We start from the raw sequence: 55,523 nt of genomic DNA, 5'->3' as shown, positions 1-55,523 counted from the left end.
TGACGTTTATTTTCCTTGGTGACAAATCACCTAAAGTCACGGTGCCAGGTTCTTTGGCCGGACCTTAATCAAAGGAATATCTAATGAAAATGCGTGCAGCAGCAGCCTTGGCCGCAACTGTTCTTATGGCGACTTCGGCATTTGCCGAGGATCTTGAATTTCTGGTTGTGAATGAATCCAGCGCGGATCTGGTCGAGTTCAATGTCTCACCTGCGTCTTCCGACAGCTGGGAGGGGAACCTGCTGCGCGGTGGCTATGTCGCGCCCGATTACGAAATCGATGTTGTTATCGCGGATGGTCTGACCACATGTGTCTACGATATTCGGGGGGCGTTCGACGATGGTTCGTCGGCTGAAGACTTCGGGCTGAACCTGTGTGATTTGGGTGAATATGTATTCACCGACTAGGTCTTAGAGACTAAGTCCTGGAGAAGAAAAATGGCGAACCTTGCGGTTCGCCATTTGCATTACTCGGCTGCCTTTAGGGGTGACGTTGGCGGGTGATCGGGACGCTCATCCTTGTCTGCATCCGGTGCGGGCGCGGTCGGCGTCTCATCCCCCCAGACAACCTCGGTCGCCTGTACCTGGCGGGCAGCGTGACCAACCGCCATATCCTTAGCGATTTGGCTGGAACGACCTGCAGTGGCCCGTGCCAGCGCCTTGGCCAGCCATACCGCATAGGTGGTGACCCACACCCGTAGCGCCAGGAACGATGGCGTCACAATCAGGGTCAGCACCGTTGCAATACCCAGGCCAAACACAACCGCCGTCGCCAGCTGTTTCCACCACAGCGCAGTTGGGCTGTCGATAGAATAGCCGCCATTGATGAAGTCTAGCGACAATCCGAACATCATCGGCGTCAGACCGGCCATCGTGGTCAGGGTGGTCAGCAGAACCGGGCGGATACGCGCCTCAGCCGTGCGGATGATAGCCTCGATCCGGGGCATATATCGGCTATATTCCTGATACGTATCGATCAGAACAATGTTGTTGTTCACCACAATCCCTGCCAAGGCCACAATCCCTGTACCGGTCATGATGATCGAGAACGGTTGCTGCATGACCATCATCCCGATCAGAACACCGGTGGTCGAAAGCACAACGGCCAGCAGAACAAGCACCGAGTTGTAGAACGAGTTGAACTGCGCCAGCAGGATCACAAACATCAGGCCTAAAGCAGCCAAGAAAGCGCTGGATAGGAAAGCCTGGCTTTCTGCCTGATCTTCCTGATCGCCGGTCCATTCCCAACTGACGGTGCTGCCGAAGGGATTGGTTTCAAGCCACTCGGTCAGCACTGCAATGCGTTCGTTGGCATTGATCAGGCTAATCCGGGCGTTTCCAGATTCCAGATCGGCGCGCACTGCATCTACATCTCCCGCACCCGTCAACATGACAAGCTCGAAATTGTTGCCGGTCGGTCCAGTGATGATCGCGCCTTTGGGTTCTGTACCTTCCACGACGCCGCGCACAACTGCCAGCCGCTGTTCCGTGCCGTCCGCATTATCTATCACAACTTTGCTCAGGCCCGGCTCAACGTCGGCCTTCACGTCATAGTAACGCTGCTGGTTGATCCGGTTGATCTCGGCCAGTTTGGCCACTGGCTTGCGGGTGACAAAGTTCGACAAAGGCACCAGCCCATCCGGCGTACGCACCTTGAGCGTATCCAGTGTCGACAAAACCCGGTCTTCATCGGGCAGGCGAACGCGGATTTCGATTTCCTCGTCCACGCTGTCGGGGCGCATTTCGCCCAGCAGCAGCCCGCGCGTGACCAGCTGCACCATCGCGCCAACGGTTGCGACGTCCGCGCCGAAACGACCCGCTTTGGCAACATCCACGTCGATCTGCCAGTCGATGCCGGGCAAGGGCAGGGTATCTTCGATCTTGATCAGGCCGGGTGTTTCATCGAACATTTTACGGGCCGCAACAGTGGCTGAGGTCAGTTCTTCCCAGCCATCCGCCTTGATGCGCAAATGAACGGGCTTGGCCGAGGCCGGGCCTTGTTCCAGCGGTAGGATTTCCACGATGAAGCCCGGAATTTTCGCAAGTTCGGCGTTCAACTGATCGAGCACGAAGTCACCGTCATATTCCGGGGCAACCGTTTCACGGTCGATCAACCCGCCGAAGATCGGTTCGGACACGTTGGGCCGGTCTTCCCACGGGATGATTTCGAACTGGACGCGACCGACAGTGTCTGCTGGTGCTTGCGCACCTCCATTGTTCTGGTTCAGCCCGCCTTCTCCGGCAAAGGAAAACACGTTCACGACTGCGGGATGCGCGCTGATAATTTCTTCGGCCGCCAGTACCATCTGGTCCTTTTCGACCAGTGATATGTTGCCACGCGCACGAACATAGGCCGTGGCTTGCTCGGGTTCGCTTTCGACGAAGAACTCTACACCCCGATTGTTGTTCCCAAATGCGGTCATGACTGACATCACGGCGAAGCCAATGACGACAATCGAAACAATCGGCATGATCGGGTTGCCGACCAGGAACTTAACGACATAGCCAAAGGGTGTGTGTTCGCGCGCTGTATGTACATGCTGATCTGGTGCGCGTTCTATTTTGGCGGCACTCAACGTAACAGAACCGGCAAATGCCCCAAAAATGAACAGGAAGGCACCAAGCAGAACTGCTCCGAATGCGCCTTCGGGCAACAGATAGGTCGGATTCAGCAGTTGCATCGCACCAAGGAAGATCAGGTACAGCGATGGCGGCACCATAACCGCACGAACCCACCAAGCAGTGCGCGCGCGCAGCCAGTCAGAGGTGCGGTCAAAAACCCGGCTCAGGCGGCCCGAAACACCGCCCATGACAGGCAGATAGATCAGTGCAACGATCAACGAAGCGGACAGAACGAAGATCAGCGTGACAGGCAGCATGCCCATGAATTCACCCGGGACACCCGGCCAAAACAGCATGGGCAGGAAGGCACATAGGGTTGTGGCCGTGGATGACACGATAGGCCAGAACATACGCTGCGCAGCCTCGACATAGGCGTGCATCGGGCCAACGCCCTCTTTAATGCGCCGGTCAGCGTATTCCACGACAACAATGGCCCCGTCGACGAGCATACCTACTGCAAGGATCAGGCCGAACATCACGATGTTCGAGATGCTGATGCCCATGACTGCCAGGAAGGCGAAACACAGCAGGAATGAGGTCGGGATCGCAAAACCCACCAGCAATGCCGCGCGTGTGCCCAAAGAGGCCAGAACAACGATCATCACCAGTGCGATGGCCGTCAGAACCGAGCCTTCCAACTGGCTGACCATCGAGCCGACGATGCGGCTTTGGTCGTTCGAGGTGCCCAGCTTGATTGCGGCCTGCATCTCGGGTGGCCATTTGGCCTGCGCAGCGGCGATGGTTTGTTTCACACCCTCGACTGTGTCGATCAGGTTGTAGCCCTTGCGCTTAACCACCTGCAGCGCGACGGTTTGTTCGCCGTTGAAACGGGCGGTGCCTTCGCGGTCCTCAAAGGTATAGTTGATCTGCGCCAATTCCCCCAGAGTGACGACCCGGTCGCCGTTCACTTTGACCGGCAGGCCATAAACATCCTGAGCAGTTTTGAAGGAAGAGGGGATCTTGACCGAGAATGTGCCCTGTGCGGTTTCGACCTCACCGGCAGCGATCAGCTGATTGTTGTTGCGTACAACATCGATAAGCTCGGCGGCGGTGACGTTGTATGCCTCAAGCCGAAGAGGGTCGATGATGACCTCAAGCAATTCGTCGCGGTTGCCCGCGATACCGGCTTCGAGCACCGAATCCATCGCCTCAAGGTCGTCCTGTAAAGCCTTGGCGACCCGCGCCATAGTGCGCTCGGGGACTGCACCCGTCAGGTTGACGATAACGATGGGGAATTCTGAGAAATTGATCTCGGTCAGCGAGTATTGCTCAGCTCCGTCGGGGAATTCGGCTTGCGCACTGTTCATCGCGTCGCGCACATCAGCCATGATCGCGGTCTTGTCCCAGCCGAAATCGAACTCCAGCGCGACGCCCGCATACCCTTCGGCGGCGGTCGAGGTCATCTCTTTCAGCCCATCAAGGTCCGCAAGTTCGGTCTCCATTGGTTTGACCAACAGGTTTTCCGAATCCTCGGCTGAGATGCCCGGAAACTGAACCGAGACAAACAGGGCAGGGATTTCAATGTCGGGCTCGCCTTCTTTCGGCAGGCTGACATAGGCAAAGCCGCCAATCACCAATGAGATGGCGATAAAGGCCAGAACCATTCTGGCCCGGCCAGCGGCCCAACTGACGATTCCGGTCATTTCGAAGCTTCCCGATATGTAGGTTCAACTGTGACGCCGCGGGTCACGAACTCTTGCCCGATGACGATGATGTCCACAGTTTCCGGCAGGCCACCGACCCAAACGCCTTCGGCAGTATCACGCAGAAGAACGACGGGCTGGAAATCGACCACGTTGCTCTGGCCAATGGTGCGGACACCGAGTTGACCGTTATTGCTCAGGGTCAGTGCCGATTGCGGCAGAAAATGCGCCTTGGCCCCGGCGGCCGAAATGCGGATGTCGGCGGTTTGGCCGTCCCGAATGGCCAGTTCCGGGTTCGGAACAGTGATTTCGACCTCAAACGTGCGGGTTGTTTCATCGGCCGAGCGGCTCAGGAATGTCACACGACCAGAAACCTGGAGGCCAGTGACCAACTGCGCCGTGGCTTCGGTTCCGACAATGATGCGGTTCACCTCGGTTTCCGGCACAAAACCCACCAGCTTGATCGGATCTAGTTGGATAACGGTCGCGCATAGCGAGCCGGGCTGCATCAAGCTGCCCAATTCGGCGGTATCGCTTTCCAACAACCCTTTGAAGGGCGCTTTGATCGTCTGTCGATCGATTTCGCGTTCCGCGGCTTTGACCTCGGCGGTTGCGGCTTCGATTCCGGCGCGGGTGGCCTCAAGGCCGGCTTCGGCGGTCTTGATGCCGGCCTCGGCGGTTCTCATTGCCGCCTCGCTTGAGATTCTGCGTGTCTCTGATCCAAACCCAGAGTCAGACAGTTTATTCGCAGCCGTCAGGTTGATCTCGGCCTCGGCAACACGGGCATGTGCTTCTTCCAGGCGGGCTTCGGCTTCTGGAATGCGGCTTTGGGCTTCTAACTTGGCAGCCTTTGCTTCGGCCAGACTGGCGGGGCGCGTGCCTGGGTCAAGCTCGCACAGAAGATCGCCGGCTTCGACGAACGTGCCTTTGCGCTTAGGCTCTGAGATGACGGTCGATGTGGTTTCAGCCAGAACTTCGACCTGACGATTGGCCTTGGTCTGGCCCCGCAACAACACGGCGCTGTCAATTTCACGTGCAGTTGACCTTACGGCAACGACGCCAATCGTCGCCTGATCCACGTCCGCGACTTCGCCAGATTCGCTGGCAACCTCAGGGCTGGCCTCGGCTTCCGCGCGCCCGGCGAAAGAGAACAGGCTGTCCCGTTCGAAAACCAAAAAAAACAAAACAACAATAACCAAAGCGGCGTTTACTAATGAAATCAATCGCATGCAGGACAACTCCCAGAATTCTGCGCCACATATTTTTTGCGGTCATGCTAGAAAGTGGGGACGATTATGTATCGTTTCCACACTAAACTGAATAGTTCGGTTTATTTTTTTCTACAAGAGGGCAGGCCACCGGCGAGATTGTAAAAAATCGGGCTCTTGGCTTGGCGATTGCGCCGGGGTATGACATGGCGCCATACACCAAGGATGCAGCCCCGGAGGGCAGGGATGAGCGACGTCGACAGTTTTATTGATGAGGTGACCGAAGAGGTACGCCGGGACCGCCTGTTCTTGCTATTGCGTAGATGGGGCTGGGTCGGTGTGCTTGTGGTTGTCCTGATCGTGGGCGGTGCTGCGTTCAATGAAGTCCGCAAGTCGCGCGCAACCAGCCAGGCGCAGGATTTGGGTGATTCAATCCTGGCAGCGCTGGCACAGAATCAGTCGGAAGACCGTGCCGCCAGTCTTGCCGCCGTCGAAACACAATCGCCGGGTGGAGATGCGGTTCTTAACATGCTGTTGTCGGCCTCTCAGTTTGAGGCCGGATCGGAACAGGATGCGGTCGCCAGCCTGAACGCCATTGCGTCCCAAGGGGATCTGCCGGAAATCTACCGCGCGATCGCGGCTTTCAAGGCGCTGCTTTTGCAAAGCGACACTCTGCCTGTAGCCGATCGCCGTCTTCAGTTCGAAGCGCTGGCTGCGCCGGGTGCTCCGCTGCGGTTGCTGGCCGAAGAACAGTTGGCCCTGATTGATGTGTCCGAGGGCAATGTTGACGCGGCCATCACGCGGCTTCAGGCCTTGCGCCAGGACGCAGAAGTTGGCGTGGATCTGCAACAGCGTGCGGCTCAGTTGATTGTAGCGCTGGGTGGCGAACCAGAGCCGCTGATCGCCCAGCAGGGCTGATCCGGTGGCGGCAGGAAAACTTACAGGCGAGTTCGGAACATCATGGTAGCAAGTCTATTCTCCCGTATTGGATTGCCGATGGCAGCCCTTTCACTGACCCTGGTCGCCGCCTGCCGGGAACCCGAGGTTATCTTGCCGGGGCCGCGAGAAGATATCCGGCCCACTGCCGATACCGAAACGGTGGAAACTCGGGGCTCAAAATCGATCAGCCTTCCGGCACAAAGAGCCAACGCGAGTTGGCCGCAAAGCCCGGGTACGGCTGCGTTCCGGACGACCAATGCACAGTTGCGGGCAACGCCGCAGCGCATCTGGTCCGCATCAATCGGTCAGGGTGACTCGCGCAAGCAGCGGATCACGGCTGATCCCGTTGTTGCGGGCGGGTTGATCTATACGCTTGATGCCGGCGCAACGGTGTCTGCAGTGTCGCCGCAAGGGCAGGTCGTTTGGAACACCGATCTTATTCCGCCAAGTGATGGCGACTCGGATGCCACGGGTGGTGGCATGGCCTATGACAACGGTGTGCTTTATGTGTCCTCCGGTTATGGCCGCCTTACAGCATTAAATGCCAAGACCGGTGCAGTTCGTTGGCAAAAAAGGTTGAACGCGACCGGTAGCGGCGCGCCTTTGGTCAGTAACGGTCTGCTGTATCTGGTGGCGGGTGACGAAACCGGTTGGGCGGTCAACACCAAGGACGGCCGCATTGCCTGGCAAATTCAGGGCACCCCAAGCGTTGGAAACGTTCTGGGTGCACCGGCGCCAGTCATTGCATCCGATTTTTCCGTGTTCGCCTTTGGCTCGGGTGATGTCGCAGCGACGTTCCGTCGGGGGGGAATTCGCCGCTGGAACGCGTCAGTAGCCGGGGGACGTCGCGGACGTGCGGCGGCGCAGATCGTCGATGTAACCGGTGGACCAATGGTTGCGGGTGATAAGATCTATATAGGCAACCATTCTGGGCGCACAGTTGCGTTTGACGCCAATTCCGGCGAACGGATATGGACCGCAGACGAAGGGGCCGTCGATACGGTCTGGGCCGCTGGCAACAGTATTTTCCTGATCAGTGACCGCAGCCAACTGGTGCGGCTGGACGCTGCGACCGGAGCGATTGTTTGGGCGCAGGACCTGCCGGGTTTTGTCAAGGACAAGCCGGGACGCCGGGGGGCGGTCTACGCGCATTATGGTCCGATCATCGCGGGTGGGCGCATCGTCATCGCCTCGAACGATGGCTATGTTCGGTTCTTCAGCCCTGTTGACGGAGCACTGGTGAACCGTGTCGAAGTGCCGGGTGGCGCGACCACGGCACCGGTTGTGGCGGGTCAAACACTGTACGTCGTGTCGACCAAAGGTGATTTGCACGCTTTCCGTTGACCACAAGATGCGCTAAAGGGCGCGTCTGAGTCTTGAAAGTTGAGTATCATGTCGCTGACCCTCGCCATCGTGGGGCGCCCGAATGTGGGCAAATCCACCCTGTTCAATCGCCTTGTGGGCAAACGTCTGGCTTTGGTCGACGACCAGCCCGGCGTGACGCGCGACCTGCGCGAAGGCCCGGGGCGTCTGGGGGATCTGCGCTTTACCGTGATCGACACTGCGGGGCTTGAGGACGCAACCGACGACAGCCTTGAGGGCCGCATGCGCCGCCTGACCGAGCGTGCGGTAGACATGGCAGATGTCTGTCTGTTCATGATTGACGCGCGCGTCGGGGTCACGCCGACCGACGAATTGTTTGCCGAAATTCTGCGCAAACGTTCCAAACACGTGATCCTTGCGGCCAACAAGGCCGAAGGAAACGCAGCGGATGCCGGTGTGCTTGAAGCCTATAACCTTGGTCTGGGTGAGCCGGTGCGCCTGTCGGGCGAACATGGCGAAGGAATGACTGATCTTTATTCCCAGCTTATGCCCTTGGCCGATGCCGCCGAAGAACAGGCGGTCGAGGATGCACCGGAAACCGATATTGAACTGGATGAGGACGGCGAGGGCGAGACGCCCCTGATCACCGCTGAAAAGCCGTTGCAGGTGGCAGTTGTTGGCCGCCCGAATGCCGGTAAATCCACATTGATCAACAAGATCATTGGCGAAGACCGCCTGCTGACCGGGCCAGAGGCTGGTATTACGCGCGATGCCATCAGTCTGCGGATCGATTGGGCCGACCCGGACGGAGACAGCACACCGATGCGTATCTTTGATACCGCCGGTATGCGCAAAAAAGCCAAGGTGCAGGAAAAACTTGAAAAGCTTTCAGTCTCGGATGGCCTGCGCGCCGTGAAATTTGCTGAAGTGGTGGTGGTTCTGCTGGACGCCGCCATCCCCTTCGAACAGCAGGACCTGCGTATTGCCGATCTGGCCGAGCGTGAGGGTCGCGCCGTTGTTGTCGCCATCAACAAATGGGACATCGAAGAAGACAAACAGGAAAAGCTGCGGGATCTGAAAGAGTCGTTCGAGCGTTTGCTGCCGCAATTGCGTGGCGCACCGCTGGTGACGGTGTCGGCAAAGACGGGCCGGGGGCTAGAGCGCCTGCGCGCCGCGATTCTGCGGGCCCATGACATCTGGAACCGCCGTGTGCCGACGGCCGCGCTGAACCGCTGGCTGACGGCTATGTTGGAACAGCACCCGCCGCCAGCCCCGCAAGGTCGCCGGATCAAACTGCGTTACATGACTCAGGCCAAAACCCGCCCGCCGGGCTTTGTTGTCATGTGCTCGCACCCTGACAAAATGCCAGCCAGTTACACCCGGTATCTGGTCAATGGTCTGCGCGAATCTTTTGACATGCCCGGTACTCCGATCCGCCTGACTTTGCGCGGACAGGGGGACAAGAACCCGTACAAGGGACGCCGTAAGAAAAACGCGGGCGCCTTGGCCAAACATCTCAAGGGTCGCGCGTAACTGCGCCAATTTTCAGCATTTTCGGCTGAGGGGCGTGACAGCCCCATTTCCCCACGCTAGCATTCACTGGCGTGCATCTGTTTTTGTGTGCGTAATTTCACGCGGAGCTTCCGCACCAGTTTTTGACAACCATTGGACCTGACCAACGTGAGGAGCGGCTGGATGGATCTGAGGGAATACACTCGGCAATACGCGGTTCAGGACAACAGATTGGCCGCGCTGAGCTATTTTGGAACCTTCGCGATGTATTTCACATCGCTGGCGCTGGCGATTGCCTATGTGGATCGCTGGTATGTCATGATCCCGGCCGGGGTCGTCTTTGCCTTTTCGGCGGTGCGCCTTTACGTGCTACAGCACGATTGCGGGCATCACTCGCTGTTTGAGACACGTCGCCAAAACGAGTGGGCGGGGCACGGTCTTTCGCCGTTCACCTTTGCGCCCTTCGAGGTGATGAAACAGAATCACAACCTGCACCACGCCGGTATCGGCAATCTTGAGCACCGTGAGACGGGCGAAATCCATACGATGACCGTGCGGGAATGGAACAAGGCGGATTGGAAAGCGCGCCTTTTTTACAGGCTCTACCGAAATCCCTTCATCCTGGTTCCGGCCGGGGCGCTGTTCACGTATTTCATTCGCTATCGGTGGCCCAAGAACACGGTTAGGTTTGGCGTGAGGGGTGTATTGCTGCACAACTTGTCGATCATCGTCTTTCTTGGCCTTCTTTACCTGATAGCTGGCACCACGGGTATTCTGGTCTGGTTGGTGTTTTCGCTTTTGGGCGGGATGCTGGGTGTGTTTTTGGTCTATCTGCAGCACAATTTCGAAGACACATACTGGGACCGTCGTCCGGATCTGGACCCGCAACTAGCGGCGCTTCAGGGATCATCGGCGCTGGATTTCGGGTGGTGGTTCGACAATGCGGTTGCGTGCATCACGCTGCACGACATCCATCATTTCAATGCGCGCATTCCGTCTTATCGGCTGCGTGCATGCCACTATAACCTACCGCCCGAATTCACGCCCCGCCGGATCAAATTCCCCGAGGCTGTTGCCGCTTTAAACCTGAAACTGTGGGACGAAGACGCCAAGCGGCTTGTTCCGTTTCCCGGAAAGGATCAATCCGGTAACCTCGCACACAGTAGCTGACACAAATGACCTGCATCCCTGGGCACTGGCTTGTGAGAGTGTGTATCTGGTATACATAAGATAACGCAGGGAAAATCGGAAAGGACAAAGAATGACCGCAGTGACCGCAATAAAAGGCGTTGGAGAGGGGCTAGGAAAGTCACTTACAGCCAACGGCTTCAAAACCGCTGAAGCCGTTGCCAAGGCAAGCCCCGCTGCACTGGTCAAAGTTCCTCGTATCGGCAAAGCCCGCGCAGCCGTCTTGATTGCCGCCGCGAAAGAGGCGATTGCAACGAAACCGGCAGCCGCAAAACCCGCCGGGACTAAGCCAGCCGCCAAACGCCCTGCAGCGAAAACAAGTACGCGCCGCGCGCCTGCCAAAAAGCCTGCAGCGCGCCGAACAGCGCCCCGCAAAACGATCGCTGCCGCCGCTGCCGAGAAGCGGGCGGAAGAGGCTGCGCGCAAAGCGGCTGAGGAAAAGGCCGCAGCCGAACTGGCAGAAGCCAAGGCAAAAAAGAAGGCCAAGGCCAAAGCCAAGGCTGAAAAGGCCGCTAAAAAGCTTCAGGAGATGGAAGCCGTCTTCTCGAAAGCCAAGGACAAGGTGAAGGCCAAGACGAAGAAGGATAAGAAGAAAGATAAAAAGAAAAAAACCGACAAGACGGACAAGAAGAAAGATAAGAAAAAAGACAAGAAGAAGGATAAGAAAAAGGCGAAGAAGTAAGCCTTCTCCGCCTTGCAGCTTCTTGAACCGGCGCCCTGTTGGTCGCCGGTTTTCTTATGCCAGCGTGCCGTCCAGCTGCAGCGTCAGCTTGCCACCCAAATAGGGGGCCAGAACCTCGGGCAGGGTGATGGTGCCGTCTGCATTCTGGCCGTTTTCCAGCACGGCGATCAGGCAGCGCCCAACAGCCAGGCCGGATCCGTTCAGCGTGTGAACGTATTCCGGTTTGCCCCCAGCCTCGGGGCGGAAGCGCGCGTTCATCCGGCGGGCCTGAAAATCACCACAAGTCGAGACTGAGCTAATCTCACGGTACGTATCCTGACCCGGCAGCCACGCTTCGATGTCAAAGGTTCGGCGCGCGCCAAAGCCCATGTCGCCTGTGCACAGGATCACTGTGCGATAGGGGATGCCCAGCTTTTCCAGAATACCCTCGGCACAACGCAGCATGCGTTTTTGCTCATCATCCGACTTGTCGGGATGGGTGACCGAGACCATCTCGACCTTTTCGAACTGGTGCTGGCGCAACATGCCGCGCGTGTCCCGGCCAGCCGATCCGGCCTCAGACCGGAAGCACAAGGAATGAGCGGTATAGCGGCGGGGCAGATAGTTTTCTTCAATCATTGTGTCGTTGACGATATTGGTCAGGGACACCTCGGACGTCGGGATCAGCCACCAGCCTTCGCGGGTCTGATAGCTGTCTTCGCCAAACTTCGGCAATTGGCCGGTACCCTGCATCATCTCGGACAGAACCAGAACCGGAGCATTCACTTCGGTCAGTTCGTTTTCGTTGATGTGCGTGTCCAGCATGAACTGCGCCAGTGCGCGGTGAACGCGGGCGACGCCGCCGGACAACAGGACAAAGCGCGAGCCGGACAGCTTTGCCGCCGTTTCAAAATCCATGCCGTTCTGTACGGCCTCGATTTCAAAATGCTCTTTCGGTGAAAAATCCAACTCACGCGGAGTGCCCCAGCGGTTGACCTCGACATTGTCGTTCTCGTCCGCACCTTCTGGCGCGTCCTCGGCGGGCAGGTTCGGGATGCGGATCAGCTGATCAGTCAGCAGCGCATCCAGATCCTTGGCCTCGGTCTGCATCCGGGCGATTTCGGCCTTTTTCTCGGCGACCAGTGCGCGCAGGCGTTGGAATTCATCCTCGTCGCCGCGTGCCTTGGCGGCACCGACCTCTTTGCTGGCCTTGTTCTGTTCGGCTTGTGCCGTTTCTGCGGACTGAATCTTGGCCCGGCGGCTTTCGTCCAGTCTCAGCAAATCTGACGACACCGGCGCGTCCCCACGGCGCGCAAGTGCGGCGTCGAAGGCGGTGGGGTTTTCGCGAATGGCGCGGATGTCGTGCATGGTTCAGATCCTTAAATGCGTGAATCACTGAAACCGCTTATGCACCATCTGAATGGCGGGGTGTAGCGCCGGTTACGACTTATCGGCATCCTCGTGTTTTTCATGCGCCAGATGGCCATCCCAATGTTCGGTTGGGATCTTGGGATCAGGCGGATCAGCCATGTAAGAGGGCGTCATGATCTGCACACTGTTTTCATTGAACACGGCCACGATGTTGCGATGCAGGTCCGATTTAATCTTTGGAATAATACTGCCGCGTGTCGAATACCCGTTGATTTGATAATTGATCGCGTAATCGGCTAATGCTGTCCACAAAACAAACGGTTCCGGCTTGGACTTGATCCCCTTGGTGCGGTTGGCGGCCTCGATCAGCATCGCCTCGACCTTCTCGGGCGGCTCTTCATAGCCGATGCCAACCGTGGTATGCAGAAGCAGTCCGCTGCCGTCTGTTTTCTTCGAGAAGTTCACCACATCCGAATTCATCAGTTGCGCATTAGGGATCGAGATCAGTTCGTTCTTAATGGATTTCAGATGCGTCTCCATCAGTTTGATCTGAACTACATCGCCGATGTGGTCGCCGATCTGAATTCGGTCCCCGATCGAGGTCGAGCGACGATAGATCACAAACAGTCCTGCCAGCATGTTTGAGACGACAGAATTTGCACCAAGCGACAGCATGGCACCCACCAGGATCGTCAACCCCTGGAACGCCGCCGAATCCGATCCGGGGATGTAGGGAACGGCAAAGACCAAGGCGATCATGATCACCACAACACGGGCAATGTTGAAGGTTGGGCTGACCCAGTGCTTTTCGAAATCGCCCATGTCGAAGGAACCCGCCTCGACCGCGTCGAAGAACACCCGCATCCCCTTGATGATGTACAGCGCCACCCAAGAAATCAGGCCCAGCATGATCAAATTGGGGATGTAACTGATAATGCCTTTGAAGATCAGCAGTACCGGCTCGGTCAGATAGGTCAGCAACAGCTGCGCAAAATAGCGGGTTTCGGCGAAAGCCAGCAGAACAAACGAAAGGTAGTAATAAAAGCCGAGAAAGAAGATGATGAGCAGAACGAAGTTCAACCCATATCGTACCAGCGCAGCGATCGCTTCGGCCTGAACGCTTTTGGCTGTGGCAGTTTCCACGTCCTTGAGGTGAAGTGAGACAAATTTTAATGTCTTCCGTCGAATCCGACGGTGCACCCACAGGATTGCCACCACAAACGCCACAAAACCAATGGTCCATGCCACTGCCTCAATCGCACCGGACACGCGCGCCCGATCGGTGCGGTTGGCGCGATAGTCTTCGATGGATTTTTTGATCGCGTTCCCGTGCAAAACGCTTAGAACGCTAAGCTCCATCTGATCCAACTCGGCATCGGCTTCGGTGACGATCGAGACTCTCTCGCCATCGGCCAGAGTCCAAATGCCGAACTCGGTCTCTTCGTATGTCACCTCAACCGTCAGTGCATCCGAGGCTTCGGCGATTTCGATGATCTTGTCCTGAACGTCTTCCGCCCGCTCTGGCGCGGGCAGGGCACTGGATCCCCTGACCTGGAACAATACGTCCCCGTCCACGATGACCGGAGCCACGAAACTGTCCGAGTCCGCCCCGTCAGAAGCAGGGGGCTCTGTCGGTGTTTCCTGTGCCAGTACGACGTCCGAAAACCACAGGCTGGACGCCAGGGCCGTCAGAAAATAAACCAGCAAAAGGAAGGGCTTGAATTGCCTTGCCATATGTCCCCCTTAACCCGAACTATACCCGGTTTCAGCGAGGTGCCTAGGACATATCTGCAACGCCTGGCTTGTTCTTTGTGCACTGTGGCCGGGTCAGGGCGGTGTACAGCGTTGCCTTCGCTTGCAAAGGCGCAATTCAGAGCATAGGTTCCCGCCAAATTTGCGGAGCATTTCCGCAGCACCAAAACAAAGGAATATCCCATGGAAGGTGGCGCAATCGCCCAGTTTCTCCCGCTGATCCTGATCTTCGCGATCATGTATTTTCTGCTGATCCGTCCGCAGCAAAAAAAGATGAAGCAACATCAGGCCATGGTCGAAGCCGTGCGTCGCGGCGATCAGGTTGTCACCCAGGGTGGAATGATCGGCAAGGTGTCCAAGGTCAAGGAAGGCGACAACGAGATCGAAGTTGAAATCGCCGAGGGTGTGAAGGTTCGTGTGGTCAAGTCGACCATTGCGCAGGTTCTGAACAAGACTGAGCCCGCGAAGTAACTTCGCGCCACAATTCCTTGAAAAGGCAGGGTAATGCTGCAAATTGATACCTGGAAGCGGGTTCTGATCTGGCTGGTCTGCGTGATCGGTCTGATCCTTGCCCTGCCGAATGCGTTTTATACGCGCGTCGAGCAATCCAACGATGCCAAGGCCGCAATTGAGCTTGGCATCGACACCCCCGAAATGCAGGCCGAGGCGGCGCAATGGCCGAACTGGCTGCCGTCGTCGCTGGTCAATCTGGGCCTCGATCTGCGCGGTGGTGCGCATCTGTTGGCCGAAGTTCAGGTCGGCGATGTGTACGAATCCCGGATGGAGGCCATGTGGCCCGAAATTCGCGATGCGCTGCGGGATGAGCGCGCCACTGTAGGCACCATCCGCAAGCAAGAGTCGGCCCCGGACGAGATTCGGGTGCGCATCAGCCAGCCCGAGGGCACGGCCCGCGCGCTTGAAGTTGTGCGCGGCCTGGCCCGTCAGGTGCAAACCCTGACCGGTGTAGGTGCAACCGATATCGAGGCACGGGCTGAGGGCGACACAATCGTCGTTCAACTGTCCGAGGCGGAAAAACTTGCCACAGACGACCGCACTGTGCGCCAGTCGCTTGAGATTGTGCGCCGCCGTATTGACGAGGTCGGAACGCGTGAACCCACGATCCAACGTCAGGGTGCGGATCGTATCCTTATTCAGGTGCCGGGTATCGGCAGTGCTGGTGAACTGAAAGAGATCATCGGCACCACCGCTCAGCTGACATTCAATCCCGTTGTGGCGCGGGGTACCAACCCGGACGCAGTGCCGGGGACTGGCGAACAGGTCCTCCCCTCCATCGACGAAACCGGTTTGTTTTACACAGTCGAGGCGGCCCCAGTCGTCACCGGTGAAGAGCTGGTGGACGCGCAGCCAGCCTTCGACCAGAACGGTCGCCCAGCGGTCAGCTTCCGGTTCAACACATCGGGGGCACGCAAGTTCGGCGACTATACGCTGGAAAATATCGGCCAGCCGTTCGCAATCATTCTTGATGATGAGGTCATCTCAGCCCCGGTCATCCAAAGCCACATTCCCGGCGGCTCGGGCATCATCACCGGCAACTTCACCGTCGAAGAAAGCACCAATCTGGCTGTTCTGTTGCGCGCAGGCGCGTTGCCAGCCGGGCTGGAATTCCTCGAAGAGCGTACCATCGGCCCTGAACTGGGGCAGGACAGCATCGACGCGGGTAAGGTCGCAACCATCGTGGCCTTCGTCGCGGTGCTTGCCTTTATGGCGCTCAGCTATGGTTTGTTTGGTCTCTTTGCCAACATCGCCCTGATCATCAACGTCGGCCTGCTGTTTGGTCTGTTGTCCCTGATCGGAGCCACCCTGACGCTGCCCGGTATCGCCGGTATCGTGCTGACGGTTGGTATGGCGGTGGATGCCAACGTGCTGATCTTTGAGCGTATCCGCGAAGAACTGAAATCAGCCAGAGGCCCGGCGCGCGCGATCGAACTGGGTTATGAAAAGGCGTTGTCGGCCATTCTGGACGCAAACGTGACCACGTTCATCACCGCTGTTATCCTGTTTGCCATGGGCAGCGGTCCGGTCCGCGGTTTTGCCATCACGCTGGGTCTGGGCATTCTGACCTCGGTCTTCACCGCGATCTTCGTGACGCGCCTGATGATCGTGATCTGGTTTGAACGCCGCCGCCCGAAAACGATCGAGGTTTGACATGAGACTGAAACTCGTACCCCAGAATACCTCGTTCGATTTCTTCAGCCGATGGAAAATCTGGCTGGGTATCTCGGCCTTGATGATGATCGTGGCGTTCACGTCCTTCATGCTTCAGGGGCTGAACTTCGGCATCGACTTCCGCGGTGGCACAACGATCCGGACGCAAAGCACCCAAGAGATTGATGTCGGAGTCTATCGTGACGCCCTTGCCCCGTTGGAATTGGGGGATGTGACAATCACAGAGATCTTCGATCCAAACTTTGGACCGGATGAGAATGTTGCGATGATCCGTATCCAGGCTCAAGAAGACGCCGAGGCGGTTACATCGGACGTGATCAATCAGGTCGGCGAGGTGCTTGCTGCTGCTGATCCGGGCCTCAAATTGCCGTTTGAAAGCGTTGAATCCGTCGGTCCTAAAGTCTCGGGTGAGCTGATCCAAACTGCCGTTATCGCGGTGGTGTTGGCGATAGGGGCGGTGCTGGTATATATCTGGCTGCGTTTCGAATGGCAGTTCGCCTTGGGCGCGGTGGCCGCATTGGTCCACGACGTAATCCTCACCATCGGCATCTTCTCGGAACTGCAAATCCGGTTCGATCTGGCCATCATCGCCGCATTGCTGACCATCGTGGGGTATTCGCTGAACGACACCGTGGTCGTCTTTGACCGCGTCCGCGAGAACCTGCGGAAATACAAGAAAAAGGACCTGAAAGAGGTTCTGAACATCTCGATCAACGAAACGCTCAGCCGGACGGTGATGACCTCGGTTACCACCCTGTTAGCGCTGATCTCGCTTTATGTGCTGGGCGGGGACGTGATCCGCGGCTTTGTCTTCGCGATGATCTGGGGCGTGATCGTAGGGACGTATTCCTCGGTCTTTGTGGCCTCGACGATCCTGCTGTGGCTGGGCGTCAAGCGCGACTGGTCGAAGCCCTCCAACAACGCGGGCAACCAGTTCGCAAATGTGGATGCCTGATCTTCTCGGCCAGTCCCCAACGGGGCTGGCCGTTATCTTTTTTGCAGCGACACTAGGCGGCATCGTACGCGGGTTTTCCGGCTTTGGCACCGCGCTGATTTTTCTGCCTCTGGCCACTCCGTTCCTCGGCCCGTTTGGGGCGCTGATCGGACTGACGATCATGGATATCTTTGGGCCCCTGCCTAACCTGCGACGGGCGTGGCGCGCCGTAGACCGCGGAGACCTGGCACGGCTGCTGCTTGGCTGCGCTTTGATCCTGCCTGTTGGCTTGTGGGTCCTCACGCAGGTCGAGCCCGAGGTTTTCCGATACGCGGTCAGCTTCCTGGCCTTGTTCATGCTCGCAATCCTGATCCTTGGATTACGCTACCAAGGCCGCGTGCGACGCGCGATGGTGACAGCCATCGGTGGCGCTGCGGGGTTTCTCGGCGGCGTCGCTGGGTTGCCTGGACCGGCGGTGATCCTGTTCTACATGTCCCGTCCGCTGCCGGTAGAAGTCATTCGGGCTACGATCCTGCTGTTCCTTTTCGGCTTCGACTTTCTTATTTTTGGCTTTCTGTCTGCTATGGGGCGCGTGACTTTCGACAGTGTTGTTCTGGGGCTGGCTTTGTCGGTTCCGAACCTTTTGGGCAATTGGCTGGGCGGCTGGCTGTTCAACCCGGAAAAGGAAAAGCTCTACCGCACCGCCGCCTACGTTGTCATCGCGCTGGCCGCCTTGTCGGGCCTGCCGCTTTGGGGCATAGAAGATATCCATGCGGTTGAATGAGATCACATATAACAACGCAACACCGGTCGATGGCTACGGGCCCGGCTTTTTCCGTATTGGTGGCCAGGTCCACGAAGGGGCGGTTCTGACCGGTCCATCGGGCACCACCGGTTGGGGCGGATACGACGATCAATCCTCTTTGCTTACACTGGCTGGGCATGTGGATGTCCTGTTGATCGGAACGGGCGCTGATCTGGCCCATATCCCCTCAGACCTTCGAGCGGCGCTTGAGCAGGCCAGCATAGGCGTTGAGATCATGAACTCTCCTGCAGCCTGCCGTACCTACAATGTACTGCTCTCCGAAGGCCGCCGCATCGCGCTGGCTTTGCTTCCCACCTGACGGGATCCGTTTCATCTGGCCAAAAATATCCCAGGAGCGCGAAGGGCTGGCCCCTCATTTTCATGCTTATCCGACAGCGGCTCGGGCATTGCCCTGCGGCAAATCCCGCCTTTTGCCCCTATGCGCAATAAGATAAGCGGGAACGTATGACACTGACCGTAACCGATCTTGCCATCACCCGCGGGGGTATCCCCGTGCTCGAGGGGCTCAACTTCTCGCTTCAATCCGGGCAAGCACTGATCCTGCGTGGGCCAAACGGGATCGGCAAAACAACTTTGTTGCGTACACTTGCGGGGTTGCAGCCGGCGTTGAGCGGAACCATTGTCGGGGCCGAGGATCAAATTGCCTACGCCTCGCATTCCGACGGGTTGAAGCCAACGTTGACGGTTGTGGAAAACCTGACCTTCTGGGCCTCGGTCTTTGGGACAGATGACATCCAACCGGCATTGGATGCCTTTGCTTTGAACGAGCTGTCGGACCGCCATGCGGGAAACCTGTCCGCCGGGCAGAAACGTCGGCTTGGACTGGCCCGGATGCTGGTCACCGGGCGGCCGATCTGGATGCTGGACGAACCGACGGTGTCACTGGACAAAAGCGCCGTCCAGATGTTTGCCGATACCGTTCGTGCCCATCTAGGGCAGGGCGGTTCCGCCCTGATCGCCACCCATATCGACCTTGGTCTGGACGGTGCGGTGCTGGATGTGGGTCCCAACAAAGCCAAACCAAAACCCATCGACGACTTTGACGGAGGCTTCCTGTGATCGCCCTGCTGCTGCGCGACCTGAAACTGGCCTTCCGCGCGGGCGGGGGTTTTGGCCTTGGTCTGGCGTTCTTTTTGATTGTGACTGTTCTGGTGCCGTTCTCAGTCGGCCCGCAATCTTCGCTGCTGTCGACCATTGCCCCGGGTGTGCTTTGGCTGGGCGCGCTTTTGGCCTGCCTGTTATCGCTTGATCGTTTGCTTGCGTTGGATTGGGAAGACGGGTCGCTTGACCTGTTGGCCACCGCGCCCTTGCCGCTTGAGGCGGTTGTGTCGATCAAGGCGCTGGCCCACTGGATAACAACGGGTTTGCCACTGGTTCTGGCCGCGCCGTTTCTGGGTGTGCTACTGAACTTGCCGGTGCCAGGCTTTTTCTGGCTGGTGATCTCACTTTTGGTCGGCACCCCGGCCATGAGTGTGATCGGGACCTTCGGCGCAGCTCTGACTGTCGGCCTGAAACGCGGGGGGCTATTGTTGTCATTGCTTGTCCTGCCGCTGTATGTTCCCACGCTGATCTTCGGGGCCGAAGTCGCACGCCGCGGCGCCACGGGGATGGAAACGCAGACACCGTTGTTGATGCTGGCAGGGATCACGGCGGCCACGATTGCTCTGTTGCCTTTTGCCAGTGCAGCCGTGCTGCGGATCAACCTTCGGTGACACGGTCGCAGTTTGACTGATGTCAATTGAGAACAAACACGAGTCGGACTAAATAGAGCCCATGTCTATCGCAGCCAAAGCCAATACCCTCTGGGAATACGCCAACCCGCGTAAATTCCTCGCGACCAGCGAGCGGGTCCTGCCGTTCTTCTGGATGACTTCTTTTGTGTGTCTGGTCGTCGGGCTGATCTGGGGCTTTTTCTTCACGCCGGATGACTACAAGCAGGGCTCGACCGTCAAGATCATTTACCTGCATGTGCCTGCGGCGCTGATGGCGATCAATTGCTGGCTGATGATGCTGGCCACATCTTTGGTCTGGCTGGTGCGCCGCCACCATGTCAGTGCACTCGCTGCGCGAGCGGCAGCTCCCATCGGTATCGTGATGACCCTAATCGCGTTGGCAACCGGCGCGATCTGGGGGCAACCGATGTGGGGCACGTGGTGGGCCTGGGATCCACGCCTGACGGCTTTCCTGATCCTGTTTCTGTTTTACCTTGGCTACGTAGCCCTGTGGGAAGCGATCGAGGATTCCGATACAGCCGCTGATCTGACCTCGGTCCTGTGTCTGGTGGGGTCGGTTTTTGCCTTGCTCAGCCGCTATGCGGTGAACTTCTGGAACCAAGGCCTGCATCAGGGGGCATCCGTGATGCGCGCCGCAGCCGTCACCGGCGCGGATACCGAAGAAAAAGTCAGCAACATTTATTTCTATCCGCTGCTGGTATGTATCATCGGATTTGTGCTGCTGTTCATTGCGTTGGTTCTGTATCGCACAGGAACGGAAATCCGGGCGCGACGGATCAAGGCGCTGCTGGCGCGAGAAAGGCTAAACGGATGATCCCTGATCTTGGAAAATATGCCGACGTGGTCCTGTGGTCCTATGCGGCTTCGCTGGGGTTGCTGATTGCACTGGTCGCTCTCAGCGTAATGCGCGGGCGCAAAGTCCGGGCGGAAATGGAAAAGGTCGAACACAGGATGTCGCGCAATGGCTAAAATCTCACCCTTGATGATTGCGCCGCCGTTGATCTTCGGCGCTTTTGCCGTTCTGGCCGGCATTGGCATGTTCCGGGATGACCCCGATGCCTTGCCATCTGCACGCGAAGGGCAGCCCGCCCCACCTGTCGTTCTGACCGAGTTCCCGGGCAAAACGTTGTTCGACGATGACACCCTGCGTGATGGTGAGGTCAAGCTGGTCAACTATTGGGCCAGTTGGTGTGCGCCCTGCCGGGCTGAGCACCCCAACCTTGAGGCGCTGTCCGAAGAGGGCATCCCGGTCTATGGCATCAACTACAAGGATCAGTTGGCCAATGCCGAAGGTTTTCTGACCGAACTGGGCGACCCATATGAGGCCATCGGACGGGATGAACAAGGGCGCATGGCGCTGGACTGGGGTCTTTACGGTGTTCCGGAAACTTATGTAATCGACGGAGAGGGCACAATCATCCTGCGCTTTGCCGGTCCGATTACGCAGCGCGTCATCGAAAGCAGGATCCGCCCGGCATTGGAAAAAGCTGGCGAGTGATCTGATCCGTTGCCATCCGGAGCGTGCCTGCGGCACGCGCTCTATTTCTTATTTCTGCTAGTTGCATTGGCACCCAAGAAAAAGCCCCGGCGCATTGGCCGGGGCTTTGTTGCTTTAAGCGTCCTTGGCAAGGTTCCGCAGCACATATTGCAGCACGCCGCCGTTTTCGATGTATTCGATCTCGGGCGCGGTATCGATCCGGCATTTCAGCGTGATCGTTTTCTCGGTTCCGTCGCCGAAGATGATGGTGCAGGGCACTTCTTGCAGCGGCTCGACCGAATCCAAGCCATGGATCGAGACGGTTTCGTCGCCTGTCAGGCCCAGTGTCTTGCGGGTGTCGCCGCCGGTGAACTCGAACGGGATTACGCCCATTCCAACCAAGTTGGACCTGTGGATACGCTCAAAGCTTTCGGCGATCACGGCTTTGACGCCCAGCAAGGCCGTGCCCTTGGCAGCCCAGTCCCGGGATGAGCCGGCGCCGTATTGCTCGCCACCAAAGACGACCAGCGGAAGGCCTAGTTCCTGGTAGGCCATTGATGCATCGTAGATCGAAGCCTGTTCGCCGTCAGGACCTTTGGTATAGCCGCCTTCGACGCCGTCCAGCATCTCATTCTTGATGCGGATGTTGGCGAATGTGCCACGCATCATGACCTCGTGGTTGCCGCGGCGGGAACCGTAGGAGTTGAACTCGCGTGGCTGCACCTGACGTTCGATCAGGTACTGACCGGCAGGCGAGGTGCTTGCAAAAGACCCTGCGGGTGAGATGTGGTCGGTCGTGACCATGTCCCCAAGAACCGCCAACACCTTGGCACCTTCGATATTTGAGATCGTGCCCGGCTCGGTACCCATTCCCTGAAAATAGGGAGGGTTCTGGATATAGGTCGAAGTCGGCGGCCAGTCATAGGTTTCCTGTTGCGGAACCTCGACGCTTTGCCATTTCTCATCGCCTTTGAAGACATCCGCATATTTCGACTGGAACGCTTCGCGGGTGACAGTTTCCTGCACCAGCTCGGCAATTTCGCTTTGGGTTGGCCAGATGTCCTTCATGAAGACGTCATTGCCGTCCTTGTCCTGCCCAATCGGCTCGGATGTCAGGTCGATATCCATGGTGCCAGCCAACGCATAGACTACAACCAGCGGTGGCGAGGCGAGGTAGTTGGCCCGCACGTCCGGCGAAATCCGGCCTTCAAAGTTGCGGTTGCCGGACAGAACGGACGTGGCGACCAGATCACCTTCGGCAATCGCTTCGCTGATCTCCCTCTGAATCGGGCCAGAGTTGCCGATGCATGTGGTGCAGCCATAACCAACCAGGTTGAACCCGATGGCATCCAGATGTTGCTGCAGGCCAGCCGCCTCAAGGTATTCAGACACAACCTGCGAGCCGGGGGCCAGCGAAGTTTTGACCCAAGGTTTGCGGTTCAGGCCCAGCTCATGCGCCTTTTTCGCCACCAGACCGGCACCGATCATCACGTAAGGGTTCGAGGTGTTGGTACAGGAGGTAATCGAGGCAATCACAACCTTGCCCGATTCCATGCCGTAGTTTTCGCCCTTGACCACGACCTGCTTGCCCATCGGGCGCTTAAAGGTTTCGGCCATTTCCTTGGTAAATGCCGCCTTGGCGTCGGTCAGCGCAACATAGTCCTGCGGGCGTTTCGGGCCGGAGATAGCGGGAACGATCGTGCCCATGTCCAGCGTCAGAGTGTCGGTGTAGATGGGCGCGTAGTTCTCATCACGCCAAAGGCCGTTTTCCTTGGCATAAGCTTCGACCAGTGCCAGGCGATCCTCATCCCGACCGGTGTTACGCATATAGCGCAGGGTCTCACCATCAATCGGGAAGAAGCCGCAGGTCGCGCCATACTCGGGGGCCATGTTGGCAATCGTCGCGCGGTCAGCCAGCGGCAAACGGTCCAGACCGCTCCCGTAGAACTCGACGAATTTGCCCACCACGCCTTTCGCGCGCAGCATCTCGACGACTTTCAGAACAAGGTCAGTGCCAGTGGTGCCTTCCACCATCGCGCCGGTCAGCTCAAAACCCACGACCTCGGGGATGAGCATCGAGATCGGCTGGCCCAGCATCGCGGCCTCAGCCTCGATCCCGCCGACGCCCCAGCCCAGCACGGCCATGCCATTGACCATGGTGGTGTGGCTGTCGGTGCCAACCAGCGTGTCGGGGTAGGCGACTTCGTCGCCGTTCTGATCGGTGTCGGTCCAGACTGTTTGGGCCAGATATTCTAGGTTTACCTGATGGCAGATGCCGGTTCCGGGGGGAACAACACGGAAGTTGTTAAAGGCCGACTGCCCCCATTTCAGGAACTGGTAACGCTCCATGTTGCGTTCATATTCGCGATCCACGTTCATCTGGAACGCGCGCGGGTTACCGAATTCATCAATCATGACCGAGTGGTCGATGACCAGATCAACCGGGTTCAGCGGGTTGATCTTCTGCGCATCGCCGCCCAGCCCTTTGATGCCATCGCGCATCGCGGCCAGATCAACAACAGCCGGAACGCCGGTAAAGTCCTGCATCAACACGCGGGCAGGGCGATAGGCAATCTCGCGCGGGTTCTTGCCGCCATTACGTGCCCATTCGCCAAAGGCTTTGATATCGTCGACCGCGACGGAAAAGCCATCGTCCTCGAACCGCAGCATGTTTTCCAGAACCACTTTGAGCGCGGCGGGAAGCTTGGAAAAATCACCCAGACCAGCCTCTTGCGCGGCAGGGATCGAGTAATATGAAATGGATTTGCCATTCACGCTAAGGTTGCGGCGTGTTTTGGCGGTATCTTGTCCGACTTTGATGGGCATCTGTGGCCTCCCTCTGAAATGACTTAGATCCCGGGATTCGCTAATAGTTATCTGCATCACCTACGCCTTTGGTTCAAGGACCAAGGTGGTGAGCTCGTTGAGTTATGTATACCATTGCACACATAATTTAAGGGTAACGATGGTCGCATGTCTCAAGAAACGTTGATTGGAGGTTGAACGGGCTTGCGTTTAAACCGGTCGGTACATCCAGCCAAAGGCCCGAGACCCGAAATGTTCAGATCCATCCGCGCAACAGCGCTAGTTTCTTTGTTTCTCTCCACAGCAGCCTTGGCCGAGGGCGATCCGGTTGTGGTTGAGTTGTTCACGTCTCAGGGCTGTTCTTCCTGTCCGCCTGCCGACCGGATCATGCATGATTTGGCCAAACGCGACGATGTGATCGGCTTGGCACTGCATGTGGATTACTGGGACTACATCGGCTGGAAGGACGAATATGCTGACCCGGATCACACTCTGCGCCAGCGTACTTATGCGCGAGAAGGTGGGCGGTCGATGATCTATACGCCTCAGATGGTGGTGAATGGGCAGCAGGATGTTGTCGGAGCGCAATCGCGGGAACTGGATCGTTTGATCAATGCGCACCTCAAGGCCGCCCCGCAAGCATCCGTGACGGCCGTGCGCTCGGGCGAAGACGTATCGGTGGATGTGACGCCGATCGAACTGCCGGCCGGAGAAACCTATGACATCCGGGTCATTCAGTATTCACCGATGCGCCATGCCTCGATCCGACGCGGAGAGCTGGCTGGTCACGATCTGGACTATGCCAATGTTGTCGAGGCCTGGCATATGGCAGGTCAATGGGACGGCGTCGCGCCTCAGGCGTATTCGGTAACCGTCGACACAGAATTTCCGGCAGTTGTGCTGGTGCAAAGGGCAGGGCACGGCCCGATCGTGGCGGCCGCGCGGGTCAAATAATCAGGGCATGTCCTCGGGTTGCACGCCCAAACCGTTCCAGGCTTTCCAGCGCCGGTGGATCCAAAACCACTGACCCATATGCTGTCTGACCATGGCCTCAAGATCGTCATTGGTGAACTGGGTCATGGTCTTCGGATCTGTATGCGGCACCGGGTCGTGTAGCACGATTTCAAAATCCACGCCGTTTGGTTGCCGCACTGCATAGCATGGGATCAGGACGGCGTTGTATTTCATTGCCAGTTCTGCATTCAGGACTGAGGTCACGGCGGGTTTGCCAAAGAATGTCAGCTCTTCACCGCCATGGGCGTGCAGATCGGATACGATCGCGATGATCCCATTTTTTTTGAGCGAACGCACCATCTCGACCATTCCGCGACGGCCTTGCTCGAACATCGGCGAGCCGGTCTTATGGAACGCTTCGACATACATGTCGTTGAAATAAGGGTTCGCCATGCGGCGATAGAGGCACCCAATCGGTTGACCGCTGCGTTCCTGCAGGGCGATGCGTGCTGCAAGATAGTGACCAAAATGCGCGGTGATCATCATGATCGGTCGCCCTTCGGCGACGGCAGTGTCAAATGCGGCAACACCCGAACCGCTTACCTTTGCCGTGCGCTGACGTTCGGTGAACCCTTCGGGCGAAAAATGCTCCATAATCGCGCGACCGGCATTGTCCGGAACGGCACTGCAAATTCTGTTGACCTCGGCCTCTGACAGGTCAGGGCGGGTCAATTTCAAGTTGCTGCGCACGCGTTTGGTAAAGCCGATCAACGGTGAAAGCCCACGCGCGATTGCGCCCATGGTGGCCAGGCGAGCTTCATAGGGCAGCAACCGCAAGGTCCCGATGACGCCCTTCATGAACAATCCAGTGATGTAGTATTTTCTAAGCTCTGTGCGGCTTAGTTCCGACTTTTCGACGGGCATGAATAGGTCTCACCGGCTGTTGCGATTTGCCGGGCAAGACATACAAGGCGGAAACCGCAACCACAAGCGTTGCAAAACAAAGCCATGCTTTGTCTTGCCGGATCGGACTAGCCCGTCACTCTTCGCTATCCTCTTCGATCAACGCTATTGCGCCTTCGTCGACCAGTGTTCGAATTGAGCCGATGACAAGTGTCATAGCTTCTTCTGCTTCTGCCAGTTTCACCTTGCCGCGTTCGGTGAATTCCTCGCGCAGGTTATCCGCCATACGCGTCGACATGTTGGATAGCAGGAAATCGACCGCGGCTTTGTCATTCTCGGCCGTGGCGCCAGCCAAGGCGGTGACGAGATCAGCCTGATCCAATCCACGCAGAATCGCAGGCACGTCCCGGGGCAGGATGCGCGCCGGGATATGGGCGAAGGTGAATATCGATTGGCGCACCAAAGCTGCAAAGTCGGTGTCTTCTTCATCTAGGGCCGTCAAAAGCCCGTCGCGCGTCGCTGCGGCTGATTGGTTCAGAATCGCACCGACCCGCACGCCGGGGCCATCCGAAAAGGCCGTGGCGGGACGTCGATCAATTTGCGCCGCCAGCGACCAGCCAATCCGTTCAACCGCCTCGGGTGTGATGTTGGCCGTTTTAGACACGGCATAGGTGATGCGCCGCGCGACCGGGCCGGGCAGGTGACCCAGAAGTTGCGCGGCATTCGCAGTTTCCAGCTTGGACAACATGACCGCTGCAATTTCAGTGCTTTCGGCCAGAGCGATGGTGGCCAAATCTTCTGTCGGGATTTCGCGCAGCCGTTGCCACGGATCGCCGATCTGGCGCACCCCGGCTTCCTTCCGCAACCTAGCCGCTGTTGCCGGCGTAATCTTGTCGCTGACTGCGTCCAGAGCACCGGCCAACCCATGTGGAAAAGACAGGCCGACACTGTCCAGCGCTTCGGCAAATTCATGTGCGACGGATGCCAGCGTGATGCGATCCACTAGGCCCATCTGACCCAGCTGGTGCGTCAGCTTTTCCTGCAAATCGTCGGGAAGTTCTTCCAGGGGGATATCTGCGCCCTCATTCAACAAAAGACGCACCACGACGGCGGCTTTTTGTCGGTTGCTCAACGCCTTGGGGACGACGCGGGGCGCGTCGTTCTGGGCGTCGGCTGCGGGTGTTGATGTCCCCGGTGCCAGTTGAACCAAAGAGTTTGTGTCCTGCATCTGCCCGTGGTGCCAAGTTTCTGTTCCACAGGCAGATTACGGAGAGTCGGGTAAAGAAAGGCTGAAGTTTAGTAGTTGTAAGTCAGCCCGGTGCGGATCGCCTCGCGCAGGGATGCCTCGGCCCAGGTGCCTTCACCGCCGCGCGCCTTGATCTCGCGCCACTGTGCGATGGCAAGATCGGTTTTGCCTTCGGTGACATAGCCCTGACCCATATAGCTGCGCGCCAGTATGTTGTCGGGATTCGCCTCAATGGCGTTCGAATAGAAGGCATTCGCCAGATCAAGCTCACCCATTTTGCGGTAGGTGAAACCCCAGTAAGTCAACACGCGATCATCATCCTGATCCATGATGCGCAGGATGTCCTGTGCATTTTCTAACTGTCCGTCATAGGCCAGTTCGCGCACGGCGTCATACAGCTCTTCTTCAGTAAAGTTGGTCTTGTCCGGCTTCACGCACCGTCCGGCGTCTTTGTCATAGACGCGACCGAAGAAACACTTCTTGGTCGTGTTGGTCGGTTTTGGCGGGCTGCTGTCACCGCCAGCGGCAAGCGCGACCGGCGCGAATGCAAAGGCCTGAAGGGCGATGGCTGAAGCGAGTACTAGGCGCATTTTCCTACTCCGTTGTCTGGGCTACTTACAGAAAGCATAGTGCGTTTCTCTCAAAAGCTAACAACCGAAGGCTCGCGTTTATTCACGAATAAGGAATTTTTTTATCAGCTATTCACAATTTTGGCGCAGGTTTGGGCTTCTGAATCCCAATACGTGCCCGGCGCGCAGGACTGGGTTTGCTTGGAATGGCCACTACAAGCTAAGGCAACGGAGGCTGAACAACTAAGGGCCACAGCGCAAATCAAAGTGCGGATCATCGTGTTTCTCCTGTCCGGACATACACTGGCATCATAGCCTGTTTTGGCCTGTCTGGCAAAAGAGCAGGGCCCGGATCGCGTCACGCGAACCGGGCCCTGCGAAGCATTTGATCAATCGCGGGTTATTCGCCGAACACGCGGGCGAAAATCGTATCAACGTGTTTGGTGTGATAGCCGAGATCGAATTTCTCTTCGATTTCCTCCGGACTCAGCGCGGCGGTGACGTCCGCGTCTGCCAGCAGTTCTTCTTTGAAATCGGTGCGGTGTTCCCAGACTTTCAGCGCGTTGCGCTGAACCATGGCATAGGCATCTTCACGGCTGACACCTGCTTGGGTCAGTGCCAGCAGAACCCGCTGGCTCATTACCAAGCCAGGGAACTTGTTCATGTTTTCGATCATGTTCTCGGGGAAGATCAACATCTTGTCGATCACGCCTGTCAGTCGCGCCAGTGCAAAATCCAACGTGATCGTGGCATCCGGCCCGATCATGCGTTCAACCGAGGAATGCGAGATATCGCGCTCGTGCCAGAGCGCCACGTTTTCCATCGCCGGGATCACTGCCGCGCGCACCATGCGGGCCAACCCGGTCAGGTTCTCGGTCAGCACCGGGTTTTTCTTGTGTGGCATGGCTGAGGAGCCTTTCTGACCCATCGAGAAGAACTCGGCCCCCTCCAGCACCTCGGTGCGCTGCATGTGGCGGATTTCGATGGCGACGTTCTCGATGCTGCTGGCAATAACCCCCAGCGTGGCAAAGAACGCTGCATGACGGTCGCGCGGGATGACCTGAGTGCTAATCGGCTCGGGCACCAGACCCAGCTGGTCGCAGACATGCTCTTCCACACGCGGGTCAACATTGGCGAAGGTGCCAACCGCGCCGCTGATCGCGCCAGTGGCGATTTCAGCGCGGGCGTCGCGCATGCGGGAAAGGTTGCGGTCCATCTCGGCGTAGAAACGCGCGAAGGTCAGGCCCATGGTGGTTGGCTCTGCGTGGATACCGTGGCTGCGGCCGATGCGGACCGTGTCCTTGTGTTCGATTGCGCGGCGTTTCAGGGCAGCCAGCAGACCTTCGAGATCTGCGATCAGCAGGTCGGCGGCGCGGGTCAGTTGCACGTTGAAACAAGTGTCGAGTACGTCCGAGCTGGTCATGCCCTGATGGACAAAACGCGCCTCTTCGCTGCCGACATGTTCGGACAAATGGGTCAGGAAGGCGATGACGTCGTGCTTGGTAACCGCTTCGATTTCGTCGATGCGAGCCACGTCGAATTCCACGTCTTTGGCTTTCCAGACAGCCTCGGCATTCTCGCGCGGGATCACACCCAGGTCCGCCATGGCGTCGCAGGCATGTGCCTCGATCTCGTACCAGATGCGAAACTTGGATTCGGGCGACCAGATGGCGACCATATCGGGGCGGGAATAGCGTGGAATCATTGGCAGCGGCACCTTATTGTGATTTGGCAGGAGGCGTTGCGGCGGGGTTTAAACCCGCACAGACAAAGGAACAAGGCGCGAGTGCGAATATGAGACGGTTTGCCCTGATTTTGGCCCTTTGGCCCGGTTTTCTGGTGGCAGAGGAGTTCAGAACGCTGACGGGGGATGAAATTCTGTCGGTATTGACCGAACAGAAGCTCGATTACGGGGAAGGTATCTGGCAGACCTTCGATGACACGATGCTGACGCAGTATTTCTCGGGCGGGCCCAGCGCAGGGCGGTGGGCAGTGCGCGAGGACCGTTATTGCTCGGTCTGGCCGCCTTCGGATTTTTGGGCCTGCTATGATGTCCAGCAAAGTGGCAAAGTGATCCGGTTCGTTGATGATAACGGTGCCGCGACCGACGGGATACTCGCCGAATGAGCCTGCCGCGCAGACTGTCGGATTTCGAAGGCCATTGGAGCCTGACCCGGACCATTCTCGATACGCAGGCGGGGCAGGTGGTGCAGGCCGATGGTCACACGGTCCTGAGCCCAACCGAGGACGGCTTGATATACGACGAAGAAGTCACGCTGCGTTTGCCGGGGCAAGCCGAGATGAAAGGCACGCGCAGGTACCTGTGGCACGCGGCGGGTGAGGCGATTGCCATAAATTTTGACGACGGCCGCTATTTTCACCGGCTGGCCTTGGGCCAGGCACATGCGTCCGACCGCCACGATTGCCCGCCCGACAGCTACGATGCTGTCTACGATTTTTCGGCCTGGCCAGTCTGGTCAGTGCGCTGGATCGTCTCGGGACCCAGAAAATCTTATGAAATGAGCACCGAATATCGGTTAAGATAGCGTAATCATGTTGCAGTCAAAGCTCTAAGCGGGCATTTCTGCAGTTGAAAATAGGTGGAGACATAATAATGAATGCGAATGTACTGGCCAATGCGATTGGCCCGCGCGAAGGCATCGCGCTGCGCGTCAAGCAAGTTGTGCTGGTGGCACTAGGTATTCTTGCGCTGGCAATTGCTGCCAAGATCAAGGTTCCGATGTGGCCTGTCCCGATCACAATGGGCACCTTTGCCGTGCTGACCATCGGCACCGCCTACGGCACGCGTCTGGGGTTGGTCACCATGCTGGGTTACCTGCTGATCGGCGCGTTGGGCTTCGATGTGTTCGCAGGTTCCTCGGCCGAGAAATTTGGTCTGACTTACATGATGGGCGGTACCGGCGGCTATCTGGTCGGTTACCTGCTGGCAACCGTTCTGTTGGGCGCACTGGCCGCGCGAGGCTGGGACCGTTCGTTCGGCAAGATGGCGTTGGCTCTGGTTCTGGCAAATGTCGTGATCTACGTGCCCGGTCTGCTGTGGCTGGGTCAGCTGTACGGATGGGATCAGCCGATCCTGCAGTGGGGTCTGACACCGTTCCTGGTGGGCGACGCGATCAAGCTGGTGCTGGCTGCACTGCTGATCCCTGGCCTGTGGAAGCTGGTGGGCGACGCACGCTCGTAACCTCCAGCCAAGTCAAATCTGACACAACCGCGCCCGGAGGTCTCCTGGCGCGGTTTTTTTGTGCCCTCACATTGGAATGCTGGACAAAAGGGCCCACGGCAGGTCAATCTGCATTCAATGAAATCATCAGGTTATTGAGATATGCGTATTCAATTAGCTTCGGCACTCGCTGTTTGCGCTTCGCTTTTGCTGAGCGTCGGGACGGCATCCGCCGACACTCCTGTCACTTATACGGACAACGGGCGGGCGCTGTTCGGCTTTTCTGTACCCGACTTCTGGGCGCTGCGCACCGGTGGCCCGCGCGAAATTGAGGATACCGAGCTGAGCGATTCACGTGCCGTGGCCCGGGTCATGGGGATGCGGCCAGTCACGGACGACAATGTCTGGATGGGCTTTGTTTCGCCTGCAGGCGTGGCCTCGATCGATGGCGGTCTGCGGTATCTTGAAGACATAGACAGGTTTTTGGTCAAGGACCCGACAGTGTCCGAAACCACGACGACGCGTATCGGCGGATTGCCCGCACGGGTTATTCGCGGGACCGGCAGTCGCGAAGGGCGCGGTGTGAACTTTACTGTTTCCGTGATTGACTTGCCGAAGAGGCGCGTGGCCATCGCAGTTGCGATCCTGCGCGATGGTGCTGATCCGGCTTATGTGGACGATCTGAACGCCGTGTTCGCGTCGTTCCGGTCCCTGCAGTGAGGAGGCGCACATGACCGGAAAACTGATCAAACGCGCAGCCCTCGCCCTTGGATTGGGGGCAGCAAGCCTGACGCTTTCGGCCTGTGATGGCGTAACCGTCGGGGTAGGTTACGGGTATGACCCGTTCTACGACTCGATGTTGTGGAACGACTACTATCACGACGTGGATGTAGATATAGACATCGACCGGCCGGATCGACCCCGGCCACCCGATGGTCGCCCACCTGCGCGTCCCGTTCCGCCAATCGCCAAGCCACCGAACAGACCACCGGTGTCGCGACCGCCGAACAGGCCACGGCCACCGGTTGCACGACCCCCGGCGGCACGGCCGCCTATTCACCGCCCCGCAGGCCGGCGCTGAACCGACAGGTCAGTCCAGTAATTCAGTTGTGATCTGGGCTGACCCTTCCAAGGTTCTGTGGACCGGGCATTTGTCCGCGATTTCCAGCAGTCGCGCGCGTTGCTCGGCCGTCAGCGGACCTTCAAGGCGGATCTTGCGGCGGAACTGATCGACTTTTCCTTCGTTGGCCAGCCCCGCGTCCTGCGCATGCACCTTGTTGTGGCACACATCGACTGAAACGGTTTTCAGCGGCCACCGCTTGCGCCGCGCGTACATGCGGATAGTCATCGATGTGCAAGCCCCCAGTCCAGATGACACGAACCCGTAGGGCGACATGCCACGGTCGGTGCCACCGTATGAGACGGGCTCGTCCGCGACGGCATGGTGCCGGGGACCGGATTGAATGTCTTGAAGGAACCCTTCCGGATCAGCTTCGGTCACGCGAACAACACCTTCGGGTGCGCCAGGTGGTGGGGCCGGCGGGCAGAGCTTGACGTAGCGCGTAACCCACGCGGTGATCACGTCCGCCGCGTATTCCGCATCGGATGCGCGGGTAATCAGGTGATCGGCATCGTCGAGTGTCACAAAGCTTTTGGGATGTTTGGCGGCCAGGAAGATTGTACTGGCATTGTCGATGCTTACGGTCTCGTCCCGAGGTGCATGCAAGATCAACAAAGCGGCCTTCAGGTCCGCAATAGCCGGCATCAGAGCTGCCTCGGAAATATCATCCACAAACGCTTTGCCAATGCGGAAGGGACGACCGCCCAACATCACGTCCGCTGATCCAGCCTGCGTGATCTCAGGCAATGCGGCTTCAAAGTGGTGGGCGACGTGGCCCGGATCCGCGGGTGCGCCCAGCGTGACCACGGCTTTGACGCTTGGAATTCCGGCGCGGGCGCGCAGCACAGCCGCACCGCCCAAGGAATGACCGATGAGCAATGCCGGAGCCATGTTGCGGCCAGCCAGGTAATGCGAGGCAGCGATCAGGTCTTCGACATTGGAGGTAAAGGTTGTGTTGGCAAATTCTCCGCCGGAATGCCCCAGCCCGGTGAAGTCAAATCGCAGAACGGCGATGCCCATCGCCGCCAGTCGGGCCGCAATCCTGCGTGCAGCAGGGATGTCTTTGGAACAGGTGAAACAATGCGCAAATAGCGCCGTGGCCAGGACCGGCCCGTCCGGCAAATCCAGGCGCGCGGCCAATTGGTTGCCGTCGTGACCGGCAAAGGTAATGCGTTCGGTGGGCATGACAGTTCCTTGTTCGTCGGGATGACCAATAGTGTGTGCTTCCTACTGGCCGCTCAACCCCATTGTAAGAAGCGTCACGGGAAGGTGAGTGAAGCGAACAGATTGAGCGCAATCCTTTGTCCGCCCTGTGAACCTAAAGCATCAAATTTCGTGAAGTATATTCTAAAAAATATTCGTTTTACTAATTTACGTCACCTCCCCATCTTACGACCATCGCAAACGTGCAGCCCAGGAGGTTCAAATGGCACATACTGCAATGGATCCAAGGGGCGTGGTTCTACGCCCGGATATACTGGCCGTGATTGCCCTGACCGGCGTGATCGGATTTGCGCTTGGTCAAACTCTGCCGCCGGTGGCATCTACTGAGGCGCAGGTTGCTGATCCCGTGTCCGAAGACTGGCACGGAAATGTCAGGCGGTCACATTGGTCGAACTGAAACGTTAGCTCAGGCCCATGAGCTGTGAATCAAAGGGATAGGTGGTCAGGTTCTCATATCCGTCTTCGGTGATCAGAACCTGATCCTCCAGCTTGATCGAGAAATCTCCGCCGACCTCTCCAACGGCAGCCTCGACACACAGGACCATGCCGGGTTCGAGCGCGTAGTCGTAAGAGCCTGCCACTGCCTTGTCCGGATAAGCAACCAGAGGCCACTCATCGCACAAGCCGACGCCGTGCATCAGGCAGCCGTATTTCTGCGCCAGAAATTTGTCGTCCAACTTGTGTGCATTGGCTGTCAGTTCAGGGATCATCACACCGGGCTTCAACATCTCCATGTTGGTCATGATATGCTCATGCGCGTGGTGCATGGCGTACACCATGTCCGGTCGGGGCTTTTCGTCCCCGATCCACCATGTGCGCGAGATGTCGATGCAGATGCCGTAGGATCCGATCAGGTCGGTATCAAAGGCGATGATCTCATTCTGTTGGGTGATCCGGGGACCGCATTCCTGAAACCAAGGATTGGTGCGCTGACCCGAAGCCAGCAGGCGGGTTTCGATCCATTCGCCACCGCGCCGGATGTTTTCGGCATGCAGCACCGCCCAGATATCATCTTCGGATGTCTTGCCGTCACCTACATTGGCGCGCGCGAATTTCTCCATTTCCGCCACAGCGGTTTCGCAGGCGTGATTGGCGCAGCGCATGGCTAGGATTTCGTCCGGGCCTTTTATGGCGCGGGTCTTTTCCGTAGCCTCTTCGCCTTCCATTATTTCGAACCCCTGCGCCTCAAGCGCGCGCAGGCCGTGCAGCATGATCTTGTCCACGCCGAGGCGCTTGTTGCCGCCACCATGTTCGTCGATCAGGACGCGCACCTCGTTTGAAAACACGTCCGCTGCCACATCTACCTTGTCGCCCCGGTCAAAGTAGAACAGGTCGGCGCCGGATCGTTGCTCGCGCACCAGTGGGTTGAACGTGGAAAGGAACGGAGAGTTCTTATAGTCCCAAATCACCATGTAGCCGTCAGCGCACAGCAACACCGCGCGGAACGGATTGTGCGTGTTCCACAGCTGCATGTTGGTGCTGTCGGTGGCATAACGAATGTTCAGCGGGTCGAACATCAGCAGCCCGCCATAACCGCGATCGACAATGGCTTGCGTCAGTCGTTTCCACCGGTGTTCGCGCATCCGGGCCAGATCGGGCAGGGCAAGGCCGGTCTTTTCCCATTCTGAAAACGCAAGCTGCGTAGGGCCAATCTCAATCCGGTCGTTTTCATTCGGGGTACCATCACCAAGGGTCGCACCTTTGGTCGGGTCGATCTTGCGGCTGTCGCGGTAGTGTCGGTTCATGGTGGGTCTCCCTGCCTGTTCTTTGAGCGTGAAGAATCAATCTCTCGGCGTCTTGAAGGTTTGCGACGGTGCGTTCGTCGCTTTTTGACCGACAAGCGGAAATTCTGATGATACGTCAAATTCATGACGACCATTCTTCAGACTTCAACTCCGTATGACCCGCTGGACAAGCGCTCATTGCCAGGCATTCAGCCAGCAAGCATGGACAACTGGTTGCACCACGATGATGCGTTTGCCGCCCAGATGCAAAGACGCGAGGACCTGTTGGTCAGTCATCGGTCGGATGTGCTGGCGATGGATGCAGGTGCTAAACCCGCTGCGCAGGAGTTGTTGGATCTTGTCCTGAACCAAGTTTATCCCGAGTGCACAGATCACGTCGCTCGCCCGGACGGGACAGATGTTACGATCGATCCGGATCAGCCATTGGATACACTGTGCCGATTGGTGCAGGAAGATTTCTGCATCCTGCAAAAGCAGGGGGATGAACATGTTCTGACCGGAGCCATCCTGTGTTTTCCTGCCAGTTGGCGCTTGTCCGAGAAATTCATGCGGCCCCTGATCGACATCCATCTGCCTGTTGACAGCTACAACGCCGACATCGCCCGGCGAGTTCAGCGTTTGTTTGACGGGATACAACCGGGACGCCCTCTGTGGCGATTCAATGCGCTGTGGTATGAGGACGCCGAGCTGCATCAACCCCGCAGTGCATACGACCGGCGGGCTCCACAGGAGCCAGGACACGCCCGGTTCCTGCGGAGTGAGCGGCAGACGTTGCTGCGCCTACCTAAGACACAGGCCGTGGTTTTTTCGATCCATACATATGTTCTGGCGGCAGAGCAGGTGCCAAACATGGAAAACCCCGCCTGATGGCGGGGCCTCCAAGGAGGGTCATTTCATACCAGGCTACATGCCCAGCGCGCTGGCAGCGCCCGCAAGTGCCCCGCTTGTGCTGAGAGCGGAGATCGCGATCGAATACACCAGCACCTGAGTGTTCAGGCGGAAGTCTTCGCCCCTTATCAGGTTCACAGCGGCCAAAGAGGCCGCAATCGGGACGGACACGCTTGCCACGGCACCCGTCAATCCCCAACTGGTCAGTCGGAGGATATCGCTGGGTTGCTCGTGGACGAGGGGGGGCGTGTCGTCCCGATCGGTAGGCTGCTCGATAGGTTCTGTCCGAAAAGCGATGCTGAGCAACTGCTCATCTGACAGCTGGATTGGCCGGGCTACTGGGGTCAGCGCCTTTTTTTCTGGCTCATCCAGGTCTTCTGCGTCAGTAACATTCAGTCCGGCAAACGGGCCTGTCACTGCCTCGAAAATCTGTTTTCTGTCACGCGGCCTGCTTGGGGCCAGCGTGTCAAATGCGCTCATGAATTGTTCGATGGTCAGAACGGTGTTGGGCGACAGCCATTCGACCCGCTGGGTCGCGCAGACGTCAACCATTCTGTAAAGGATCACGACCAGCATCAGCTCGGAAACTTCGCTGTCATCCAATAGGGGGGAAACCGGGGTCACAGTGATCGTCAGCCGGTTATTCGGCAGGGTGACGATGGGTCTCTGGATTGTCTTCAGACCTGCGGCGCGGTTGAGGCGCTCGAACCGGTCTTCGGTTTCGGCAACCTTAGTATCCAGCGTCAGGCGCACCAGATACTGACTGGACACAATGCTGGCTTCGGTGCTGTTCTGCAGAGACTTGCGCTCGACCAGGTGACCATAGTCCGCAAGGGTCTTGGCAACGATGTCGCTGAACCGCTCGATCGCGTCCTCGGTCTTACCGTCGAATTGCAGACCACCGTGATAGCTGTGCTTCGGAGTCACTGCGCTGTCCTTTGTCGCATCCTTTGTTTGGAAACAATCTAGCAAGCGATCTGGGGCAGATTTGGGCAAAAATGGAAAAAAATGAGAAATCGGGCAGATTGATTACGCTATGGAAACCTAGGCATTTTAAGGGCCTTTTGGCGTCTGTGGCGACAATGTGGCCGAAATCGGGTGTAACTGCCGGAATCCCAAGCCAGCTTCAACCGTCGATTCGGGCAGCCATTATTGCAATGGATTGTTGGTAAACCGAGGCGGCATTCCACTGTTGAATGACTGCAAAGTTTGGCTGACCCTGTTGATAGCCCCGACCGGGTTTCCAGCCCTTCTTACGCAGAAAATTGGCAGTTGAGGCCAATGCATCGGTCATATTGTAAAAGTCGACCTGACCGTCGCCGGTGGCATCAACCCCGTATTGCATGGCATTGCCCGGTAGGAACTGGGTGTGCCCAAGTTCGCCATGTTTTGCCCCTTTTGTCGCTGTCGTAATGCTGCCTTGATCGACCAGCTTCAGCGCCCCGATCGCGTGAGGAATGAAAAATTCGGACCTGCGGCAGTCATAGGCCAGTGTTGTGATTGCGGAAACAACCTGACTGTCCCCCATGAAGTTTCCGAACCCGGTTTCCATGCCGTGAATGGCGATCAGCACCCCGGCCGGTACGCCGTATTGACGTTCGAGTGCCGCATAGAATTGTGGGTTGCGCGCTTTGCGTTTGCGCCCTTGCGCCACGATGGTGTCTGCCCCTCGGACGCGCATGAACTTGTCTAACGAGTATTTAAAGCTCTTTTGATTGCGGTCCGCGGCTATGGTTCGCGTGGCGTATTGGGATTGGGCCAGTGCCTGCAATCCTTTCTTTCTGACGCCCGCGCGTTTCGCCTGTTTGGCAAAGTCCTTCTTCCATGTCTCAAAGCCGCTACTGGTGTTGCCGCAAGGTGCCGCGGAAGCATGGGCGGGAAGGGATAGGGCGAACAAGAGAGCGAAGCGAAGCATCAGGGAAACCCGGAAAATTGCATTGTCAGGAAAAGAGTACGCTGCATTTCTCTGTCCGAAAAGACGTTAGTACAGGTCCAGCTCTCCGGTGCCTTTCAGACTTTCAAACCACTCATCGGGTGTTTTGTCGATTTTGGCGTGTTTGACCATCATCGCGTTCATATTGGGCAGGTCCGAGGAGTCCGGCCATTCCTCCGGTTGCCACAAGTTCGCGCGGATCACACATTTGGGGCAGTGTGCGAACACTGTTTCGACGTGAATGACCAAGGCCAGTTTCGGCGAGCGGTTGTTTATTGCCATGCTATCCAGCAAGTCGCGGTCTTTGCATAAACGGGCAGTGCCACGAAGGCGCAGAGTTTCCATCTTGCCCGGCACGAAGAATATCAGGCTGACACGTGGGTCCAGCAAAATATTGTGGAACGTATCCACGCGCTTGTTGCCGGGTCGATCAGGGATTGCGATCAGTGTGTCGGATAACACATTTACGAACCCTTCTGGATCACCTCGGGGCGAGATGTCCAGATGACCACCTGGGTTGGCTGATGCGATCAGGCAGAATGTGGATTTAGCAATAAAGTCGCGGCACATCTGGTCCAGCCCGGACAGCTCTTTGGCGATGACCTGGGGCAGGGGCGCTCCGGTTATGCGCTCCAGTTCATTGCTCGAAGTCACAAAGTCTGTGAATTGAGAAAAGGGGGCGTCTGATGACATGCGATCTCTCCTAACCGGGTGGGTCGAGTGTGAGAGATCGTACCAAACGAAACAAGGGCGCCCGAGTGGACGCCCTTGAATTTTAAACCGCAAATCGGATCAGCAGCTGTAGTACATGCCGTATTCAACCGGGTGCGGGGTGTGCTCGTAGGTTTCGACTTCTTCCATCTTCAGTGCGATGTAGCCGTCGATCTGGTCCTTGGTGAACACGTCGCCCTGCAGCAGGAAGTCGTGATCCGATGCCAGAGCTTCCAGAGCTTCGCGCAAGCTGCCGCAGACGGTCGGGATATCGGCCAGTTCTTCGGCAGGCAGATCGTACAGGTTCTTGTCCATGGCTTCGCCCGGATCGATCTTGTTCTTGATGCCGTCCAGACCGGCCATCAGCAGAGCGGCAAATGCCAGGTAGGGGTTCGCCGCTGGATCGGGGAAACGAGCCTCAACGCGCTTGGCTTTCGGGCTTTCGGTCCACGGAATACGGACGCAACCCGAACGGTTACGGGCCGAATAGGCGCGCAGAACTGGGGCCTCAAAGCCCGGGATCAGACGCTTGTAGCTGTTGGTCGCCGGGTTGGTGAAGGCGTTCAGCGTTTTGGCGTGCTTCAGGATGCCACCAATGAAGTACAGGGCTTCATCCGACAGATCGGCGTATTTGTCGCCTGCGAACAGTGGCTTGCCGTCTTTCCAGATCGACATGTTCACGTGCATGCCGGTTCCGTTGTCACCTGCGATCGGTTTCGGCATGAACGTGGCCGATTTACCGTAGGCGTGCGCGACATTGTGGATGATGTACTTGTACTTCTGCAACTCGTCGGCTTGTTTGGTCAGGCTGTCAAAAATCAGACCCAACTCGTGCTGACACGACGCCACTTCGTGGTGGTGCTTGTCGACCTTCATGCCTAGACGCTTCATGGTCGACAGCATTTCCGAACGCAGGTCCTGCGCTTCGTCGATGGGGTTGACCGGGAAGTAACCGCCCTTGACGCCCGGACGATGGCCCATGTTGCCCATCTCGTATTCGGTGTCAGTATTCCACGACGCGTCGGTCGCATCAACTTCGTAAGATACCTTGTTGATGCTGTTGGAGAAACGGACGTCGTCGAACAAGAAGAATTCCGCTTCAGGGCCCATATAGGCCACATCACCGATACCTGATGCTTTCAGATAGGCTTCGGCCTTCTGAGCGGTGCCGCGCGGGTCACGCTCATAGGCTTCGCCGGTGTCGGGCTCAACAACCGAACAGTGTACGCAGATGGTTTTTTCCGCGTAGAACGGATCGACATATGCGCTGTTGGTGTCGACCATCAGTTTCATGTCGGATGCTTCGATCGACTTCCAGCCCGCGATGGACGAACCGTCGAACATGAAGCCTTCTTCCAGGAAGTCCTCGTCAACCTGGTCTGCCATCAGCGTGACGTGCTGAAGCTTGCCGCGGGGATCAGTGAAGCGAACGTCGACGTACTCGGCGTCCTCGTCTTTGATCAGCTGAAGAACTGCGTCCTTGCTCATAACTTAATATTCCTCTGCTTTGAGTTTGTTCTGTTACAGCGCTTCCGGGCCGGTTTCCCCGGTCCGGATGCGAATGGCTTGTTCAACGGGCGAGACAAAGATCTTGCCGTCGCCGATCTTGTCGGTCTTTGCTGCCGCGACGATAGCGTCGATGGCTGCGTCAACCTGATCATCGTCCAGCACGACTTCGACCTTCACCTTGGGCAGGAAATCGACGACGTATTCCGCGCCGCGATACAGTTCGGTGTGGCCCTTTTGACGGCCAAAGCCCTTAACCTCGATCACGCTGAGACCCTGGACGCCGACATCCTGCAGCGCCTCTTTAACCTCATCGAGTTTGAACGGCTTGATGATCGCTTCGATCTTCTTCATTCCGGGCTCCTGTTAACTCTTGTCAGTTTGGCACTGACCACGTCTAAATTCGGGCGGCAATGTGATTGCGATACCGGCTCGAGCCGAGCGCTGAGAAAATGGGCGTCGGGTCAATTTTTGATCAACTTGCACAAAAAGTAAGCGAAACTGAATCGCCAGAGGATTTGAGATGACGGAATTGCTGACAGCGGCGCAGATGCGAGCAATTGAAACAGCGGCGATTGAGTCCGGTCAGGTGACCGGTCTGGAACTGATGGAGCGCGCCGGTCGCGGGGTTGTCGAGGCGATTTTTGAGGAATGGCCGGAGTTGGCGAAAACTTCGGGGCGTGCTGTGGTTTTGTGTGGCCCCGGCAACAATGGCGGTGATGGGTTCGTCGTTGCGCGCCTGTTGAAAGAGTGGGGCTGGGAAGTCGAGGTTTTTCTGTATGGGGACGCCGACAAGCTGCCAGCAGATGCGCAAGTGAACTATGACCGGTGGCAGGAGTTGGGGGAGGTTGTACCGCTGACTGAAAAGGACATGCGCAAGGGTGGTTTTGCTGATCTTTACGTTGACGCTCTGTTTGGGACGGGACTGAAACGCGGCTTGGACGGTGAACTGTTCAAGGTCGTTCGGCATCTTTCTGGTAGGGATGGGGACGATTACACCGACCGCCTGGTCAGCATAGATGCCCCATCCGGCTTGTGTTTGGACAGCGGGCGGGTGTTGCATCAAGAGCCATTGAACCTATGGCCTCGCGAGTTTCTGGACGGTGTGCCCGCAGAGATGCGAAACAAGGTTGCTACTGCGGGCGGCGCGCGCGCTTTGCATGACCGTTTTGCTTGGTTGACCGTGTGTTTCGATAGCCCAAAGCCCGGGCATTTTCTGGCGCAAGGGCCGGATTTGTGTGGCAAGCTCGTTGTTAAAGACATCGGTATTTCCACGCAGCGTTGCCGCTTTAACGGTGAACCATACGACAGTGCGTTCACATTAGGCCCCAAGCCTTTTCGCAGGGCGAGCCGACCTGCTTTTCTAACCCTTGCCGAGGCACCTGGCCGCGTGAAGGACGAGCGAACATGGGGTGGTTTGCCGCTCTATCGAATGCCCAAATTCAAATGGCAACACAAGTATTCCCATGGCCACGCCTTCATCTTATCAGGCGGTTCGGGCAGGACCGGCGCGGCGCGATTGGCAGCGCGCGGTGCATTGCGGATTGGGGCCGGGTTGGTGACATTGGGGGTTCCGCCGGCGGCGCAGACAGAGGTTGCGGCACAGGTTACGGCCATCATGTTGCAACGGGTTGAGGGTGGCGACGGTTTGTCCGATGCTCTCAGCGATGAGCGGTTGAATGCGCTTTGTCTTGGACCTGGTCTGGGATTGGAGCGTGCGCGGGATCTGGTGTCGGTTGCTCTGGCGGCAAATCGGGCGACGGTTTTGGATGCCGACGCTTTGACCGCGTTTGCAGACGACCCTGCGGCTCTGTTTGACCAATTGCACGATAATTGCGTTCTCACACCGCATGGTGGAGAGTTCGCACGGCTGTTCCCTGACATATCTGAAAAGCTCAAGGCGGTTCCAACCAAAGGCCCGGCCTATTCCAAGGTCGACGCAACGCGTGAGGCGGCCAAGCGGGCAGGGTGCGTCGTTCTGTTCAAGGGGTCGGACACGGTGATTGCCGCGCCGGATGGGCGCTGCGCGATCAATTCGGCCCATTATGAGCGTTCGGCACCGTGGTTGGCGACGGCTGGCTCTGGCGATGTGCTTGCCGGGTTTATCACCGGGTTGCTGGCGCGTGGGTTCGCTCCGATGCAGGCTGCGGAAACGGCGGCCTGGCTGCATGTGGAATGTGCGCGCCATTTCGGCCCCGGCTTGATTGCCGAGGACCTGCCCGAGCAACTTCCTGCAGTCTTTCAACATCTGGCCAAATGACGCATGGGCGGAAATTAGCCACTTTTTTCAGCGTTCGGCAAGAAATAGCCGCACGTATACGCATCAGTGCATGTCATTCCTTTTGAAAGACATCAGACAGAGTGGCAGACTTGTACCCAGATTTTCCTGCCTACGAAGCCTTGGTAGCCAAATCTTTGATATGATTAAAATTTACTTTCTGCCGATTTGAGCCGTAAGGCAGAAATCCTAAACGCGACTAACTCGGTTCCTTGCGGAGTGGTCCGTCACATCGGTTTTTCTTTTGGCGGTTCCCACAAACGAAACGTTCAAGGTGAATAAAATGACAGTGAATTTGAAACTTCCCTCGGTTGCCGCTGTTCTGGCGATGACCACGGCGATCCCTGCCGCTGCTGAACTAAAGTACGAGAATAACAGCGGCGGTTATGTGGTGCTGTACGGTCAACTCGATCCGGTGATCGTATCGGTTGATGACGGCCAGGAGACCGAGACCCGGTTGCTGGACAATGACCTGTCCAACAGCCGCGTAGGTTTGCGCGTCATGCAGCCCTATGGCAGCAATGAGTTCATGTTCCGGTTCGAAACCGGTCTGGGTCTGCCAAGTACCGGGACAGCCAACCAGGATGGTACCAACACCAACGGTTGGAGCCGTGAAGATATCCGCCACGTCGATTTCTCGCTCAAGGGTGGATACGGCAAGTTCTCTGCCGGTCAGGGCAGTATGGCCTCGGACGGGGCCGCCGAGACTGATTTGTCCTACGTCGGGACGGCTTTGTATTCTTTTACGAACGATGAAAACGGCGCGTTTTTCTACCGGGGAGCAGACGGTGTCTTGAGTGGCATCACCGTTGGCGACTCGGCCAGCAACTTTGATGGCGCGCGTCGGGGCAGGGTCCGGTATGACACGCCCGATTTCAACGGCTTCTCAGCGGCGATTGCTTATGGTCAGAACATCTTGTCCAGCAGCGACGACGACGATTATTACGATCTCGCAGTCAAGTACCGGAACACCTTCACCAACGGTGTAGAGTTCGCAGCGAGCATTGCCTACGCAGTAAGGGATTTCGACGGCCAACCCGGCGAACGCAAGGATACCATCGGGTCCGCGTCCGTCCTGTTGCCCAGCGGGTTCAGCTTTACTGCAGCCCTCGGCACGCGGGATGATACCTCTACCGGCGCGAGCGATCCGGATTACTGGTACACCAAGCTTGCTTATGAAGGGGATTGGGTGTCCTGGGGTAAAACCGGCGTTGGTATCGACTATTTCGACGGTTCTGATTTCGAAAATCAGGGGTCCAGCACCAAGTCCTGGGGTATTGCCGTTGTTCAGCGGATCGACGCGATCAACACGGATGCCTACCTGAAATACCGCAACCATGATTTTGACGACACGGTCGACTTTGACAAGAACGAAGCATGGGTACTGGGTGCGCTCTGGAAGTTCTGACGACGTTTCCCCGTAAACTAACGGCGCCCCAGTTTGGCTGGGGCGTTTTTTTGTTCAAATCGGCGGCAAAACAAGGCTGATCTGGCCATTGCCTCTTGCACGTAAGCGGCTGGGCAAATAGAAGGCGTCAAATTTGCCCGGCGCGCCGTTTTGCGCGCCCCGAATCCTATGGGGACTACCATAATGCAGGTTACCGAGACGCTGAACGAAGGTCTGAAACGCGGCTACAATATCATCGTATCCGCAGCCGAGCTGGACGACAAAGTTAACGAGAAACTGGTCGAAGCGCAGCCGGAAGTCGAAATGAAGGGTTTCCGCAAAGGCAAAGTGCCGATGGCATTGCTGAAAAAGCAGTTCGGTCAGCGCCTGTTGGGCGAAGCGATGCAGGAAAGCATCGATGGTGCGATGAACCAGCATTTTGAAGACAGCGGCGAGCGCCCTGCGCTTCAGCCCGAGGTCAAAATGACCAACGAAGACTGGAAAGAAGGCGACGACGTCGAGGTCGCAATGTCCTATGAGGCACTGCCTGCGATCCCCGAAGTTGACCTGAAATCGGTCGAGCTGGAAAAGCTGGTTGTCAAAGCGGACGATGCAGCCATCGAAGAAGCGCTGAACAGCCTGGCCGAAACCGCGCAGGACTTCAAAGCGCGCCGCAAGGGTTCGAAAGCCAAGGACGGCGATCAGGTTGTGATCGACTTTGTTGGCAAAGTTGACGGCGAAGAGTTCGAAGGCGGTTCGGCTGAAGACTATCCGCTGGTTCTGGGTTCCAACAGCTTCATCCCCGGCTTCGAAGAGCAGCTGGTTGGAGTGAAGGCCGAAGAAGTCAAAGACGTCAACGTTTCCTTCCCCGAGGAATACGGCGCAGAGCATCTGGCCGGCAAAGACGCCGTATTCACTTGCACCATCAAAGAGGTGAAGGAACCCGTTGCTGCGGAAGTAAACGATGAGCTGGCAACCAAGTTTGGCGCAGAAGATCTGGCCGCGCTGAAAGGTCAAATCGCCGAGCGTTTGGAAGCGGAATACTCCGGTGCATCGCGCGCGGTCATGAAGCGTGGCCTGCTGGACGCGCTGGACGAGAAGGTATCCTTCGACCTGCCGCCGTCGCTGGTTGAAGCCGAAGCCAAGCAGATCGCACATCAGTTGTGGCACGAGGAAAACCCGGAAGTGGAAGGTCACGACCACGCTGAGATCGAGCCCACAGACGAGCACAACAAGCTGGCCGAACGCCGCGTGCGTCTGGGCCTGCTGTTGGCTGAACTGGGCCAGAAGGCCGAGGTTGAGGTCACCGACTCTGAGATGACCCAGGCGATCATGAACCAGGCACGTCAGTACCCGGGTCAGGAACGTCAGTTCTTTGAGTTCGTGCAGCAGAACGCTCAGATGCAGCAACAGCTGCGCGCGCCGATCTTCGAAGACAAAGTCATCGACTACGTCTTTGAACTGGCTCAGGTCGCGGACAAAGAAGTCAGCAAAGACGATCTTCAGAAAGCCGTTGAGGCACTGGACGAGGAGTAATCCTCGTTCAACCATCCCCATGGGCATAAAAAATACGGAGCCGTCTGAAAAATGACGGCTCCGCTTGGGTGGCTTTAACCTATGAGGTGAGGGGGTCAGGCCTCATGAGCAAAAGCACGGGGGGTTCTTAACAGAGCGGTCTTCTGCTCTGGCGTAAAGCGGTCTGAAAGCGCCTCGATCAGCTTCAGTACAGACTCGACTTCGGTTTTCGATGTTGCCGAACTCATCTGTTCGACAAAGTACTTTTCCAACTGAGTCAGCGGCTGGTGGTCGTAGTTTGCGGCACTTGGCTTGGCCTTTGCGCCCTCAAACAACTCCAGCGCCTGTTCTTCGGTCAGGAAGACATCGTGTTCAATGTCGGCGTAATCCCGAATTCCGGCGATCCGTTCATCCGAACAGTCCATAAGAGCGGCCATGGCCACAACCTTGCCCATTGGCTTGGCAGTTCCAAGATAGTCGTAAGGCGCGTTGCCGGATCGTTGCAGGACGCGGTTCATCACAGGGTCAATCACGGCAATCGAGTCCAATACGCCGGCCATCTTGGCATATTCGAACGAGCCAATCATGATCTCGCTGGTGACATAGGATACCGAGTTTTCCCCACGTCCTCGCCCAAGCTTTTTGGTGTCGACGCAAAACCGGGTTGCTTCCCAGACCTGCGCGCTGCGGATCGGCGGTTCGCCGTCCAGGATTGAATGAAAAACGTCGGACAGCATGTGTGGCCCGGTCGTTTGCAGTAGTCTCATGCACCCGACAACGTCCCCCTCGTCGTCGATGCTAACTACATGTGCTGGATGAAGGTCGTCGAAATGGTCGCGTTCGCGCCCGTCTACGATATTTACATCCCAACCAAGGCGGTCGCCAAAAACGCGCGCGCGCAGTTTGTACATCTCGTCCAAGACATGCTTAAACTTATTCTGGTTGATACCATCAATTACGATGATCATTTCCATCCCCCTACAGTCTGGTTACCGTAAGGATGACGTTAACTAAGATTTGAGCTAAGACTATTGGGGGTTTCCCGTATTTTTTGATCTTTTTTGATTATCCTGGGGCAATTAGGCCCAATCCAATAGCTCTTCCAATGGCTTGCGGTGTTGTCAACGCGCCCATTTTTTCACGCCCGGATCGCATATGAACTTCGACGGTTCGGTGGGAAATCGACAGGATATCACCGATGTCTTGCTGTGATTTTCCGTCCGCAACCCACTGCAGGATCTCTTTCTCTCGCGTCGAAAGGGCTGGTAAATACAGTGCTTTGGCCAGCAGGCCAGACTGCATCACGGTATCATGCGCTGTAACTGCGGCCATCTGCAGGTCCCCCATCACATGTTTCTTCAGCTTTGCCCACTCGGAATCCGAGCAATTTCGGGTCACATTCAGCAGGCCACATTCCCCGTACGGGCCACGTACCGGAACGGTTAAGCCACGGGAAGTAATGCCAAAATCATGCGCATCCCGAAAAACCGAATGGAACTTTTCGTCGTGATTAAATCTGCCCCAGTCCACCGGAGCGATGCTGAGCGCAGATTGATACAAGGTCGGATCGAAATGGTGGAAACCTTGGCTGCCATAGTGAATCTTCCATTCGTCCGGGTAGTTGGCATATCCCTGAACATCACCCTTTACAGGGTTAAAAGTGGCGTAAGATGCGTAATCGAATCCCAATTCATCGCAGACAGCATTAATTATGTCGGCTGCCGACTTTTCCTCGTGGTCGATCGCGGCCAAGTCTATAAGTTTCACCTGTCCAACCTTTGCGGCGGCAAATCTTTCCCCAAAGAAATGCCAAGTCTGTCCATTTCACCGAATACGTTGCGTCAACTGTGGTGCCTGACGCAAGCTAATTATACATATCGCTTAAGCATAATGCGTGGTTATGGCAACAGAATACCTTAGCGATTGCATAAGTCATTATTGCAACCTTTACGCTAATGACAAGTTATATCCTTACCCAACGTCACTCTGACCTTAGGCCAGTTTCAACCAGCATCCCGGCGGCCTTCGCCTCGGGGTAGTAACCTTTGGCATAAAGGAAGATAGCCCGCTTCTGGTCGCCATCTGACAAGAGCCACGCCCCACGCAGGTATTTTCCGGCGAACTCCAGATTGGTGTCTGCATCCAACAAACCCTGTGCGTTGCCTTTGTACCCCATGGATCGCGCTGTCGCGGGTAGGATCTGCAGCAACCCGTAATAGGGGTTGTTGACCGCCCATGGCCGGTGCGTGCTTTCCCTTATGGCGAGCTTGTGCAACAGCTCGCGTGGCAATTCATAATGGTCAGCCCACTTGTTGATTGAGGCGCGCAATTCAGGGGTTTCGTTGGGGTATAGCGGCGGATCAAAAGGGGCATTGCGAGAGCTCTGCTTGCCATCCAGGCCACCGCAGGCAGCCAGGGCAGGTGCGCCGAGTAATGCAACAAGTAGAGCGCGTCGCGTGTAGTGGGGCATGTGTAGTCTCCGGATGGGGTTTGGGGCATGATAGTCCTGCCGAACGCAACCGCAAGCAGACAGCCAGCCCGCGTGCTGATTTATGCCGGGTCTCGCTGCGTCACAATCCGGTGCCAGAGTGTTCCTTATTGGTCAGCTCGGAAAGGCGGGTTGTCACATATCGACCTGGAACCACAAAATGATATCCGCAAACCAGATCTTGTTCACTGTCGCGCGAAACTGAACGGTGTTATTGATCCCCGGGTTCAGAACAGTTCCGGGGAAGGTCTCCCATAATCCACGAATGTCGCCGCCCGACATGGATGGGCCGTAGATAAAGGTATCGTTTATCTCGATCTGAAAGGCCCCTCCGGACGGCGTTGCCCAGGCTTTGAAGGCGAGGATCGGTTTCGCGCGGTTGGTTCCGATGATCAGGTTGGAAGGGATTGGGTCGCTGAAGGTCTGGCTTTCACCGGGGTTTACAGAAAAAGAGCCATCATTCACGACGATGTAGTTGCACAAGGATGCCATAGTGGTTTCTCCTGTCGGATCGCGATCCGCCCAGATGTGCGATCACGCAAATTGCTAATAAAATGAACTTCAAAAAAATGCGGCTGGGGCGGCAGGGGCCGCGTGACCGTAGGATAGCATAATTTCAATCCAAATTCCTGGTCTTGCCTGACGTCACTCTTTGTCACGGTCTGGGGTTCGAACACAAAAAAAGGCCGCGCCCTTCGGCGCGGCCAATCAATCTTTCAAAGGCAGCCGGATCAGGCTTTGGCTTCGTCTTCCTCAGCCAGGGCCTCTTCGGCAACCAAATCGTCATCGTCGGAAGCTGCGGAACCGATATCGTCGAACAGTTCGGCGATTTCGAATTCTGCGGCGGCCTCTTCTTCGGCAGCCAGTTCCTGGATCGACTTGCCCGAAGCCTGCAGTTCGGCTTCTTCTTGCGAACGGGCAACGTTCATTTGGATCTTGACTTCGACCTCGGGGTGCAGCTTGACCGCCAGCGAGTGCAGGCCAAGCTCTTTGATCGGAGCGATCAGAGCAATCTGCTTTTTGTCGACGGTGAAACCAGCTTCGGTTGCGGCATCTGCGGCGTCACGCGGGGTGACCGAACCGTACAGAGCACCAGCATCCGATGCCGAGCGGATCACGATGAACTGCTGACCGTCCAGCTTTTCAGCCAGAGATTCAGCTTCTTTCTTGGTTTCCAGGTTGCGCGCCTCAAGCTGCGCTTTTTGGGATTCGAACGACGCAATGTTGGCGTTCGAAGCGCTCAGCGCTTTGCCTTGGGGCAGCAGAAAGTTGCGGGCGTAGCCAGGCTTGACGTCAACGACGTCGCCCATCTGACCCAGTTTCGCAACGCGTTCCAGCAGGATAACTTGCATATCAGTCTCTCCTTACTTCACAGCGTAGGGCAGCAGGGCGAGGAAGCGGGCGCGCTTGATAGCACGGGCCAGCTCACGCTGCTTTTTCGCCGAAACGGCGGTGATGCGCGAGGGAACGATCTTGCCACGCTCAGAGATGTAGCGCTGCAGCAGACGGGTGTCTTTGTAATCGATCTTCGGCGCGTTGTCGCCCGAGAACGGGCAGACCTTGCGGCGGCGGAAAAATGGTTTTGCGGCCATGGTATATGTCCTTTCGTCAGGCGTTGATCAGCGGCGCTCGCGGCGGCCTTCGCGCTCGTCGCGCTTCTGCATCTGGACCGAAGGGCCCTCGTTGTGCTCGTCGACCTTGATGGTCAGAACGCGCATAACGTCGTCATGCAGGCGCATCAGGCGCTCCATTTCCTGAACGGCGCCAGCTGGGGCGTCGGTCTTCAGGAAGGAATAGTGACCCTTGCGGTTCTTGTTGATCTTGTAGGCCATCGTCTTGACGCCCCAGTACTCGCTTTCGACGACGTTGCCGCCGTTGTCAGCCAGAACGGTGCCGAAATGTTCGACGAGGCTTTCTGCCTGCGCGTTGGACAGGTCCTGACGCGCGATCATTACATGCTCATACAGTGGCATGTGCACTCCTGTTTCTATCAAGGCGCATTTCAAAGGCGGGGCCGGTTCGTCCTTCGCGACCCTGCCACGAGAGGCTGCGCGATTCATAACTCTTGCGAAGGATGGCCCCATATACACCATTCGCGTCGGGGGGCAAGGGCCGTCACACATGCCTTGGTGAAGTCGCGCTATTTCCTTTGCGCTGCCCAATTCCTGACGCTTTTCGGCTCAAAGTTGTTTTGCATACCGGGAACTAACCGGACAGACCGAACCAAAGACGGCAACGTGAACTAGGGTACAGAGAAATGACCGCGATGAACACGAATACCTTCGAGAAGTCTGCGACCAGCACGACTTATGATCAATCGGTTCCAGTTCTTATCGCATTTGCGCCGAACTGGAGGGCACGCACCGTTCTGGCACGCATCGCGGGGGCGTTGTTGATCGTTGTCGCGTTTTCCATGTGGCTGATGTCTGGCGCGGTGATGGCAACCGAAGTTTGGCCGATCAAACTGGCTGCGTCGCTGACATTCTTACTGATCGGCGTCAGCCTGCTGACCATTCAGGTGCTTGATGCGCGCCCCGATGCCTATTTTGATCCGATCCGCCGCGAAGTACGCGTGCTGCAAAAGAATGAAAACGGGCGTCCTCAGACAGTACTGCGCCGCAGCTATGACACCTTGGGTGGTGCACGGTTCGATGATGATCAGGTCGAACTCTATGATGTGGACGGCAGCCTGCTGATGAAGTTGCCGCTACAATCGGCGGATGTTGGCCGAGCGCTGAAGGGCCAATTGAGCGGAAGTGTAACGATCTTCGCCTGATTTTCACTTCTGTTCATTTAGGAACAGAAATTGTTAGAGAATAAGTCTTGTGTGCCGCCCAAGGGCGGCACATTTTTGTTGTTGAGCATTCCAACTGGTTTGCACTCACAACATTTTTGGAGATAGTCATGAAATCCACCCTTCTTGCTGCTGCACTGGCCGTATCGGCGACCTCGGCGTTTGCAAGCGCCGAGAAATACGTTTTGGACCCCAGCCACAGCCAGGTTGTCTTCAACTATAACCACCTTGGTTTTTCCACCACGACTGGCATGTTCTCGGGCTTTGAAGGCGAGATCATGTTCGATCAGGAAAACCCGGCAGATTCCAGCGTGAGCGTGTCGATGCCTGTGGTCGAAATGATCACCGGCTGGAAGCCGCGCGAAGATCACTTCATGACCGAAGACTTCTTTGGTGTCGCCGAGGGTGACCTGATTTCGTTCACCTCGACCGGTATCGAAGTCACCGGTGAAAACACTGCGAACATCACCGGCGATCTGACCATGAACGGTGTGACCAAGTCGGTCGTTCTGGACGCCAAGCTGAACCAGGTTGGCGAGCATCCGATGGCGGGCAAGCCCTGGGCAGGATTTGATGCCACCACCACACTGGTCCGCAGCGAGTTCGATCTGGGCCAGTTCGCACCATTTGTAAGCGACGAGGTTGAGGTTCGTATTTCGGTAGAGGCGCAAAAGGCCGAGTAAGTCTGCCTTGCATGCGAAAAGAAACCGCCGGGGCCCGTCAGGCCACGGCGGTTTTTTCTTTACTCGGCTTGGGTGGCTGTCAGTTCAACGGCTACCTTGACGGCAAAGGCCAGCGAGTCCTCGGTTGGTTGCGTCGTACCGACGTCGTAATCCATACGGTTCAGATCCAACTCTCCCTGCATCTTGGCGGTGCCGTCCTGCAGGTCCAACTCGAACGGCAGGACGACGTCCATGGTTTTGTCGCGAATGGTCAAAGTGCCGCGTGCCTCATAGGCCAGATCGGTCTTGAACAGATCTGCGGTAAAATTCGCGGTCGGGAACTGAGCGCTGTCAAAAAAGTCCGCGCCAAGGGCCTGTTGTGTCACGGTGCCAATGGTCAACGAGCCGATGGCGATTGTCACATCAACAGCTCCGGCCGGTCCGGGTTCCGCGGGGTCGTCGAATGTGATTGCCGCAGTCCAGTAGGAAAACGCGCCACTGACGGGGCTGCCCAACTGGGTGATCGTGATCGCCAGCGAACCTTCCTGCACCTGCCAGTCGGATTGCACCGCCTCCAGTTCGGCAGAAGCATGATCACCGGTCGGATGTGCCGAGTAGGCTCCGTCGAACCACCCGATACTAATAGCAACGGCCCAGACGGCGATTGCTGCGATGACGGGCGCAGGTGAGTGCCATTGCGTTGGCGGTTCCGGCAAATCAACCCGTCCGGGCAGCATGCGGCGCAATGTGCTGTCTTTGTCGATCACGTGGTGCTTGAGCGCGCCAACGATATGCAAAACCAGAGCACCCACCAGCACCAGCATCAGGACGAAGTGTAACCCGGCGCTTGTTTCGGCCAATGCGGGGGATTTGGGCACAAACGGCAGGTTCTGCCCGAACGGCCAGAGGATCGGTGCAAACCCTTCGGTGGCCGCATGGTGAATCCAGCCTGTCAGAGGAACCAGAACCAGCGAGCCATACAACAGCCAGTGGACGGTTTCCGCAGCAAATGCCTCGGGCTTGTTTTCAGCATTGAGCAACCCAGGCTTGGGTTGGCTGATCGCCCACAAGATACGGGCAAACGCCACGAAAAAGACCGTGACACCGATAGTTTTGTGCAGCGAGAACAGCCGGGCCGCCTGTTGCAGGTCTTCCGTTGTCGTTGGAATGGCCGGGTCTTCAATTGCGTGGGCCAGTTCGTTCGCAAACCATCCAATCGGAAGCGCCGTCAGAATGAGCAAGGCCGTCAGCCAGTGGAAGGTTTTTGAAACGCCCCCGTAGCTTTGGGTGGTGTTGGCAATGGGCATTGGTTCACGACTCCGATCTGTTTGCTGCGACCACCCTAAATGCAGCGGAGGCCGACACAATAGCCTCTGACGCACAGAATGCGTGTCAGGATGCAGAGCTTGTGCCGCTCGTTCACTCGGTTTACACCCCATCGCAACCTAACGTCATCCAAGAGGTTGCAATGACACGCGCGTTCGTTTTTCCGGGGCAGGGCGCCCAAACCATCGGTATGGGCAAAGCACTGGCCGAGGCCTATCCGGCTGCAAAGGCAGTTTTCGACGAGGTCGATGAAGCGCTTGGTGAAAAGCTGAGCAACCTGATCTGGGAAGGTGATATTGCCGACCTGACGCTGACGCAGAACGCACAGCCGGCGCTGATGGCAACCTCGATGGCCGCGATGCGCGCGTTGGAGGCCGAAGGTGTTGCGGTCACGGACGCTGCATTTGTAGCTGGGCATTCGCTGGGGGAATACTCAGCGCTTGCGGCAGCTGGTGCGCTGTCGATTGCGGATACGGCGCGTTTGTTGCGGACACGTGGTCAGGCGATGCAAAGCGCCGTTCCGGTTGGTGAAGGCGCAATGGCCGCAATTCTGGGGCTGGACCTTGAGGCGGTTCGTGCCGTCGCAGAAGAGGCTGCGCAGGGCTCGGTCTGTCAGGCCGCGAACGACAACGATCCTACTCAGGTCGTTGTTTCAGGCGCAAAGGAAGCCGTGGAACGTGCAGCCGAGATTGCCAAGGAAAAAGGCGCAAAGCGCGCTGTAATGCTTCCTGTTAGTGCTCCGTTCCATTGTGCGCTGATGCAGCCTGCTGCCGATGTGATGGCAGAGGCGCTGGCAGCGGTGGAAATCAAGGCTCCGGCGGTTCCGCTGATCGCCAATGTGCGGGCTGAGGCTGTCAGCGACCCGGACCTGATCCGTCAGTTGCTGGTCGAGCAGATAACCGGTTCTGTGCGCTGGCGTGAAAGCGTGCTGTATATGGCGTCGCAAGGCGTGACCGAGACATGGGAGATCGGTGCAGGCAAAGCGCTTTCGGGGATGATCCGCAAGATCGACCGCGCGATTGCTGGCAAGGCTGTAGGCGCGCCGGATGACGTGCAGAATATGGTTAAGAGCGAATCATAAGAACAACGTGCGACGCAAGTTGCGCTGCAAAGGGAAGATCGAATGTTTGATTTGACAGGTAAGAATGCGTTGATCACCGGTGCGTCCGGCGGGATTGGTGGCGAGATTGCGCGCGTGCTGCACGGTGCGGGGGCCACGGTTGCGCTGTCCGGCACACGTGTCGAACCGCTGGAGGCATTGGCCGCCGAACTGGGCGAGCGGGCGCATGTTCTGCCATGCAACCTGAGCGACGGCGAGGCTGTTTCCGCACTTCCAAAGCAAGCGGCTGAGGCGATGGGGTCGGTTGATATCTTGGTCAACAACGCTGGGATTACCCGGGACAACCTGTTCATGCGTATGTCGGATGACGAATGGCAGAGCGTGATCGACGTGAACATGACCTCGACCGCCAAGCTGTGCAAAGGCGTGCTGCGGGGTATGATGAAAGCGCGCTGGGGTCGGATCATCAACATTTCATCCGTCGTCGGTGCCACTGGGAACCCCGGTCAGGCAAACTATGCAGCGTCCAAGGCAGGTATGGTCGGCATGACCAAATCCCTGGCCTATGAGGTTGCCAGCCGCGGGATCACGGCAAATGCGGTTGCTCCGGGCTTTATCACCACGGCCATGACCGACAAGCTAACCGACGATCAGAAATCGGGTATTTTGGGGCAGGTTCCCGCCGGTCGCATGGGTGATGCATCGGAAATTGCAGCGGCTGTTCTGTATCTTGCCAGCCCCGAAGCCGGATATGTTACCGGAACCACCTTGCATGTTAACGGCGGTATGGCCATGTTGTGAGCGCGGACAGGGGCAGGTGCGAAAGCGTTTGCCTCGCGCGTTGTCTATGCTATAGGCGGCGCATAAATGCTGGGGTCGACCAAATGGTCGGCCTTCTACTTTCCCGGTCATCCGGGACCCAACCGCCCGCACCGGGCAAATCAAAGCCAGCCTGAGCGGGCAAGGGCAGAACCGGGCACTAGGCCCTGAAAACGGAATGAGGAATAGACATGAGCGACGTCGCAGATCGCGTTAAAAAGATCGTTGTTGAGCACCTGGGTGTTGAAGAAGACAAAGTGACCGAAAACGCGTCCTTCATCGACGATCTGGGCGCAGACAGCCTGGACACTGTTGAGTTGGTTATGGCCTTCGAAGAAGAGTTCGGCATCGAAATCCCCGATGACGCAGCCGAGACCATCCAGACATTTGGCGACGCCGTCAAATTCATCTCAGAAGCTTCCTAAAGCTTCGAAATAATCAAAAAGCGGCGCTTCCGGGCAACGGAGGCGCCGTTTTTTTGTGCCTTGTTCAATTCTGCCTTGCAAGGTGCCGTATTCGTTCGCAACCTTTTGCCCGAGGCACATAATTCAAAGCGGGCAGGGCATGATACGATCCACCCCTATGATCAATACGGCCCGTTTGACGCTGTGCGCCATGCGGCCAGAAGATTTCAACCGGTTCGCCGAGATTTGGCGCAACCCATGCATCGTGCGACATATCGGCGGCAAGCCGCGGTCGCGCGGAGAGGCGTGGGATTCATTCCTTCGAAATGCCGGGCACTGGCAAATGGCCGGTTTCGGGCAGTGGGCCGTGGTCCAGCAGTCGAATCGCCAGATGGTCGGTCAGGCGGGGTTCTTTTACGGTAACCGTTCGATTGGCGAGGATTTCGACAGTTTCCCCGAGGCTGGATGGATTCTGGTTCCCGAGGCACAGGGACAGGGATTGGGGCTGGAGGCCGCGCAGGCCGCGCATGATTGGTTTGACCGGATCATGCCCGGTCCATTAGTGGCGATGGTGAATTCGGCAAACTCAGTCTCGCAAAAACTGGCAGGTAAACTGGGCTATACCCCGAT

Annotated in this window: 57 protein-coding genes (1 of these 57 running past the window's edge); 33 read left to right on the top strand and 24 right to left on the bottom strand. The window is 57.4% G+C overall.

Annotated elements, in window-relative coordinates:
• Positions 1-83 precede the first annotated feature (83 nt).
• A complete protein-coding gene (locus AC2FID_RS12210) occupies positions 84-407 on the top strand; it encodes a hypothetical protein (protein ID WP_472724037.1) in 324 nt (107 codons plus the stop codon).
• A gap of 59 nt (positions 408-466) precedes the next feature.
• Here AC2FID_RS12210 and AC2FID_RS12205 read toward each other — a convergent pair whose 3' ends face one another.
• Positions 467-4,264, bottom strand: a complete 3,798-nt coding sequence (locus AC2FID_RS12205; protein ID WP_496837017.1) for an efflux RND transporter permease subunit — start codon at positions 4,262-4,264, stop codon at positions 467-469.
• Positions 4,261-5,493, bottom strand: a complete 1,233-nt coding sequence (locus tag AC2FID_RS12200) for an efflux RND transporter periplasmic adaptor subunit (RefSeq protein ID WP_496837015.1) — start codon at positions 5,491-5,493, stop codon at positions 4,261-4,263. Before AC2FID_RS12200 ends, AC2FID_RS12205 begins: the two co-directional genes overlap by 4 nt.
• Before the next feature lie 225 nt (positions 5,494-5,718).
• Between AC2FID_RS12200 and AC2FID_RS12195 the strand changes: the two genes are divergently transcribed.
• The 5 genes from AC2FID_RS12195 to AC2FID_RS12175 all read left to right on the top strand — a co-directional run bounded on the left by AC2FID_RS12195 (position 5,719) and on the right by AC2FID_RS12175 (position 11,116).
• Complete coding sequence (locus AC2FID_RS12195) at positions 5,719-6,390, top strand: hypothetical protein (protein ID WP_496837013.1); 672 nt, start codon at positions 5,719-5,721, stop codon at positions 6,388-6,390.
• Positions 6,391-6,432: 42 nt separating this feature from the next.
• On the top strand, positions 6,433-7,755 hold the full coding sequence (locus tag AC2FID_RS12190; RefSeq protein ID WP_496837011.1) for an outer membrane protein assembly factor BamB family protein: 1,323 nt from the start codon (positions 6,433-6,435) through the stop codon (positions 7,753-7,755).
• Positions 7,756-7,803: 48 nt separating this feature from the next.
• A complete protein-coding gene (gene der / locus AC2FID_RS12185; RefSeq protein ID WP_496696865.1) occupies positions 7,804-9,267 on the top strand; it encodes a ribosome biogenesis GTPase Der in 1,464 nt (487 codons plus the stop codon).
• Between the two features lie 162 nt (positions 9,268-9,429).
• On the top strand, positions 9,430-10,416 hold the full coding sequence (locus tag AC2FID_RS12180) for a fatty acid desaturase (protein WP_496837009.1): 987 nt from the start codon (positions 9,430-9,432) through the stop codon (positions 10,414-10,416).
• Between the two features lie 91 nt (positions 10,417-10,507).
• Positions 10,508-11,116, top strand: coding sequence for a helix-hairpin-helix domain-containing protein (locus AC2FID_RS12175; RefSeq protein ID WP_472724033.1), 609 nt, complete (start codon positions 10,508-10,510; stop codon positions 11,114-11,116).
• A 54-nt stretch (positions 11,117-11,170) separates the two neighbouring features.
• Here AC2FID_RS12175 and serS read toward each other — a convergent pair whose 3' ends face one another.
• Both serS and AC2FID_RS12165 read right to left on the bottom strand, forming a co-directional pair.
• On the bottom strand, positions 11,171-12,463 hold the full coding sequence (serS, locus tag AC2FID_RS12170; protein ID WP_472724032.1) for a serine--tRNA ligase: 1,293 nt from the start codon (positions 12,461-12,463) through the stop codon (positions 11,171-11,173).
• Positions 12,464-12,535: 72 nt separating this feature from the next.
• A complete protein-coding gene (locus AC2FID_RS12165) occupies positions 12,536-14,200 on the bottom strand; it encodes a mechanosensitive ion channel family protein (protein ID WP_496705160.1) in 1,665 nt (554 codons plus the stop codon).
• Positions 14,201-14,401: 201 nt separating this feature from the next.
• On the opposite strand from AC2FID_RS12165, the gene yajC reads away from it, so the two are divergent.
• The 10 genes from yajC (at position 14,402) to AC2FID_RS12115 (ending at position 21,396) form a co-directional block, all read left to right on the top strand.
• Positions 14,402-14,689, top strand: a complete 288-nt coding sequence (gene yajC, locus AC2FID_RS12160; RefSeq protein ID WP_058274044.1) for a preprotein translocase subunit YajC — start codon at positions 14,402-14,404, stop codon at positions 14,687-14,689.
• 33 nt (positions 14,690-14,722) lie between these two features.
• Positions 14,723-16,384 carry a protein translocase subunit SecD gene (gene secD / locus AC2FID_RS12155; protein ID WP_496837005.1) on the top strand — a complete coding sequence of 554 codons (1,662 nt, stop codon included), beginning with the start codon at positions 14,723-14,725 and terminating at the stop codon, positions 16,382-16,384.
• A 1-nt stretch (position 16,385) separates the two neighbouring features.
• The gene (secF, locus tag AC2FID_RS12150) at positions 16,386-17,360 is read left to right on the top strand and encodes a protein translocase subunit SecF (RefSeq protein WP_496837003.1); all 975 of its coding nucleotides are present in this window, start codon (positions 16,386-16,388) and stop codon (positions 17,358-17,360) included.
• Entirely contained in the window at positions 17,353-18,123 is a 771-nt protein-coding gene (locus AC2FID_RS12145; protein ID WP_496837001.1) for a sulfite exporter TauE/SafE family protein, read from the top strand. Before secF ends, AC2FID_RS12145 begins: the two co-directional genes overlap by 8 nt.
• Positions 18,110-18,463, top strand: coding sequence for an Mth938-like domain-containing protein (locus AC2FID_RS12140; protein ID WP_058278135.1), 354 nt, complete (start codon positions 18,110-18,112; stop codon positions 18,461-18,463). Before AC2FID_RS12145 ends, AC2FID_RS12140 begins: the two co-directional genes overlap by 14 nt.
• A 146-nt stretch (positions 18,464-18,609) precedes the next feature.
• Positions 18,610-19,224, top strand: a complete 615-nt coding sequence (gene ccmA / locus AC2FID_RS12135; RefSeq protein WP_282169318.1) for a heme ABC exporter ATP-binding protein CcmA — start codon at positions 18,610-18,612, stop codon at positions 19,222-19,224.
• Positions 19,221-19,877: a heme exporter protein CcmB gene (gene ccmB / locus AC2FID_RS12130; RefSeq protein ID WP_058274038.1), complete on the top strand. Its 657-nt coding sequence runs from the start codon at positions 19,221-19,223 to the stop codon at positions 19,875-19,877. Before ccmA ends, ccmB begins: the two co-directional genes overlap by 4 nt.
• Before the next feature lie 61 nt (positions 19,878-19,938).
• Positions 19,939-20,712 carry a heme ABC transporter permease gene (locus AC2FID_RS12125; RefSeq protein ID WP_058274037.1) on the top strand — a complete coding sequence of 258 codons (774 nt, stop codon included), beginning with the start codon at positions 19,939-19,941 and terminating at the stop codon, positions 20,710-20,712.
• Entirely contained in the window at positions 20,709-20,867 is a 159-nt protein-coding gene (gene ccmD / locus AC2FID_RS12120; RefSeq protein ID WP_496836697.1) for a heme exporter protein CcmD, read from the top strand. The genes AC2FID_RS12125 and ccmD overlap by 4 nt, the downstream gene beginning before the upstream one ends.
• On the top strand, positions 20,860-21,396 hold the full coding sequence (locus tag AC2FID_RS12115; protein WP_496836699.1) for a DsbE family thiol:disulfide interchange protein: 537 nt from the start codon (positions 20,860-20,862) through the stop codon (positions 21,394-21,396). The genes ccmD and AC2FID_RS12115 overlap by 8 nt, the downstream gene beginning before the upstream one ends.
• A 114-nt stretch (positions 21,397-21,510) precedes the next feature.
• On the opposite strand, the gene acnA is transcribed toward AC2FID_RS12115, so the two are convergent.
• Positions 21,511-24,201: an aconitate hydratase AcnA gene (acnA, locus tag AC2FID_RS12110; RefSeq protein WP_496836999.1), complete on the bottom strand. Its 2,691-nt coding sequence runs from the start codon at positions 24,199-24,201 to the stop codon at positions 21,511-21,513.
• 231 nt (positions 24,202-24,432) lie between these two features.
• Here acnA and AC2FID_RS12105 point away from each other — a divergent pair, with 231 nt between their 5' ends.
• Entirely contained in the window at positions 24,433-25,134 is a 702-nt protein-coding gene (locus tag AC2FID_RS12105; RefSeq protein WP_496836997.1) for a DUF1223 domain-containing protein, read from the top strand.
• Here the strand turns inward: AC2FID_RS12105 and AC2FID_RS12100 are convergent, their stop codons facing one another.
• From AC2FID_RS12100 to purB, 4 genes are all read right to left on the bottom strand, one after another.
• Positions 25,135-26,058 carry a lysophospholipid acyltransferase family protein gene (locus AC2FID_RS12100; protein WP_108860319.1) on the bottom strand — a complete coding sequence of 308 codons (924 nt, stop codon included), beginning with the start codon at positions 26,056-26,058 and terminating at the stop codon, positions 25,135-25,137.
• Positions 26,059-26,173: 115 nt separating this feature from the next.
• A complete protein-coding gene (locus AC2FID_RS12095) occupies positions 26,174-27,265 on the bottom strand; it encodes a flagellar motor switch protein FliG (RefSeq protein WP_496740448.1) in 1,092 nt (363 codons plus the stop codon).
• A 68-nt stretch (positions 27,266-27,333) separates the two neighbouring features.
• Positions 27,334-27,873 carry a tetratricopeptide repeat protein gene (locus tag AC2FID_RS12090; protein ID WP_496740447.1) on the bottom strand — a complete coding sequence of 180 codons (540 nt, stop codon included), beginning with the start codon at positions 27,871-27,873 and terminating at the stop codon, positions 27,334-27,336.
• Positions 27,874-28,252: 379 nt separating this feature from the next.
• Positions 28,253-29,557: an adenylosuccinate lyase gene (purB, locus tag AC2FID_RS12085; RefSeq protein WP_058277485.1), complete on the bottom strand. Its 1,305-nt coding sequence runs from the start codon at positions 29,555-29,557 to the stop codon at positions 28,253-28,255.
• Positions 29,558-29,646: 89 nt separating this feature from the next.
• Here purB and AC2FID_RS12080 point away from each other — a divergent pair, with 89 nt between their 5' ends.
• From AC2FID_RS12080 to AC2FID_RS12060, 5 genes are all read left to right on the top strand, one after another.
• Positions 29,647-29,979: a hypothetical protein gene (locus AC2FID_RS12080; RefSeq protein WP_496836994.1), complete on the top strand. Its 333-nt coding sequence runs from the start codon at positions 29,647-29,649 to the stop codon at positions 29,977-29,979.
• Positions 29,976-30,398, top strand: a complete 423-nt coding sequence (locus tag AC2FID_RS12075; RefSeq protein ID WP_496836992.1) for a DUF6314 family protein — start codon at positions 29,976-29,978, stop codon at positions 30,396-30,398. Before AC2FID_RS12080 ends, AC2FID_RS12075 begins: the two co-directional genes overlap by 4 nt.
• A gap of 68 nt (positions 30,399-30,466) precedes the next feature.
• Positions 30,467-31,054 (top strand): biotin transporter BioY, encoded by a 588-nt coding sequence (locus tag AC2FID_RS12070; protein WP_496836991.1) that lies wholly within the window; start codon positions 30,467-30,469, stop codon positions 31,052-31,054.
• Positions 31,055-31,195: 141 nt separating this feature from the next.
• A complete protein-coding gene (locus tag AC2FID_RS12065; RefSeq protein ID WP_496836990.1) occupies positions 31,196-31,753 on the top strand; it encodes a hypothetical protein in 558 nt (185 codons plus the stop codon).
• A gap of 10 nt (positions 31,754-31,763) precedes the next feature.
• On the top strand, positions 31,764-32,114 hold the full coding sequence (locus AC2FID_RS12060) for a hypothetical protein (protein ID WP_472724020.1): 351 nt from the start codon (positions 31,764-31,766) through the stop codon (positions 32,112-32,114).
• A gap of 9 nt (positions 32,115-32,123) precedes the next feature.
• Here AC2FID_RS12060 and AC2FID_RS12055 read toward each other — a convergent pair whose 3' ends face one another.
• Complete coding sequence (locus AC2FID_RS12055; protein WP_496836988.1) at positions 32,124-33,338, bottom strand: bifunctional alpha/beta hydrolase/OsmC family protein; 1,215 nt, start codon at positions 33,336-33,338, stop codon at positions 32,124-32,126.
• A gap of 241 nt (positions 33,339-33,579) precedes the next feature.
• On the opposite strand from AC2FID_RS12055, the gene AC2FID_RS12050 reads away from it, so the two are divergent.
• On the top strand, positions 33,580-33,774 hold the full coding sequence (locus tag AC2FID_RS12050) for a hypothetical protein (RefSeq protein WP_109311422.1): 195 nt from the start codon (positions 33,580-33,582) through the stop codon (positions 33,772-33,774).
• Positions 33,775-33,778: 4 nt separating this feature from the next.
• Here the strand turns inward: AC2FID_RS12050 and dddP are convergent, their stop codons facing one another.
• The gene (gene dddP, locus AC2FID_RS12045) at positions 33,779-35,122 is read right to left on the bottom strand and encodes a dimethylsulfonioproprionate lyase DddP (RefSeq protein ID WP_496836986.1); all 1,344 of its coding nucleotides are present in this window, start codon (positions 35,120-35,122) and stop codon (positions 33,779-33,781) included.
• A gap of 123 nt (positions 35,123-35,245) precedes the next feature.
• Between dddP and AC2FID_RS12040 the strand changes: the two genes are divergently transcribed.
• A complete protein-coding gene (locus AC2FID_RS12040; protein WP_496754455.1) occupies positions 35,246-35,989 on the top strand; it encodes a heme-dependent oxidative N-demethylase family protein in 744 nt (247 codons plus the stop codon).
• Between the two features lie 36 nt (positions 35,990-36,025).
• On the opposite strand, the gene AC2FID_RS12035 is transcribed toward AC2FID_RS12040, so the two are convergent.
• The 5 genes from AC2FID_RS12035 to AC2FID_RS12015 form a co-directional block, all read right to left on the bottom strand.
• The gene (locus tag AC2FID_RS12035) at positions 36,026-36,937 is read right to left on the bottom strand and encodes a hypothetical protein (protein WP_282169331.1); all 912 of its coding nucleotides are present in this window, start codon (positions 36,935-36,937) and stop codon (positions 36,026-36,028) included.
• A 199-nt stretch (positions 36,938-37,136) separates the two neighbouring features.
• Entirely contained in the window at positions 37,137-37,925 is a 789-nt protein-coding gene (locus AC2FID_RS12030) for a lytic murein transglycosylase (RefSeq protein WP_496836984.1), read from the bottom strand.
• Between the two features lie 66 nt (positions 37,926-37,991).
• On the bottom strand, positions 37,992-38,636 hold the full coding sequence (locus AC2FID_RS12025; RefSeq protein WP_496836982.1) for an MSMEG_1061 family FMN-dependent PPOX-type flavoprotein: 645 nt from the start codon (positions 38,634-38,636) through the stop codon (positions 37,992-37,994).
• 99 nt (positions 38,637-38,735) lie between these two features.
• Positions 38,736-40,142 (bottom strand): type I glutamate--ammonia ligase, encoded by a 1,407-nt coding sequence (gene glnA, locus AC2FID_RS12020; protein WP_058277498.1) that lies wholly within the window; start codon positions 40,140-40,142, stop codon positions 38,736-38,738.
• Positions 40,143-40,175: 33 nt separating this feature from the next.
• On the bottom strand, positions 40,176-40,514 hold the full coding sequence (locus AC2FID_RS12015; RefSeq protein WP_058274017.1) for a P-II family nitrogen regulator: 339 nt from the start codon (positions 40,512-40,514) through the stop codon (positions 40,176-40,178).
• A gap of 169 nt (positions 40,515-40,683) precedes the next feature.
• Between AC2FID_RS12015 and AC2FID_RS12010 the strand changes: the two genes are divergently transcribed.
• The 3 genes from AC2FID_RS12010 to tig all read left to right on the top strand — a co-directional run bounded on the left by AC2FID_RS12010 (position 40,684) and on the right by tig (position 45,361).
• Positions 40,684-42,420, top strand: coding sequence for an NAD(P)H-hydrate dehydratase (locus AC2FID_RS12010; RefSeq protein WP_496836980.1), 1,737 nt, complete (start codon positions 40,684-40,686; stop codon positions 42,418-42,420).
• A gap of 301 nt (positions 42,421-42,721) precedes the next feature.
• Entirely contained in the window at positions 42,722-43,846 is a 1,125-nt protein-coding gene (locus AC2FID_RS12005; protein WP_496696825.1) for a porin, read from the top strand.
• A gap of 183 nt (positions 43,847-44,029) precedes the next feature.
• Positions 44,030-45,361, top strand: coding sequence for a trigger factor (gene tig / locus AC2FID_RS12000; protein WP_282151585.1), 1,332 nt, complete (start codon positions 44,030-44,032; stop codon positions 45,359-45,361).
• Positions 45,362-45,456: 95 nt separating this feature from the next.
• On the opposite strand, the gene AC2FID_RS11995 is transcribed toward tig, so the two are convergent.
• The 7 genes from AC2FID_RS11995 to rpsF all read right to left on the bottom strand — a co-directional run bounded on the left by AC2FID_RS11995 (position 45,457) and on the right by rpsF (position 49,801).
• Complete coding sequence (locus AC2FID_RS11995) at positions 45,457-46,308, bottom strand: acyl-homoserine-lactone synthase (RefSeq protein ID WP_282169337.1); 852 nt, start codon at positions 46,306-46,308, stop codon at positions 45,457-45,459.
• A gap of 97 nt (positions 46,309-46,405) precedes the next feature.
• Positions 46,406-47,107, bottom strand: a complete 702-nt coding sequence (locus AC2FID_RS11990; RefSeq protein WP_058274014.1) for a LuxR family transcriptional regulator — start codon at positions 47,105-47,107, stop codon at positions 46,406-46,408.
• A 214-nt stretch (positions 47,108-47,321) separates the two neighbouring features.
• On the bottom strand, positions 47,322-47,810 hold the full coding sequence (locus tag AC2FID_RS11985) for a transglycosylase SLT domain-containing protein (protein WP_496766964.1): 489 nt from the start codon (positions 47,808-47,810) through the stop codon (positions 47,322-47,324).
• A 153-nt stretch (positions 47,811-47,963) separates the two neighbouring features.
• Positions 47,964-48,320 (bottom strand): hypothetical protein, encoded by a 357-nt coding sequence (locus AC2FID_RS11980; RefSeq protein ID WP_496766965.1) that lies wholly within the window; start codon positions 48,318-48,320, stop codon positions 47,964-47,966.
• A gap of 239 nt (positions 48,321-48,559) precedes the next feature.
• The gene (gene rplI / locus AC2FID_RS11975) at positions 48,560-49,180 is read right to left on the bottom strand and encodes a 50S ribosomal protein L9 (protein WP_496766966.1); all 621 of its coding nucleotides are present in this window, start codon (positions 49,178-49,180) and stop codon (positions 48,560-48,562) included.
• A gap of 12 nt (positions 49,181-49,192) precedes the next feature.
• On the bottom strand, positions 49,193-49,420 hold the full coding sequence (rpsR, locus tag AC2FID_RS11970) for a 30S ribosomal protein S18 (RefSeq protein ID WP_005982441.1): 228 nt from the start codon (positions 49,418-49,420) through the stop codon (positions 49,193-49,195).
• 27 nt (positions 49,421-49,447) lie between these two features.
• Positions 49,448-49,801 (bottom strand): 30S ribosomal protein S6, encoded by a 354-nt coding sequence (gene rpsF, locus AC2FID_RS11965; RefSeq protein WP_082637099.1) that lies wholly within the window; start codon positions 49,799-49,801, stop codon positions 49,448-49,450.
• Between the two features lie 284 nt (positions 49,802-50,085).
• Here rpsF and AC2FID_RS11960 point away from each other — a divergent pair, with 284 nt between their 5' ends.
• Both AC2FID_RS11960 and AC2FID_RS11955 read left to right on the top strand, forming a co-directional pair.
• Positions 50,086-50,604 (top strand): hypothetical protein, encoded by a 519-nt coding sequence (locus tag AC2FID_RS11960; RefSeq protein ID WP_108860342.1) that lies wholly within the window; start codon positions 50,086-50,088, stop codon positions 50,602-50,604.
• 128 nt (positions 50,605-50,732) lie between these two features.
• Positions 50,733-51,305 (top strand): YceI family protein, encoded by a 573-nt coding sequence (locus AC2FID_RS11955; RefSeq protein WP_109311412.1) that lies wholly within the window; start codon positions 50,733-50,735, stop codon positions 51,303-51,305.
• Positions 51,306-51,364: 59 nt separating this feature from the next.
• Here the strand turns inward: AC2FID_RS11955 and AC2FID_RS11950 are convergent, their stop codons facing one another.
• Positions 51,365-52,591 carry a cytochrome b/b6 domain-containing protein gene (locus AC2FID_RS11950; RefSeq protein WP_496836975.1) on the bottom strand — a complete coding sequence of 409 codons (1,227 nt, stop codon included), beginning with the start codon at positions 52,589-52,591 and terminating at the stop codon, positions 51,365-51,367.
• Positions 52,592-52,752: 161 nt separating this feature from the next.
• On the opposite strand from AC2FID_RS11950, the gene fabD reads away from it, so the two are divergent.
• The 4 genes from fabD to AC2FID_RS11930 form a co-directional block, all read left to right on the top strand.
• Positions 52,753-53,691, top strand: coding sequence for an ACP S-malonyltransferase (fabD, locus tag AC2FID_RS11945; RefSeq protein ID WP_496836973.1), 939 nt, complete (start codon positions 52,753-52,755; stop codon positions 53,689-53,691).
• A gap of 42 nt (positions 53,692-53,733) precedes the next feature.
• Entirely contained in the window at positions 53,734-54,471 is a 738-nt protein-coding gene (gene fabG / locus AC2FID_RS11940) for a 3-oxoacyl-[acyl-carrier-protein] reductase (RefSeq protein ID WP_058274008.1), read from the top strand.
• A 209-nt stretch (positions 54,472-54,680) separates the two neighbouring features.
• Complete coding sequence (locus tag AC2FID_RS11935; RefSeq protein ID WP_005982462.1) at positions 54,681-54,914, top strand: acyl carrier protein; 234 nt, start codon at positions 54,681-54,683, stop codon at positions 54,912-54,914.
• Between the two features lie 139 nt (positions 54,915-55,053).
• On the top strand, positions 55,054-55,523 hold the 5' portion of the coding sequence (locus tag AC2FID_RS11930) for a GNAT family N-acetyltransferase (protein WP_113789512.1). 70 nt of this gene lie beyond the right edge of the window; 470 of the gene's 540 nt are visible here — the first part of the coding sequence; it begins with the start codon at positions 55,054-55,056; its stop codon lies off the right edge, out of view.

This window comes from Ruegeria sp. CDSC068 (assembly GCF_059610545.1).
The sequence above is the reverse complement of the archived record's forward strand: the minus strand, read 5'-3'. Positions and strand labels throughout refer to the sequence as shown.

What these genes read in the sequence shown, in the direction of transcription:
- AC2FID_RS12210 (WP_472724037.1), top strand. Translation starts at nt 84, where the DNA reads ATGAAAATGCGTGCAGCAGCAGCCTTGGCCGCAACTGTTCTTATGGCG.
- AC2FID_RS12205 (WP_496837017.1), bottom strand. Translation starts at nt 4,264, where the DNA reads ATGACCGGAATCGTCAGTTGGGCCGCTGGCCGGGCCAGAATGGTTCTG.
- AC2FID_RS12200 (WP_496837015.1), bottom strand. Translation starts at nt 5,493, where the DNA reads ATGCGATTGATTTCATTAGTAAACGCCGCTTTGGTTATTGTTGTTTTG.
- AC2FID_RS12195 (WP_496837013.1), top strand. Translation starts at nt 5,719, where the DNA reads ATGAGCGACGTCGACAGTTTTATTGATGAGGTGACCGAAGAGGTACGC.
- AC2FID_RS12190 (WP_496837011.1), top strand. Translation starts at nt 6,433, where the DNA reads ATGGTAGCAAGTCTATTCTCCCGTATTGGATTGCCGATGGCAGCCCTT.
- der (WP_496696865.1), top strand. Translation starts at nt 7,804, where the DNA reads ATGTCGCTGACCCTCGCCATCGTGGGGCGCCCGAATGTGGGCAAATCC.
- AC2FID_RS12180 (WP_496837009.1), top strand. Translation starts at nt 9,430, where the DNA reads ATGGATCTGAGGGAATACACTCGGCAATACGCGGTTCAGGACAACAGA.
- AC2FID_RS12175 (WP_472724033.1), top strand. Translation starts at nt 10,508, where the DNA reads ATGACCGCAGTGACCGCAATAAAAGGCGTTGGAGAGGGGCTAGGAAAG.
- serS (WP_472724032.1), bottom strand. Translation starts at nt 12,463, where the DNA reads ATGCACGACATCCGCGCCATTCGCGAAAACCCCACCGCCTTCGACGCC.
- AC2FID_RS12165 (WP_496705160.1), bottom strand. Translation starts at nt 14,200, where the DNA reads ATGGCAAGGCAATTCAAGCCCTTCCTTTTGCTGGTTTATTTTCTGACG.
- yajC (WP_058274044.1), top strand. Translation starts at nt 14,402, where the DNA reads ATGGAAGGTGGCGCAATCGCCCAGTTTCTCCCGCTGATCCTGATCTTC.
- secD (WP_496837005.1), top strand. Translation starts at nt 14,723, where the DNA reads ATGCTGCAAATTGATACCTGGAAGCGGGTTCTGATCTGGCTGGTCTGC.
- secF (WP_496837003.1), top strand. Translation starts at nt 16,386, where the DNA reads ATGAGACTGAAACTCGTACCCCAGAATACCTCGTTCGATTTCTTCAGC.
- AC2FID_RS12145 (WP_496837001.1), top strand. Translation starts at nt 17,353, where the DNA reads ATGCCTGATCTTCTCGGCCAGTCCCCAACGGGGCTGGCCGTTATCTTT.
- AC2FID_RS12140 (WP_058278135.1), top strand. Translation starts at nt 18,110, where the DNA reads ATGCGGTTGAATGAGATCACATATAACAACGCAACACCGGTCGATGGC.
- ccmA (WP_282169318.1), top strand. Translation starts at nt 18,610, where the DNA reads ATGACACTGACCGTAACCGATCTTGCCATCACCCGCGGGGGTATCCCC.
- AC2FID_RS12125 (WP_058274037.1), top strand. Translation starts at nt 19,939, where the DNA reads ATGTCTATCGCAGCCAAAGCCAATACCCTCTGGGAATACGCCAACCCG.
- ccmD (WP_496836697.1), top strand. Translation starts at nt 20,709, where the DNA reads ATGATCCCTGATCTTGGAAAATATGCCGACGTGGTCCTGTGGTCCTAT.
- AC2FID_RS12115 (WP_496836699.1), top strand. Translation starts at nt 20,860, where the DNA reads ATGGCTAAAATCTCACCCTTGATGATTGCGCCGCCGTTGATCTTCGGC.
- acnA (WP_496836999.1), bottom strand. Translation starts at nt 24,201, where the DNA reads ATGCCCATCAAAGTCGGACAAGATACCGCCAAAACACGCCGCAACCTT.
- AC2FID_RS12105 (WP_496836997.1), top strand. Translation starts at nt 24,433, where the DNA reads ATGTTCAGATCCATCCGCGCAACAGCGCTAGTTTCTTTGTTTCTCTCC.
- AC2FID_RS12100 (WP_108860319.1), bottom strand. Translation starts at nt 26,058, where the DNA reads ATGCCCGTCGAAAAGTCGGAACTAAGCCGCACAGAGCTTAGAAAATAC.
- AC2FID_RS12095 (WP_496740448.1), bottom strand. Translation starts at nt 27,265, where the DNA reads ATGCAGGACACAAACTCTTTGGTTCAACTGGCACCGGGGACATCAACA.
- AC2FID_RS12090 (WP_496740447.1), bottom strand. Translation starts at nt 27,873, where the DNA reads ATGCGCCTAGTACTCGCTTCAGCCATCGCCCTTCAGGCCTTTGCATTC.
- purB (WP_058277485.1), bottom strand. Translation starts at nt 29,557, where the DNA reads ATGATTCCACGCTATTCCCGCCCCGATATGGTCGCCATCTGGTCGCCC.
- AC2FID_RS12080 (WP_496836994.1), top strand. Translation starts at nt 29,647, where the DNA reads ATGAGACGGTTTGCCCTGATTTTGGCCCTTTGGCCCGGTTTTCTGGTG.
- AC2FID_RS12075 (WP_496836992.1), top strand. Translation starts at nt 29,976, where the DNA reads ATGAGCCTGCCGCGCAGACTGTCGGATTTCGAAGGCCATTGGAGCCTG.
- AC2FID_RS12070 (WP_496836991.1), top strand. Translation starts at nt 30,467, where the DNA reads ATGAATGCGAATGTACTGGCCAATGCGATTGGCCCGCGCGAAGGCATC.
- AC2FID_RS12065 (WP_496836990.1), top strand. Translation starts at nt 31,196, where the DNA reads ATGCGTATTCAATTAGCTTCGGCACTCGCTGTTTGCGCTTCGCTTTTG.
- AC2FID_RS12060 (WP_472724020.1), top strand. Translation starts at nt 31,764, where the DNA reads ATGACCGGAAAACTGATCAAACGCGCAGCCCTCGCCCTTGGATTGGGG.
- AC2FID_RS12055 (WP_496836988.1), bottom strand. Translation starts at nt 33,338, where the DNA reads ATGCCCACCGAACGCATTACCTTTGCCGGTCACGACGGCAACCAATTG.
- AC2FID_RS12050 (WP_109311422.1), top strand. Translation starts at nt 33,580, where the DNA reads ATGGCACATACTGCAATGGATCCAAGGGGCGTGGTTCTACGCCCGGAT.
- dddP (WP_496836986.1), bottom strand. Translation starts at nt 35,122, where the DNA reads ATGAACCGACACTACCGCGACAGCCGCAAGATCGACCCGACCAAAGGT.
- AC2FID_RS12040 (WP_496754455.1), top strand. Translation starts at nt 35,246, where the DNA reads ATGACGACCATTCTTCAGACTTCAACTCCGTATGACCCGCTGGACAAG.
- AC2FID_RS12030 (WP_496836984.1), bottom strand. Translation starts at nt 37,925, where the DNA reads ATGCTTCGCTTCGCTCTCTTGTTCGCCCTATCCCTTCCCGCCCATGCT.
- AC2FID_RS12025 (WP_496836982.1), bottom strand. Translation starts at nt 38,636, where the DNA reads ATGTCATCAGACGCCCCCTTTTCTCAATTCACAGACTTTGTGACTTCG.
- glnA (WP_058277498.1), bottom strand. Translation starts at nt 40,142, where the DNA reads ATGAGCAAGGACGCAGTTCTTCAGCTGATCAAAGACGAGGACGCCGAG.
- AC2FID_RS12015 (WP_058274017.1), bottom strand. Translation starts at nt 40,514, where the DNA reads ATGAAGAAGATCGAAGCGATCATCAAGCCGTTCAAACTCGATGAGGTT.
- AC2FID_RS12010 (WP_496836980.1), top strand. Translation starts at nt 40,684, where the DNA reads ATGACGGAATTGCTGACAGCGGCGCAGATGCGAGCAATTGAAACAGCG.
- AC2FID_RS12005 (WP_496696825.1), top strand. Translation starts at nt 42,722, where the DNA reads ATGACAGTGAATTTGAAACTTCCCTCGGTTGCCGCTGTTCTGGCGATG.
- tig (WP_282151585.1), top strand. Translation starts at nt 44,030, where the DNA reads ATGCAGGTTACCGAGACGCTGAACGAAGGTCTGAAACGCGGCTACAAT.
- AC2FID_RS11995 (WP_282169337.1), bottom strand. Translation starts at nt 46,308, where the DNA reads ATGATCATCGTAATTGATGGTATCAACCAGAATAAGTTTAAGCATGTC.
- AC2FID_RS11985 (WP_496766964.1), bottom strand. Translation starts at nt 47,810, where the DNA reads ATGCCCCACTACACGCGACGCGCTCTACTTGTTGCATTACTCGGCGCA.
- AC2FID_RS11980 (WP_496766965.1), bottom strand. Translation starts at nt 48,320, where the DNA reads ATGGCATCCTTGTGCAACTACATCGTCGTGAATGATGGCTCTTTTTCT.
- rplI (WP_496766966.1), bottom strand. Translation starts at nt 49,180, where the DNA reads ATGCAAGTTATCCTGCTGGAACGCGTTGCGAAACTGGGTCAGATGGGC.
- rpsR (WP_005982441.1), bottom strand. Translation starts at nt 49,420, where the DNA reads ATGGCCGCAAAACCATTTTTCCGCCGCCGCAAGGTCTGCCCGTTCTCG.
- rpsF (WP_082637099.1), bottom strand. Translation starts at nt 49,801, where the DNA reads ATGCCACTGTATGAGCATGTAATGATCGCGCGTCAGGACCTGTCCAAC.
- AC2FID_RS11960 (WP_108860342.1), top strand. Translation starts at nt 50,086, where the DNA reads ATGACCGCGATGAACACGAATACCTTCGAGAAGTCTGCGACCAGCACG.
- AC2FID_RS11955 (WP_109311412.1), top strand. Translation starts at nt 50,733, where the DNA reads ATGAAATCCACCCTTCTTGCTGCTGCACTGGCCGTATCGGCGACCTCG.
- AC2FID_RS11950 (WP_496836975.1), bottom strand. Translation starts at nt 52,591, where the DNA reads ATGCCCATTGCCAACACCACCCAAAGCTACGGGGGCGTTTCAAAAACC.
- fabD (WP_496836973.1), top strand. Translation starts at nt 52,753, where the DNA reads ATGACACGCGCGTTCGTTTTTCCGGGGCAGGGCGCCCAAACCATCGGT.
- fabG (WP_058274008.1), top strand. Translation starts at nt 53,734, where the DNA reads ATGTTTGATTTGACAGGTAAGAATGCGTTGATCACCGGTGCGTCCGGC.
- AC2FID_RS11935 (WP_005982462.1), top strand. Translation starts at nt 54,681, where the DNA reads ATGAGCGACGTCGCAGATCGCGTTAAAAAGATCGTTGTTGAGCACCTG.